Source organism: Treponema denticola ATCC 35405 (assembly GCF_000008185.1).
Lineage (GTDB): Bacteria > Spirochaetota > Spirochaetia > Treponematales > Treponemataceae > Treponema_B > Treponema_B denticola.
This window is the reverse complement of record NC_002967.9, coordinates 2,072,954-2,130,624: the sequence shown is the minus strand read 5'-3', so window position 1 is coordinate 2,130,624 and position 57,671 is coordinate 2,072,954. Positions and strand designations below refer to the sequence as shown.

The following is a 57,671-nucleotide window of genomic DNA, read 5'->3' as shown; positions in this document are numbered from 1 at the left end:
TATGAAGATACCTCATCTACTCATCTTAAACGCTTTGATGTGGAAGGTAATGAAGATACTGACTTTGAAACAAAGCTTACTGATGCACTACCGTCCGGCGTTACTATCAGTTATATTGATAATATCGCGATTGATATAGACGATAATTATATCTTTTTGTTTAAACAGAATACCGTCTATTGCTTCAAGGAAAAAGAAGATCATTCTTTTCAATCTTTTAGCTATGATTCATTCCCAACTGTGCCGGCACCAGTGCCGAGTTCTAGTGCCGTTGCAGTATATGATGATGTACTGTTTGCTGTGTATAATGATACATTGTTTGCCTGTGGGTTTGAATTTGAAGATCTCCTCACTCCAGGTAATAAGCGTTTAAAATTTGAATCGCAAGCATCGAGAAATCCCTTAAATAAGCTTCGCACAGAGCCTATCTTCGGTAATAATCTTACTGAGTGTACCGGACTATTTGCAGACGAAAGCGGTGTGTACTGCTTGCTTAAAGAGCAGGAATTGCGTCACGGAAAACTATACGCACTTGGTCAGCTCGTATGTTATACCTACTCCGGCAGTACGTTTACAAAAAAAGCAGAAACAGGGCTTAATCCTGCTGCTTCAACCGCAGACCCCATCGCCTTTGACGCACAGTATTTTTCCAATCCGGTCGGTTTTATCGGCTATGACGAAGAGAATATCTACATTGCAGACGATGGACTGGATATTCAGTATGTAAACGAAAACTGGCATATCAAGAGCAACAAAAACCGCATCGCTGCATTTAAACGGAACACAAATGCGATAACCTTCGAAGACACGGCGGCAACGTGGTATGAGCAAAAACCGGAATATAAAAAGCCCGAGACGAAAGTGCTGCTGTGGAAAAAGGGTAACTACGGTATGCTCTATTGGACAAGTACGGACGGAACAGATGCTTTTAGTGAAGAGAACAAGCTTTTTGAAGACAGCCCTGGGGTACGACCTACCGATAAGTTCTGCTATGACCAGGACGGTAACCTGTATATAATGTATCAAGATGCAGGTTCTAATAAAGGTGTCAGACGTTTTGCGTTGAAAGAAGACGGCTCGTATGAGAAGTCCGGACTTAACTATTATCCTATAACAAGCTTTCCTATTTTTGCGATTGCTGTCGATATTTCCGACGGACAGAATTTTCTGTATTATGCGTATAATAATGGTCCTAATGGATTCATACAAAGATTTCGCTGGAATTTAGGAGATACGTTTGACCATGCGACGCCGGATGGACCGTATCTTGGGAAATTTGATGATGCGGATAAGGCTCCGGTTACCGCTCTTGCCGCAAACAAGGACGGCGTGTTTGCTGCCGTAAAAGAAACTTATAAAGAAGTCGTCAGTGGCGTCAATATCGATAAATATCGTCTGAAGGTAAAAAAATACACCAAAACCGGCAATCCCGCACATTTGGACAGTGAAATTACCCTTGTTGATAATGCCGTTTCGTATACCGATGTATCAGATCCGCCGAATCCGATCGCCGACCCCAATCCAGGGGATGATCCTAATCAAGCTTGTCATCAATATCAAGAGACAATTAACGGTTTGCAGATAGGTAACGGTAGGTTGTACGGTATTTCATCAAAGCTGCATCGGAAATGGATATTATATAATAGTAGGTATTTTACGGATGTCTTTAAACACAGCAGTATACTGTACAAAATCGGTAAGACGGCGGATGGATTCTCCGGCAACGCAGAGAAGCTCGCTGAAAAGAGTGCCGTACCTCCGCAGGGTTCAAATCCGGGAGTCGGTTATGGATTTTACCGCTTTATTGCCGTAAAATACGATGAAGCCGAACGGATCAAGTTCATCATCGCTTCGGATAGCGCATGGGGTGATGGAGTCAGCAGCTGGAATGGGGACAATAGCGACAATATTGTGGAATTCAGTTTAAAGGACATGCTATTCAAAGAGGATAAGCAATCGGGCGGTGGATTCTCTAAGACTTTTAACAGTTCCGGTTTTGCCTGGTACTAAACCGTACGATGAATTTTCTCCAACGCCGCGCCGCGCGCTTCGGATGTGCGGCCGAGCAAAAGCCGCTCGTAAGCCTCTGCGTTCCCCTTTACGGGACGGAGGGGCTTGTCGGGCGGTTTTTAGACAGTGTGTTGCAGCAGGACTCTGCACTGCTTTTTGAAACCATCATTGTAAACGACGGCAGTCCCGGCACAAAAGAACTCAGGCGCATCATTAAAACGTACGCTAAGCGGTTTAAAGAGCGGGGGCTGCCGCTCGTGTTTTTGGAACATAGTAAAAACCTCGGGACGCTTGAAGCGCGGCGTACGGCAACCAATGCGGCATCGGGCGAATACCTCACCTTTGCCGACCCCGACGATGAGCTGCCGCCTGACGCTCTCCGCATCTTATACGATGCAGCCTGTGCATCCGGCGCGGATATTGTACATGGCAGCATTGCCGTATTCGGTACGGAAAACGAACCCGAAAAGCGTGTTACCTCCTTTGCACAAAAAGCCGCACAAGTATATCATGGGACGCTTACCGGGGATGAGATTCTCCGCGGTTTTTTTATCGAGCATCTCTATGCGGCCTTTGTATGCGGCAAGCTTTTTCAAACAGCCCTCGTTCAAAAAGCGTATGGCGAAATTCCGTTTACATATTGTACGATGGCGGAAGATATGCTTCTTTACTTTTTTATCTCCTTATATGCCGGTAAATACCTAGGCATACCCGATACCGTGTACAAGTACCGTATCAATACAGGCCTTACTTCCCGCCGCCAAATCACAGACCTTGCAGGATTGCAAAAAGTGTGCTCAGCCGCTTCGGTGTTTACTGTCATTTTTTCTTATTTGGATGAACACCCTGATCTTGGCAGCGATATACGCGAAGCGGTACGGGATTTAGGCCGCTCTCACTATGCCGATAACCTCAAGCAGCTGGAAATCTGCGTAGTTCCTTCATTACAGGAAGAAGCTCGGGCGATGCTGGAAGAATGGTGGGGAATGCATAATTAAAAATTATGGAATGAGCTCACCGTTTGACACTTGTCCTTTGACAATTTTTTCATTTATGTGCTATAATATACTTTATGGAGAAAAATTATTGGAAGATAGGTGTATTGATTATCATTTTTTTAGGGCTGGTAGGAGCGGGGACGCTCGTTGTTTATCAAAAACTCCCGGCGGGACTCCCTTTGGAACATCCTGCCAAAGTACAGGCGGAGCTTTCTAAAACGGAAACTGCCGAGCTTGAAAAGCCTAAACAAGAGAGCGAAAACACGGAACCTAAAAAAGAACTTAAAAAGGAAGAGCCTAAAAGGGTTGTACCTACAAAAACGCCCGGGAAGGAAGTACCTAAAAAGGCGGAACCCAAAACGATAGAACTTAAAAAAGTATCTGAGGCAAAAGAGAGCACGGTTCCGGCTGACCATGTTCAACCGGCTGAAAAGCCCTCAATGGGAATCTCCCTTGCCGATAAGGATAAAAAAACTTTTAACTGGTCCTTAGGCCTCTTAGCCGAGGCAAATATGAATTCGCCTGAAGCTTGTGCAATGGGCACAGGGCTTTACACCCTTTTTATGCTTCCTTTAAACCTCAAAATAGGGCACCTATCCTTGGGAGCAAAGGCTCTTTATTCCAATGACTTTAAAAAACATCATATTTTTGATGCCGCCCTCTTATTCCGTTGGAATTTTTATGATTTTTCAAAGATAAAAGAACGGGATTCGGGCTTTTTTATCCAATTGGAAGGCGGTGCCGTTTTCGGCCTAAAAGAAAGAGAGCCTTCAAAACTTTTTATGTATGCCCTCGGCGAAGCCGCATTCGGTTACCGCTTTACAATAAACAACTTTTTTATCGAACCCTATCTAAGAGGCGGCTATCCCGTAATCTGGGCAATAGGAATCAGCGGAGGATTTAGAATATGAAAAAATTTTTTGTTTTATTTTTGGCGATACTTTTTGTATCGGTTTCGGCTTGTAAAAACCCGTTTTTTAAAAACATGCTGGATAAGGATTCGGGGAGTGAAGGGACCGGAGATTGGAATTCTCAAAGTTCCGATGTAGGTTCCTTTGAAGACGCAGGGGACTTTGTAAAAATAATACCTCCTGCAAACGGCATCGTAGGCGTTGCTCCTAACTACGCCTTACCCGGAAATCATGATTATTGGAAAGGTGTATTTATTGCAGGGCGCACGGTAAAACTGAGCCCCTATAAGATCGGCAAAATGGAGGTAACCTATGAGCTATGGTATAGTGTACTAAAATGGAATACTGATAATGGTAGGGGATACATCTTTGCCAATCAGGGAAGAGAAGGCAGTAATGGAGGTGAAGGAGTAGCCCCCACAGGTGCAAAAAAAGAGCCTGTAACAATGATAAGCTGGCGAGACTGCATAGTGTGGTGTAATGCGTATACTGAAAAAGAAAAAGGAATAGGCGAATGCGTCTACCGCAAAAAGGACAATCATACGGTTGTATTAAAAGATGCGACGGCAACAGCTGCTTGTGATTCAGCCTATGCCGATATGAATAAAAAAGGCTTTAGACTTCCGACGGAAGCCGAGTGGGAATATGCTGCCCGCAGGCAGGGAAGCAATACTGAAAATGCGGCACAATACGGCGATGTATGGCTGACCAAATTAAACAGTGCAAGCGGAGCCAAAGATAAATGGGATACGGCTGAAACAGGAGAGGTTGCATGGTATAAAGGTAATTCAGGAAATAAAACTCATCCGGTAGGAAAAAAGCGGGCAAATGCTCTAGGTTTATACGACATGTCGGGGAATGTCACCGAATGGTGTTTTGATTGGGATGACACCATAGCAGCAGAAAATGTTACCGATCCTCAAGGTGCCGCGTCGGGCTCTGCCCGTGTTGAACGCGGCGGCAGCTGGCTCAACTACGCGTACGGCTGCACTGTAGGCGTACGGTACTGCGTCACTCCTGGCAGCAGGAGCGACAATCTTGGCTTCCGCCTGGCTTGTCGGCCATAGAGCCGCTTAAAAATGTACATCCTTGTACATTTTTAAGCTTCGAGTGTTTTTGCTTCGCAAAAAACTCGTAAGCATTGAACCACCGGCATCCGTGCCGGTTGAAGAATGTACGTCCTGTACATTTTTCATCTTAGAGTTTTAGACTTGCGTCTAAAACTCCTGGAAGTTTGGAACCACTGCCGTCCATGGCGGTAAAGCGGTGAAACCGAACAGGCAAAATGTGTGGTGTGGTGCAGTAAATTTTTGAAAAGAAATAGTAAATTATAAAAAGATTTTTGTAATCGATATAAAAAAATCTTCGCAAAGTTGAGCGTGTGCTCAACGCTTTGCGCTCACTGCGGTTAAATAATCAATAAAATTTAATTTTTTTTAAAATTTTTACTATCTGTTGCAAACTTTTCATACAATAATTATGAAAGGGGAAAAAGTTTTCTCTTTTAAATAATTTGTCATGGAGTTTGATATGAAGCAATTATTTAAAATAACCCTCCGCAACGACTATGCCTTTAAGCGTGTTTTCGGCACTGAGGAAAACAAGGACGTACTACAGGACTTGTTAGAATGTATATTGGATAGTAATATGTTTTTTAACTATTGAAAAATTGATATTTATATGGTAATATCTTTAATAAAGATAATGCTAAAAATTTACAAAATAAGACGGGTTCTTAGGGCAGAGCCCTAAGCGGTTCTTTTGAAGATAGGAGGGGTTATAGGGGAGGAAAGAAATCTTTTATCCGAAAAAGTGTCTTTCCTCCCCTAATTAATCAGGAGGTGAGAGAAGTGTTAGCAGAAAATTCAGAGATAATGAAAAAAGCAAATACCGCTATTTCTGTAATGGAAATGAGTCCTAGAGATAAATGGCTATATGATTCCCGTATGAAATATGAACATGACAGGGCTTCATGTATAAGCGAGGGTTATCGGCAAGGTCTTGAGCGTGGTCTTGATAAAGGTGCATACCAAAAAGCTCTCGAAACGGCAAGGCTGATGCGTATGCATAATTACCCCATTGCCGAAATTTGTACAATGACCGGTCTTTCCAAAGAAGAAGTAGAAGCGATTAATTAATTGGCATCCGTCCTTTTCAATACATCAAATACTTTTCCCTCATCTTTAAAAACTTCTTTTCGTCTTTTTCGATAAATTTAAAGTAGTCATCTAAGGAAAGGCTCTTCGAGCTTAGCTTGTTTGTTCCGGTTAATAAATTAAGGCCGCAGAGTTCGGCAGGGTAGTTATTTATCTTAAAATTATTGGGATACATTTCCCTTATTGTGTACAGCACCGCAATTGCACTTTTTACGGGCAAGAATTTGTTTTTATCCCTTACGATAATTTGAACCCCTTCGCATAGCTCCTCCTTATAAACCGAAAGAGCCGGTGTAAAATAGGCGGGCTTAAAAAAGACTCCCTCAAGTTTGAGGGCATTTAAAGCTTCTGCTAGAGCCTCGGCATCTATATAGGGGGCTCCTATGTATTTAAAGGGCATGGTTGTTCCTCTTCCTACCGAAATGTTTACTCCTTCAAAGATACAAAAGCCGGAATAAACTAAGGCCGTATCGGCCGTAGAAATATTCGGCGAGGGCGGCACCCACATTAAATTAAGGTCTTCAAAATAGTCTTCACGCTTCCAGCCCTGCATGGGGACTATTTTTAAATTACAGCCTATCTTAAATTCTTTATTGAACATTAAGGCTAATTCTCCGACAGTCATTCCGTGCCTTTGGACAATCGGAAAATAGCCCGTAAAGGATTTAAACTCCTCTTCCAGAATATTACCTTCAACATTTATGCCGTTTATGGGATTGGGCCTGTCAAACACAACAAATGTTTTTCCGTCACGGGCACATGCTTCCATGGCATAGGCCATTGTGTAAATATATGTGTAAAACCTTGCTCCTACATCCTGAATATCGAAGCATAAAACATCTATTTGTTGAAGCATCTCTTTTGTGGGCCGCTTTGTTTTTCCGTAAAGGCTGTAAACGGTAAGGCCTGTTTTTTTATCTACCGTATTGGAAATACCGGCTCCCTCCCTCGCATTTCCCCTTATTCCGTGTTCCGGAGAAAAAAGAGCTTTAAGATTCGTCTTTTCGTATAAGATTTCGATGCTTGATCTTCCTGAAGAGTCTATACCTGTTTGATTGGTAATCAATCCAATTCTTTTTCCTTTAAAAAGATTAAAAAATTCGTCTGCGCGTTCAATTCCCGTCTTAAAATCAGACTCGTCCGGCTTTCCATTGGCAAAGCTAATGATTGCAAGACTAAAAAAGCAAAATAGAAAAAACATCTTTTTCATTTTGATTGACCTTCAGCTTGTTTTTTTGCCAAGCTTTTCTTTGAGTTCCTTGATTGAATTTCCGCAAGTATTGCCGCAGCTTTTTCGCTTTTTAAAAACTTCCTCAATATTGCAGATTGCTTTGATTGTTCTTTTATGCTTTCCATTATGGCTGTCAAGTCCTTGCGGGATCCTTCGTTGTCATAAATTTCAGGAATCATATTTATAAGTTCGTTTCTGCCTACCGCAAGTTCTATAAGCATTTGGTCCAGCATAGCATTATCATAGTTTTTAAATGCGGAATAAATAAGCGTTGTAACGGCTCCATAGTTTTTTGCAAGATAAAAATCGCCCTCATATTTTCCGCGTAAGTTTCTTCCGAAAAGGGCAGGGGTGTTTTTTGCACTTGTAAAGATTATGATTATTAAATCTTCTTTAGGGTCAATTAGTGTCAGTGTTCCCGTCCAGCCCGTGTGTCCTATAGTGTCCGCACTTGCAAGCTGCGAGAAAGCCCAAGCGTAGCTGTTATTGAGCCCCTGCCTTCTCCAGCCTAAGCCTGCCTGCGAAAAAAAATTCCCCTGACTGGTAAATAAATTCAAAACGCTTGAATCGAATAGTTTGATATTTCCATAGCCGCCTCCGTTCAGCATGACCTGAGCCAAGACTGCTATACTTTCGGCATTTGCAAAAAGCCCCGCATGACCGCTTACCTGATCCATTGCATTGTAGGCCTCAGGGTCATGTACCGTCCCGTGAACCGGCATGTATTTTATGTCTTTGAATTTTTCGTCCTTTGTTCTTTTGACGGCCCGTATTTCGGTTGCGGTAATATCCTCTTTTGTAAATCCTTTTTTTAATGGTTCATAGCAAATCGAAGATAGATTTAAGGGCTTATAAAGATTTTCTTCCGTATACTTATCTAAGGGAAGGCCTGTTACTTTTTCTATAATCAAACCTAAGAGCATATAATCTATATCTGAATATAAAACCTCGGTACGCGGAGAATATATTAAAGGTGTGTTGCAAATCAGCTCTAAAACAATTTCTTTATTTTGTCTTTTATCGGTTTTCTTTTTTTGTGTTATTTTTTTGTTCACATAATATTGTGCCCCTGCCGGGAAACCCGCCTGATGCTTTAATAAGTCTTCAACCGTAATATCGCTCTTTCCCTTAAAAAGAGCTTTTTTTTTGTCCTTAAAATCAGGAAAAAAATCTTGTACCTTATCATAGATTGAAATCTTTTCTTCCGATATAAGTTTTTGTAAGGCGAAATTTACCGTATACATTTTGGTATTGCTGGCTAGATCAAAAAGAGTTTCTTTTGTGATAGGCTTTTTGTTTTTTTGCATCAGAGGTTCTCCAAAATCATCTACGGTGCTGATATAGCCGTAGGCCGAGTTTTTTATCATCCTTCCGTTCTTTACCACTACAAGCTGAACCGATGGAAAACCGTTTGCTGTTTGCGCCTTCATAATGTCATCTATTATTTGAAAGGCTCTATAATTTACGTTATTTAATTTTTCCGTTTTTTCGATAATGGAAGGGTAGGGGATTTTTACCGATAAGGTATAGGTTTTCGAAAAGCCATTATCATCTTTTTCTGCTTCAATGTTTGTAATAAGTAAGTTATTGGTACCGTTTATTACCTCATCTCCGATATAAATTTGAGTGTATTTATTTTTACAGATTTTTTTTGTATCGATTCTTTTTCCGTTTAAGTATAAGAAAAAATTCTTTACATTTTCGGTATAAAAATAAACATAGCCCTGTCCCGTATAAGCCTTAAAAGGGATAAAACCGTTTGGTAAAATTGAAGGATCATATTTTTCTTTTTCCGGAGGAAAGCTTACATCCGTCTGAAAGCCTGAAAAGCCGCCTTCGGTTTCTTCCGATTTATAAATGTCTGCGTCTGCCGGATCGGTCTTTATCTTTGATATTTGAGCCGAGCGGCATGACAATATTAAACCTGCTAAAAAAATGCACAAAAACTTTTTCATTCGGTTATTGTATCATAAAATTTAAAAATAGAAAAGAAGAGAAATTTCTTCTTGCACATCAAGGGATTATCGTATATAATGAATTCGGAGGTTTGATAAACAGTTCGGCAGGAATTCAGCCTCACTGTTTATCTGCCGAGTTTGCCTTTCGGCAAACATCGCATTATTGTATGCGGTTTTGTAAACAAACCGCTTGAAAAAACTTTTTTCAGGATTTGATAATCCTTGCAAAAAGTTTTTATGGGAGATAAAATTATGTCAAAATTTAAAATGCAAAAAGCAAGTGCCGAAATTCTGGATAAATTGATAAAGCCTGTTTCATCGATTACCGGCTCCCATCATGAGGGCTTTTTACTGACTGCAGGATGCGGAACTGAGCGTGAACAATGGAATACAATGACTGCAGGTTGGGGATCTATAGGCTTTTTATGGAATAAACTGACTGCTACCGTTTATGTAAGACCTACCAGATATACTTCCGAATTTATCGATAAAGAAGATTATATAACTCTTTCTTTTTTTGACAAAAATGATCCATGGGCTCGGAATGCGTTGGCTTTTTGCGGCTCCGTTTCGGGACGAAATGTAGATAAGGCAAGGGAAACCGGCTTAAAGCCCGTGATGCTTGATGACGGTGTTATAGCTTTTGAGCAGGCTAAGGTTGTGCTTTCATGCCGCAAGTTATACCGAAGCGAATTCGATATGGATTTATTTGTGGACCCGCAGATTATTATAGATTCATATCCAAAAAAAGATTTTCATTATGTTTATATTTGCGAGATAGTTTCCGTTTATACAAAATAAAGTTATTCGGTGCAGGTTTAACGGCCTATAATGGATATATTTGCACCGAACCATTTTTTACTAGTTTTTTCTAAAAAATCGGTTTTAGCCATCTCTTCCAGAGTCGATTCGACTGCATTCTTCAGGGCAATGTCTTCTTTTCGAAAGGCTATAACATATTCTTCATAAGCTATGGCTTCATCCAGCACTCGGTAAGAGCCTTTTCTTGTTTGTATTAGGTTGTTAATTGAAAGAAGGTCGTATACTACACATTCTACCTCATCCTTTTCAAGAGCATTTATAGCTTCTTGAGCATTCTGAAACACAACCGTATTCGTAAATACTCCGAGACTAGATTCGGCTTTTTTTAAACTTTCCTGTATAAATGATGAGGAGGTAATACCTATTTTCTTTTCCCTTATGTCTTGAATGGAATAATAAGGCGACTTATCCTTTACAACCAATATTATAGCACTCTTTATATAAGGTGAGGTAAGAGAATAAACTACATCACTTTCCTTACTGTATACAAAGGCACTCCATATACAGTCGATTTCTCCATCCTTAAGTAAACTTTCTCTTTGATTCCACTTAATTACTTTAAAAATCGGCTTTATCTTCATCCGATTACACAGCTCTTGAGCTACTTCAATGTCATAGCCCTCCATTTTTGTCGTAAAAAGGTTTAGAACGGAAAAAGGAGGATGGTCATCTCTTATACCTATTATTAATTCTTTTTTTACAAGAATTTTTGCAAGAGAAATATCGTTTTCTTTTTTTTGGATACGGACGGCCTTGGGTTTACAAGATATCATAACTAATACCGTAAATAAAAAGAGAAAACTAAGTTTAAAAATATGATTGGGATTTTTTTTCATAATAAATCTTCCTTATTTACTTTCCAAAAATCAGTAAATCTACGCCGAACCATTTCCTTGAAATCTTTTCAAGAACGCCTTTTTTTTCTAAGATGTATAAAACTCTTTCTATTTCCGCTTTTAAAGCCTTATTTCCTTTTTTAAATGCATATACATAGGAGTCTAAGGCTATAGCCTGCTCAACAAGACTGTACACACCAGACTCTTTATTTAAGTATTCTGCCATTAGTGAAATATCTCCGACACAGGCATCTATTCCAAGGGTTTTTAAGTCTTCCAAAATTTGAGGAATATTCTCATATGAATCATTTAGTGAATGGATTTGACTCATCAGATCGGGATTATTTTTAATCAGGTCTGCCCCTAAACTTCCTTTTTGTCCCCCTATCTTCTTACCCTTTAGATCTGCCATAGTTCGAATATTCCTTGATCTCAGAGTTAAAATAACTACGGAATTGCGTAAATATGCTTGTGAAAGCTCATAGGCCTCATTCCTCTCATCCGAATAAGAGAATCCTGATGCAATACAGTCGATGGCTCCGGTATTTATCAACTCATTTACTTCGGTGGGAACTATAGTGCGGAATTCTGCCTTGATATTCATTATGTCTGCTATTTCTTCGAAGACATCAATATCAAAGCCTATTATTTCGTTTTTGTTATTATAAAAGCATATAGGCGGATTATATGCATTTACCCCTACAATGATTTTAGATCTTACAAGAACTTCGGCTAATGAAACGTCATTCGAAGATATTTCATTGATTTCATTTTTTTTGCATGAAAATATCAAGCTGAACAGCAAAATTACCGCAAAAAAAACTGCCTTTGAGTTTAATTTATTACGCATAGAACTAATATATCACAGTATCCGTAAATTGTAAAGAACGGAAAAAAGCTTGTTTTTTCATTATTGAAACTTTTATCAAAAAATGATAGAGTATAAGTTAGGAGATATGATAAACAGGAGAAATTTGTGAACGATAAGATTGCCATTATCGGAGCAGGCTCTTGGGGAACGGCCGTGGCCTGTTCTCTAGGAAAAAACGGACACAGGGTTGTGCTTTGGAGCCATACTGCAGGCGTTGCCGATTCGATAAATACGGAACACATAAATGTAAAATATTTGCCTAAGCATAAATTGCCTAAAACCGTTTCCGCTTCTACGGATATGGAAGAGGTCTGTAAGGATGCTTCTTTTATATTTTTGGCAAGTCCTTCGCTCTATTTGACCTCAGCAGTTGAAGAACTTCTTAAATTTGCTCCTTTTAGCCATGATGACGGCGAAATGCCTTATCCTACAATAGCGGTGCTGACAAAGGGTTTTATCCCCGATGAAAACGGAGAGCCTCAGTTTATAATAGACGTTTTGGAAAAAATGCTGCCCGATTTTTATAAAAATCACTTGGTTTATGTAGCCGGGCCCAGCCATGGGGAGGAGGTGGCCGAAGGTAAGCTAACCGGTCTTATAGCTGCATCTCAAAACCCTATGTGTTCTATCCGCTGCCGAGAGATTTTAAGGTCTAGAAGTTTGCTTGTTTATTCCAGCTTGGATATAATCGGAGTGCAGGTTTGTGCGGCCGCTAAAAACGTTGTAGCCGTTGCCTTCGGTGTCTTGGATGCTTTAACCGTAACCTCGGATATTTTCGGTGACAATACCGAATCCCTCCTTTTGGCTGCCGGCCTAAACGAGATTCAGACTATAGGCAGGGCTATGGGGGCGACTCATCCCGAAACCTTTACATCGATTTCCGGAGTAGGCGACCTTGACGTAACCTGCCGAAGTAAATACGGAAGAAACCGCCGTTTCGGTAACGAGATTATCACAAAAAAGATTCTCCTTTCTTTTGAAAATTTGGACGATCTTATTAAAAATATCGATAAAATAGGCTACTTGCCTGAAGGAGTCGTGGCCTGTAAATACCTGAACATTCTGGCAGAAAAGCGTAATTTGAAGCTGCCTATCTGTTCCGGCCTTTATAAAATCTTAAACAAGGAATTAAAACCTCTTGACTTGATAGAAAACTTATTACAGGGAGATACAAAATAATGCTCGAAAATATTACCGAAAAATTCAGCGGGATAATGCGCTCTTTGAGCGGTAAGTCTAAAATTACCGAAAAAAATATTGAAGACACAATCGAAGAAATAAAAACGGCCCTTTTGGATGCCGACGTAAACTTGCGTGTTGTACGCCGTTTTATAAATGCTACGGCAGAAGAGGCCAAGGGAGAAAGGGTTTTAAAATCTGTCGATCCCGGGCAGCAGTTTACAAAAATTGTATACGATAAGATGACCTCCTTTTTGGGGGACGAAAAAAAAGCCCTCGATCTAAGGGGGCCTGACACCCAATCTGTAATCCTCTTTTTAGGTCTCCAAGGTTCGGGAAAGACAACCAGTGCCGCAAAATTGGCCTTAAAGCTTAAAAACGAAGGCAGAAAGCCCTTGCTGGTTGCCTGCGACCTTATCCGCCCTGCCGCCGTAGAGCAGCTTTCCGTTTTAGGCGGAAACATCAGCGTGCCCGTTTACAAAGAAGAAACGAAAGATGCGGTAAAGGTCGCAAAAAATGCTTTGGCCTTTGCAAAAAAGAACTTTTATGACACGGTAATAGTCGATACGGCGGGACGTCTCCAAATCGATGAAGACATGATGAAGGAAATCGTCAATATTAAATCTGCCGTAAAACCTATGGAAACCATTCTTGTTGCAGATTCAATGACGGGTCAAAGTGCCGTTGATGTTGCAAAGGAATTTGACGAGCAGGTAGGGCTTTCAGGCTTAATCCTTACAAAATTCGACTCCGACACCAGAGGCGGTGCGGCTCTTTCCTTAAAGACCATAACAGGTAAGCCCATTTTTTACATAGGAACAGGCGAAAAGCTTGAAGACCTTGAGCCCTTTTATCCCGACCGCATTGCAAGCCGTATCTTGGGCATGGGAGACATTGTTTCTCTTGTCGAAAAGGCCCAAGCTCTTTATGACGAAGAAGAGGCGGAAAAGCTTCAAAAAAAGATGCAAAGCGAAAGTTTCAGCCTTGCCGATATGCTCATGCAGTTGGAGCAGGCCGAAAAGATGGGGCCTTTAGAGTCAATGCTCGATATGATTCCCGGGCTTTCAGGCCAAATAGATAAAGATAAGCTGGACCTTTCTCTTTTAAAACGCCAAAAGGCCATAATTCAATCGATGACCTTAAAGGAGAGGGATAATTTCCGTATTATCGGACCGCCTCGCCGTAAACGTATTGCAAAGGGCTCAGGAACCTCTGTGGGCGATGTAAACAAGCTTTTAAAGCAATTTGAAAAGACCCGTCAAATGATGAGGAAGGTGTCAAAAAACAAGGGATTGCAGGCAAAAATGATGTCCGGCGGACTTTTCGGATAATTTTCCGTATTAAAATTAAAAGGCCTTGAAGCGTTAAGCTCAAGGCCTTTTTAGATGCTCACAGTTTGTTTTTGTGTTTTAAGGATGCATCTTTTTTTCGGATTTTGCCTGGCAGTGGATACATTTTAAAGCATAGGGCAGGGCCTTTAGTCTGTCTTCGGGTATCTGCTCTTTGCAGGTAATACATTTTCCGTACTTTCCCTCTCTTATCCTTTCCAATGCAGAATCAATCTTTTGCAGCTTTTTTACATTATTTTCTCCGATAAATTCGAGCATGTCTCTATCGGTACTATATGATGCCAGATCTGCAAAGTCTTTGGGAATGCTGTTTGCTAAGGTTTCTGCATACTCTTCATCGTTTTTCTGCAATGAAGCGAGTATTTCTTCCCTCTCTTTTAGCAAATATTCTTTCATTTCCTCAATAAACTTCTTTTTCATACACATCTCCTAGTTGACAATTTTTTTAATAGACTTTAGAATTATACGACTAAATCAAGCAAAAAGCAAACGTTTTTCTTGAATTTATTTATTTTTTTGGAGGTCCTGTGGCTAAGGAAGAAGCAATTGAAGTTGAAGGTATTGTTAAGGAGTCTCTTCCCAATACTATGTTTAGGGTTGAGTTAAAAAACGGTCATGTTATTTTGGCTCATTTGTCCGGAAAGATGCGCAAACACTACATCAAAATTGTACCGGGAGATACGGTAAAAGTTGCCCTATCCCCCTATGACTTGACAAGGGGCCGAATTATCTTCAGAGAAAGATAAACGCTTATCTTAAAGATAAGCTCTAATCGAATATCGCCATATAGCCTTTCCTTATGCGGAGGACTCCCTCCGTAACAATGGATAAGGCTAGGAGAAACCCAAAAATTCCTAAAAAGATAATACTCTTAAACAGCAGGAGACCTACTATGGTCAGTATTATGCCGCGTATAAGTATCCTGAAGGCCTCACTTCTGCTAATCTTTTCTCTTTTTTTTGCATTTTCACTTCGGATATTTCTCCAATTTTTCCACCAATTAGAGCTGAAAATGTCGTCTCCAAAGGGATTTGTGTTTTGATCGTGAGTATAGGTCCTGCCTGATGAGCTAAATGGGCTTGACATGCTGAGATCGTAGTCTCTTCTTTTTTGCGGATCGGAGAGCACGGAATAAGCCTCGCTTATACGCTTAAATTTTTCTTCGGCTGTCTTGCTATCCGGATTTTTGTCGGGATGATACTTCATGGCCAAGGCCCTATATGCCTGTTTAATTTGGTCTTCATCAGCATTATTAGATATATTCAGTATACTGTAATAATTTTCCATTAGCCGATTACCGTTCCTTTAAAATCTTTACCGTTGAGAATATTTTCCAAATTCTCAATATCTTTTCCGGCAGCGCATATTACTTTTATGCCTGCTTTTTGAGCTCTTTGGCTGGCTATGGGGTCAAAGGGGGTGTTTTTTCCGGGTACCCATTCCGTTCCGACTATTTTTATAAAATCTTCCCAAGATATTGAATCGATGGGCCTTGCTTCAGGATTCTTTTTAGGATCGTCGGTATAGACTTTGGCAATGTTTGAAAGATTTACTACCAAATTTCCCGAAAATCTTTCTGCAAGGACTACGGCATCATTATCCGTAGAAAAGCCGGGTTTCCAGCCTGCAGCAACCAGTATTTGCCCGCCGAACATATCTACTGTTGTCGGGTCGTAAACGACAGGGTTGGGGCAAAGATCTTCAAACACAGCCTTTACAAGCTGGGCGTTGAGCCTTGTTGCCATTATTCCTATCCAATCCGCTTCATCATTTTTGGCAGGCGCCTTTCTTAGGTCACAAACTTTCCTATATGCATTTTGATAATCTCTGGCAGGAGCACCGCCCCCGATTACCATAATAATTTTTCGCGATGAATCTTGCAAAAGCCAATTTCTGATAGTTTTTGAAAATTTATCTAAAAAATCGAAATCCGGTTTATCCGGGGCTACTATAGAGCCTCCTACCGACAAAACAGTTACCATACTATCCCTCCTCAAGGATAATTATCAGTGTATTAACAACTATACATAAAAAAAAGTTTCTTAAAAATTTCAGTTAAATGCATTATATCGAATTCCGAGGCTCCTGCGGAGGATAAAAGTTCAATAAAAAATGTCTCGTTTGTTTTTTTTCCTCCTTTTTTAAATAGTCCTAAGCCCGAAAGGTAGTTGCATATCTGTTCCGAGTTTTCTTGAATCATTTTCATTGAAGCTTTTTGTAGGTAAATGTTTTTTTCTATGCTTGGATTATCCTTTTCTGTCAGCGGATTATTTTTTTCCGCTATATACAGGGAGTAGCAAAGAATAAGCACGGCATGGGAAAGATTATAGGAGCCGAAGTCTTCTTCAGCAGGAATATTAACGGAAAAAGAGCATATATTAAGCTCTTCATCTATAAGACCGGTGCGTTCATTGCCAAAAACGAGGCCTAATCTGCCTCCGTAGAATTTTTTTAAATCAAGACAGAGGTCTTCGGGGCTCATGCCCAGATCTTTACGTTTATGGCCTGTACGTCTGCTGGTTCCTATTAAAACAGAACAATCCGACGCGGCTTCTTTTAGGCCTTCAATGGTAGGAGGGTAAAAACGAGCTTTTTTCCACACATGGGAGGCGTGAAGGGCCAGTTTTAAGACTTCCGTTTCATCGTAATCCTCCTTGGTTCCCGTAATTCTTAAATCGCTAAAACCGGTATTTGCCATAACTCTGCATACGGCTCCTATGTTTGCACTTGTTTCCGGCCGGCAAAGAATAATTGTTTTTTCAAAGTTCATTTTTGTATATTGCCGTCATTCAGCCCTTATGTCAAGAGAAATTAAAAAAAAATCTTAAAATTTGCAAAAATACGCTACAAACCTATAAATATTAGCCGATATTGTAACTGTAAAAGGATTTTTTTGTTCTTGTTTAGTGTTTTTTGATTTATTAAAAGTACAAGTTACAGAAAAATAAATTTTTTTTGTTTTTATATTTGACTTTTTTTTAAATAAAGAGTATAATCAAGTTTGGATATACTGGATTATTTCTTTATTTTGAAAATAAATTGGGAGAATTATGAGTAATAACAGTGTTATAGCCGGCTTTGATGATGAAAAAGATGACAGCTTAAAGATCCGGCTTCAAAGAGTAGATGGACTTGATAAATGCGTAGTTGTTTTTTTGAACGGCTACATTGATACCTATAACTCTGCGTTTTTTCAAAAACGTATTGCAAAAATTATAGACAGCGGTTTTATTCAGATTGTATTTAACTGTGCCGCTTTAAATTACGTTTCATCTACCGGTATAGGTTCATTTACAGCTTTTTTAAAAACCGTAAAACCAAGAGGCGGAGATATAGTTTTATTGGATATTCAGCCTAAGGTATATGAAATATTTCAGCTTTTAGGCTTTTCACAATTTTTTAATATTAAGGATGCTTTGTCTGATGCAGTGTCGTTTTTTCAAAGTTCAAGTACTACTGCAAATACCAAAGTATTTCCCAAAATATTTGCCTGTCCCATATGTTCAAAGAAACTCAAGGCTACTAAGGCCGGACGTTTTAGATGTTCGGAATGTAAAACTATATTGGCTATCGATAATAATGCTCAAGTCTTTTTGGGCTAAATTTTATTCCTACTTAAAAAGTAATTGCAGTTTATAGGCCTGTTTTCCTTAACAAAGCTTATAAACTGCAATAGATGTTTTCAAGCTTATCTTTATATTTCCAAAGCTATTTTTATCTTATAAACGAATTAACCGAGAGGGGTGAGCCTATCCATATGCCTTCGGCTCCGAGGTACTCCTTTTTCTTGCCTTTGATCAAAAATTGAACGGAACTTACCGTGGAAAATTCGCATGCCGTAAAAACTATTTGTTCAAGCTGAGCTTGATAGGCTTCAATACCGTATCTGTTAAATTGAAAGTCTTCGCTTATATTTACTTCTGCAACCCCGTTTTTTACCTCAATCGATAAAAGCTTCGTATCGGGAGGAATAAAGGAGCGGAAGCCTTGTTTTGCTTCTTCCGTTGTGGGGCCTTGAAGAAGGCTGTTTATGGCATCGGTTAAAGGCGAGTCCGTTTTTTCAAGCTGTCTCATAACCGGCTTTCTTACCAATTTACCGTCCGAATCTATTTTAACCAGATAAATTTTAGAGCTCCGTTTTTCGGATGCTTTTTCGTTTTTTTGCTCAAGTTTAGCCACATCTTTTTTAGATTCATCTTTATTTTTGCTTTCAGAGTTTTTTTTGACGGTTTGAGTTTCCGTTTTTGTCTTTTTTTCGGTTGAGTTTTGAGAACTTGTCTTTTTTTCTTCTTTAGGTTTATCCTCAGCTGTAGTTTTTTGCGGTTCCGAATTTTTTTTGACCGTTTTTTGAACTTGTTCAGCCGGTTTTTCCGGCTCAGCTTCGGCTTTTCCTTCGGAAGAATTTTCCTCATCTTTTTCTGCCGCTCTGATTTTTTCTATTTCGTTTTGAATGCCTTCAAGGTCTACTTCATTTTGCTTTTCTTCTTGCGTTTCTTTTTTTTGAAATATGCTTATTGCATTTGTTTTTTCAAAAACACGGGCAATATTGTCTTTGTTGATAAAAAAGAGCAGGGCTATCAATAAAATAAAAGCAAGCCAAAAAAAACAGCCTAAAGATGTATTTTTCTTTCCCATAATCACCATATAATAATATATTTTAGAAAAAAATACTACACTTTTTATAAAAAAGTATATACATAATGTTAAAAAAATTGTATAATCGTAGAATATGATAATAGCGATTGATGGACCTGCAGGCTCAGGCAAAAGTACTCTTGCAAAGATGCTTGCTGAACACTTGAACATTACATTTATGAATACGGGTAGTTTTTATAGGGCCTTGGCTCTGGCTGTACTGCGTTCTTTCGGAGGCGGAAATGACGGAAGCGGCGGACAAACTCCCGATCTTTCGGATGAAAAAAAATGGACCTCATTTGCAGAAAAGACGGAACTTTTTTATATAAACGGCTCCATGTTTTTAGGTAATGAAAATGTTGAGGCTTATCTTCGAAGCGATGCTGTAGAATCCATTGTCGCACCTCTTTCAGCTATAGTTCCTATAAGGCACATATTAAATAAGAAAATTCGTGAAGAAGCCGCTAAAACCGGAGCTGTTTGCGAAGGCAGGGATATGACAACCGTTGTTTTTCCTGATGCCGATATTAAGTTTTATCTTGATGCTTCTGTAGAGGCCAGGGCAAAAAGGCGCTTTGATCAGGGAACAAGCAATCTTTCGCCGGAAGAAATAAAAAAAACGATTCTCGAAAGAGATGAGGTGGATAAAAACAAAAAAGAAGGGAGCTTAAAAGTGGCTCCTGATGCCGTGTATTTGGATACATCGGACTTAAATATAAATGAAGTTTATGAAAAAATGCTGGCAGAGGTGTCTGCAATAATATCGGCATCAAAGTCGGAAAATATCAATAATAAAGGGTTATCTATGGAAAAGATGGAAGTGGTAAAGGATGTTGAAAAAGACTCCAACGGAAACATCCAAGCACAATTACAAGAGGAGTACTTAAATAATTTTGAGGCTCCTGAGGCGGGGACAATTAAAGAAGGTTATGTTGTTGCTGTAAACAACGGAACCGTTTTTGTCGATGTAGGCGGTAAATCCGAGGGACATATTCCTTTGGATGAGTTTGATGAAGAACCTAAGGTAAACGATAAGGTAACTGTACTTATCGAAAAAACCGAAAGCTCAAACGGTCATTTATCCGTATCAAAACTCAAGGCCGATAGGCTTATTCTTCAAAAAGAGTTTAAACAGGCTTATGCCGATAAGACTCCGATTGATGGTACTATCGCAAAGCAGGTTAGGGCCGGCTATGAGGTAAAGCTTGGCGGCGGATTGACTGCTTTTTTACCTTTGAGTCAGGCAGATGTATCCAGAGTTGAAAAGCCTGAAACCTTGGTAGGCGTAAAGTCTAAATTCTACATTGAAAAATTAAGCTTTAATTCACGCTCAGGTGAAAATATTGTTGTAAACAGACGTAAGTACATGGAAGGGCGTACCGAAAAAGAAAGAGACGCCTTTTTTCAAAATACAAAGATAGGCGACACCGTAAAGGGAACGGTTAAGAGCTTTACCAGTTTCGGCGCCTTTATCGATTTGGGCGGTTTTGACGGCCTCTTACATATCAATGATATGAGCTGGGGTCATGTAACCCGTCCTAAGGACTTCGTAAAGAAGGGTGAAGAAATAGAGCTTAAGGTAATCCGTCTTGATCCGGAAAACAAGAGAATAAACCTCTCATTAAAGCATTTTACTCAGGATCCTTGGCTTCAGTTTGAAGACAAGTTCCATGTTGAAGACATCGTTACCGGAACGGTTACAAAGACAACGGATTTCGGCGCCTTTATTGAATTGGATGAAGGAATCGAAGGTTTGGCCCATATCAGCGAATTCAGCTGGGTTAAGAAGATTAATAAGCCTGAGGATATATTAAAGCCCGGAGATAAGGTAACATGTATGATTCTCGGCTACGATATTCAGGCCGGAAGAGTTTCTTTGGGTCTAAAACAGGTTACGGACAACCCGTGGGATACGATTGAAGAGCGTTACCCTGTAGGAACCCGCTTAACCCGAAAGGTCGTTAAAATTACAAATGCAGGCGCCTTTATTTCTCTTGAAGAAGGTATCGACGGATTTTTACATGCAGACGATATTTCGTGGATTAAACGCGTAAAACATCCGGGAAGCGAGCTTGAAGTAGGTAAAGAAATCGAAGTTATCGTTATCGAGTGCGATGCCGAATCAAGAAGAATCCGTTTGGGTATTAAACAGCTTACCGATGATCCTTGGGAAAAATTCGGAGCCGCTTATAAGGTCGGTTCTATTGTTGAAGGCGAAGTTTCCTCAATCACCGACTTCGGTGTATTTGTAAAGGTTCCCGGAGATATCGAAGGCTTAATCCACAAACAAAATTTGGTTGAGTCCAGGGATGAAACACCTGAAGAAGCTCTTGCAAAATATGCCGTAGGAGATAAGATCAAGGCTGTAGTAATCGAAATAAATCCGAGAAACAAAAAAACCGCTTTCTCAATTAAAGATTTTAAGCGAAAACAACAGCAGGAAGAAATTTCTCAGTACATGTCAACCGAACAAGAAGATGATGATTCATCTTATACTCTTGGAGACCTTTTAAAGAATAAACCGGAGTAAATCCGTTCGTCTTATGAGCACGGTTGAGAGCATTAAAAGAGATAAGCTTAATACTCTTATAAACACAAGCTTGCTGATAAACTCAAATTATTCCGATTTGAGTGTTCTTTTGGAAAAGATTGTAGAATCGGCAATGGATGTTGTAGAAGGGGATGCAGCATCTCTTTTGATGCTTGAGCCGGATGGTGAAAGACTTAGGTTTGAAATTGCAATAGGGCCTAAGGGGATTGAAGCAAAAAAGATGGTACTTGACTTGGACGGTATTGCCGGCTGGGTTATAAAATATAACCGCAGTGCCATAATAAACGATGTATTAAGCGATCCCCGCTTTGATCCTACAGTGCAGAAGGTTACAGGTTACAAAAATCGTAATATGATTGCAGTCCCCATGCGCATTAAAGACGAATGTATCGGGGTGATTGAAGTCTTAAACAAGAGAGAAGAAAAAGATTTTGATTCAGACGATTTAAACGTATTGGAACTTTTTGCTACACAGACGGCTATAGCCTATCAAAATGCAAAGCATTATGAGAAATCCCGGGAAGAAATTATTTGCCTTCAAGATCAGCTGGAGCAGGATAGAGGCTATCATACTTTTATTGCAAAAAGCAAGGTAATGAATGAAAAGCTTGAGCTATGCCGTAATATAGCGGCTTCCGATGCCTCCGTACTCATATTGGGCGAGAGCGGCGTTGGAAAAGAGCTTATTGCAGAACAGCTTCACTTGAATTCGAGGCGTGTTAATAATCCCTTTATCAGGGTGAACTGTGCTGCCTTACCCGAAGGCTTGCTTGAAAGCGAGCTTTTCGGCCATGTAAGAGGGGCCTTTACGGATGCAATTTCGGATAGAAAGGGCCGGTTTGAACTGGCTGATAAGGGAACTATTTTTTTGGACGAAATAGGCGATATCCCTTTAACCTTGCAGACAAAGCTTTTGAGGGTTTTGCAGGAAATGGCCTTTGAAAGGGTAGGTTCAAATAAAACTCTTACGGTTGATACCAGAATTATTGCCGCTACAAATAAAAATATAGAGGAGCTTGTAAGGCAGGGCAAATTCAGATCGGATCTTTATTACCGCTTAAACGTCTTGCCGATATATATTCCGCCTCTTAGAAATAGGAAGGATGATATTCAGGAGCTGGCCCATTTCTTTTTAAAGAAGTTCAGCAAAGAGGTAAAAAAGCCGTTTTTAGGTTTTTCGCCTGATGCGGAAAAACTTATAAATGCTTATTCTTGGCCGGGAAATATTCGGGAGCTTGAAAATGCCGTTGAGAGGGCCTGTGTTTTGGGTAAGCCGCCGTATATCGAGGAAAAGGATTTGCTTTTAAAATTTGAATCCTCCTCTTTTGAACCTGAGGTTAATTATTCGAATCCGGATTTAAAATCGGCCGTAAATGATTTTAAAAAATCTTTTATTGTCAAAATTTTAAATGAACATAAATGGAATCAAACAGCTGCTGCCGAAAAACTCGGAATACAGCGTACATATTTATCGAGATTGATAAAAGAGCTCGAAATTAAGGAGATATAAAATGGTTTTGGAAGAAAATAAAGATTTGGCACAGAAAATCAACGATTTTTTAGCCCAATATAGAAAAATAGTGCTTGGCATTGTGGTTTGTATTCTGGTTGCCGTTGCCGGTATTATTGTTTGGTTTGTAATCGGTGAAAATTCCAAGAAAACTTCGGTAACAAGCGTTGAGAAAGTTATTTATGAGCTTGAAGACTTTAAACGGGAAGATCGGGCTAAAAATCCTTCATCTGAAGATGACGCCGAGAATAACGAAAAAACTGTTTCTGCAGCTGTAAAAGAAGCTGAGGACAAGGCTATTGAAGAATTAAAAACCCTTGGTTCTAAATATTCTTCTTCCTATGCGGGCTTTAGGGCAAATACGACGATAGCCGAAATTTATTTTCAGCGAAAAATGTATGAAGATGCTTTAAAATTCTATGAACTTGCAGCAAAAGCCGTAAAAAATTCTTATGTAGAAGGAGTTGCCTCTTTTAATGCCGCAGCTTGTGCCGATGAGTTAGGAGATAAAGAGAAAGCCCTCGCTTATTACGAACGAGCCTCAAAGGTTGAAAATTTTCCGCTGATTCCCAGGGCGCTTTTTAATACGGGCCGTCTGTATGAAGCCTTGTCAAAAAAAGAAGACGCCATCCTTTCTTATAATAGGCTTTTGGAAAAATACCCTCAAAATGAATGGGCTCTTCTTGCAAAATCCCGTATAATTGTTCTTAAAGGAAACGATAAACAGTAAGTTATTTAAGGATAAATTCGGTATGTGCCGGTTTGTCCTTAACAGAGGTCATATGCTTGGGAAAAAACTATTATGTTTATTAAGTATTTTTATTTTTTTCTCCTGCGGTATAGACGATATTGTTTATTTGGAGCCTCCAAAATTAACTCATAGTCCTACAGGACACACTGATCCTGCTCTGATGTATTTTGAGTTTGAAACCTCAGATAAAAAAAATTGGGGTATTGGTGAGTTTTTGGGCTTTGAAGTGTATTACCGTATTTATGAATCGGAAACCGATTGTAAAAATCTGATAAAAAATATAGTGCAATATAATGAGTCAAATCCTGCCAACTCCGTTAATTATCTTTTGTCGTCTTATAATTATAAGCTGTTAACATATCAGGGGCATTCCTATCAAGATAGACCTATTGTTTTAGCTCCGGTTGCCAGCCCCGCTAATGATCGCCTTGTAAAATTCCGTCTTGAGACTGTTAACTCCCTTTCTAATGATTTTGATATAGCCGGAACAACACAAGGTAAGGTTTTACGTCAATTTGGTGAAGAGTTCACTGCTGCAAAACACGGAGATTATGATGTTCAATCCTCGAGTAATCCTTCTGCAGATTCGTTTTATGTTGCTGTTTTTGCAGCAACTTACGGATATGATATAAGTTTCAAACCTATTTACAGTGAATTGGTTTCTTTGGGTTATGTTAAAATAAAAAAGAATACATAGTTTTTGTAAATGCTTGCAATTCTAAACATGATATGGTAAAATATAGCATACGAGGCACTTGATGAAAATATTGAAGCTTTTCGTTTTTTGTATTGTTTATTTGCTTATAAGTTCATGTAATCGAAGTGTATCTGAAGGTAATTCCGGTAAGTATGATATCGATAAAGTTTTAAATAAAAGTGAGCCTATTACTATAAATATTTGGCATTATTATGGTGCCACTCAAAAAGAAAAATTTGACAATCTTATAGATAATTTTAATGCTTCCGAGGGGGCAAAATACGGGGTTTATGTCAGGAGTATCAGAAGAGCAGGAAATGCAAGCGAAATATCTTCATTCTTAGCAGATGCACTTTCTCAAAAACTTGGAGCAGATGAAATCCCCGATATTTTTTCGGCCTATCCCGATACGGCCTATGATTTCAACCAACAAGATCTTTTGTTGGATTTAGCGGATTTTTTTACCGAAAAAGAAAAAGACGAATATGTAAAAAGTTTTTTATATTCCTCCGGTTTTGGAGTAAAAGACGAAATAAAACTTTTTCCCGTTGCAAAGGCTACCGAGGTTTTTGTTTTAAATAAGACTGCATGGACCCCTTTTGCCGAAGCTATGGGTGTTTCTTACCGCGATTTAGTTACATGGGAGGGCCTGGTAAAGGTTGCAGAATTATATTATAAGTGGACCGACTCATTAACTGCAGAACCTAATGACGGTAAGCCTTTTTTTGGGCGGGATGCCTTGAGTAACTATATTTTAGTCGGTACTTATGAACTCGGCAACAGTATTTTCAATGTATTGGAAAACGGTGATGTTGAGTTTGTCTTGGATAAGAAAACCTTGCGTACCTGTTGGGATAATTATTATGTTCCGTTTGTCAAAGGTTTTTTTACTGCAAAGGGCAGGTTTAGGGCTGATGATTTAAAAACCGGAGACATCATTTCCTGTGTAACTTCAACTTCATCCGCAATATATTTGCCGGCTAAGGTTATGGATTCTGCGGGTAATTCTACTTTTATTGACTTAGATGTCTTACCCATTCCTCATTTTAGAAATGCAAAGCGTAAAACCATTGTTCAGCAGGGAGCCGGTATGGCCGTACTAAAAAGCGATATAAAACGGGAGACCGCCGCTGTTCTATTTTTAAAATGGTTTACCGAGATGCAAAAATATTCCGAATTTGCAGTTTCTACGGGTTATCTGCCTGTCAAGAAAAAAGAACTTGAAACCGAATCCCTGACAGCGGCTTTTTGCACTGACGATACCTGTATTTTGCCTGTAATGCAGGATGCTCTTAAGATAAGTATGGAAACAATGAAATCCTTAGACCTTTATTTTCAGCCGGCTTTTAAGAATTCGGATAAGGCGAGGAATATTCTTGCAGACCTACTTCAAGAAAGGGCAAAAAGAGATAGGGCTAAGGTACTTGAAAAGATTCAGGCCGGAAAAACTCATAAAGAAGCCGTAGATGAATTTCTTAACGATAATGTTTTTGAGGAGTGGTTAAAAGAACTTGAAAAACGGTTATTTGATTTAAAATAGTTGGAGTTATAATGAAAAAAAGTAAAGATACTCGAAGATATTCTACTTCCATTTTGTCACGCCTTTTGGTTCCCATGCTTTTTGTATTTGTTCTTCAGGCTGCGGTAATGATGACGATGTTTTTAAGCTCCGATATCCTTAAAAAATCCGGCGATAATGCTTATGGAGTTTTAAGTGAAAAGGTTTTAAACCGCAAAATGCTTATCGAAAATGAAATGTCCAATAGGTGGACAAGAATTACGGATTTGCATGAAAAAGTTTTGAAGGTAATCCGGGCAGAATTGTCCCGTAATAATATTGAGCTTTATCAGCTTGCAGATAATCATGACTTGCAAAACAGTATTCTCGATACACTTCTGCCTCAGCTTATATATACCATAAGACGGAACTATGTTACGGGTGTCTTTTTGGTTATTGATGCGCCAAGTCCTATTGCAAAAAAAGACGAATTTTTTTATCCCGGCTTATATGTAAGAAATGAAGACCCTTCTTCCTATTCTTTAAGCAATGAGGACATCGTTATATCGAGAGGTCCGTCAGAGGTTGTGCAAAATCATAATATTGCCTTAGGAGTTGATTGGTCTCCTTTCTTTACTATTTCGCCTAACAGCCGGGATATTTTTTATAGGTATTTTAATGCGCCTATTGCTGCCGCTCTAGAATATCCTAATGAACCTGCTAAAAATCTTGCTTTTTGGAATACTTTATTTAGACCGGATACTTTAAGTGATGAGGTGATTACATACTCCATTCCGATAAAGGATGAAAAAGGGAAAATTTACGGGGTCCTAGGTATAGATCTTTCGGCAAGATATATTCAGAGCTTTTTAGACTTCGATGAGCTTGATATTTATAAAAAGGGAATGTATTGTATAGCCGTCCATGATGTAGATAAGAATGCCGGAACTTTTTTGCCTATAGTTTTTAACAGCATTGCAAGTAATTTGAATGCCGGCCATATTCCTGCCTTTGAGGTTGAACAAACCGACTATAAAAATGTTTATAGTATCGATAAGGGTTCAATATTTACGGAGAGATATTGTTTGGCCATAGAACCCTTTCATCTTTATCAACGTAACGGAATGTACGAAAATCAAGAATGGGTGTTGATAGGTCTGGCTCCCGAGGCAAGTGTACTTTCATTTTCGGTAACATTAAAGAAAATATTTTGGCAGTCTGTCCTTGTTTCGGGTTTTTTGTTTTTAGCCGGTTCTTACTTGTCGAGTCAACATATTTCCAGTATGTTTACAAAGGTTGTACTAAAGCTGCAAAACAGTGATCCCAAAAAGATGCTGAGTATCGAAAAAATGAATATAGCGGAAATAGATACTCTGATTGTTGCAATAGAAAAATTAAGTGCCAGTGTTTTTAATGCGGCTTCACGGGTTTCTACGATTATAGAAAAGCTTCAGGTTCCTATAGGCGTTTTTGAGCACAATATCTTGATGGGGACCGTTTTTTGCAACTCGATTTGGTTTAAATTATTTAATATTCAAAAATATTCAGGCGATTCCGTTTTGAATACGGACGAGTTTTATAAATTGTTGGATCATTATGAGTATTATATAAATTCAAAGGATGATACAAAAACCATCTATGCTATACCTACAGGGGAACATGGAAAGGTCCGCTGGATTAGGTTTATGCAGACGAAGGAAAACGACAAAATCTTAGGTATAGCACTCGATATTACAAAGGAAGTTGAAGACCGCAAAAAGCTTGAACTTCAAATGAATTATGATGAACTTACCGGCCTCTACAATAGAGCGGCTTTTGACAGAAAGATAACCGAAGTATTTAAGCAAAAACATTTAGGTATCTGTGCCCTTGTTATGTGGGATCTTGATAACCTAAAATATTTAAACGATTCTTTCGGACATGCTTATGGAGATACTCATCTTATGGCGTTTGGAAAAAAGCTTGCCATGCTGCAACAAGAGCGCTGTCTTGTTTGCAGGCGCTCAGGGGATGAGTTTTATAGCTTCTTTTACACCTTTTCGACGCCTGATGAAATTAAGCTTATTTTGACCGCTTTTTGGAAGGATATACAGGAGACTCCCATCACTCTCCCTAATGGAGAGACGTCAAAGCTCCGAGTCTCGGCCGGCTTAGCTTGGTATCCTTACGATGCAGATAATCAGGCCGATTTGGTCCGATATGCCGATTTTGCAATGTATGACGTAAAACATTCGTTTAAGGGCTCTTTACATGAATTCAATTTGGATGTTTATAAAAAGAATTATATAATGATCCATGGTACGGAAGCTCTTAATCAGATGCTTGACAGAAATCTTATAGAATATGCTTTGCAGCCGATTGTTACTTCCGGTACCGGAGATATTTACGGATATGAAATGCTGATGCGTTCGTCTGCTCCTGAATTTAAAAGCCCTGAGGATATATTGCGTCTTGCTAAGGCCCAGTCAAAGCTGCATAAACTTGAAGAGCTTACTTTTTTTGGAGCAATGGATACCTTTGTTAAAAAGATAGAAAGAGGAGAAATATCTAAAGATACGAAAATATTTTTAAATACTATAAGCTCTCAAGTTTTATCGGATGCCAAATTCTTCGAATTTGAGGAAAAATTTAAGCCTTATCTTTCAAATATTGTTTTGGAAATTACGGAATCCGAGCCTCTTAACACAAACTTTTATGATCTAAAAAACGAAAGAATCCGTAATTGGAATGCAATGGTTGCAATTGACGACTTCGGAAGCGGTTATAGTAACGAGTCATCTCTTTTATTCTTATCGCCTAATTTGGTAAAGATAGATATGTCCATAGTAAGGGATGTCCATAAGAGTCTTGATAAGCAAAATGTATTGGAAAACCTTGTTTCATATGCAAAGAAAAGAGATATAATAATATTGGCCGAAGGTGTTGAAACAATAGATGAGATAGACGTATTGCTGCGGTTCGGTGTAGACTTGTTCCAAGGTTACTTTTTTGCAAAGCCGTCTTTTGATATTACTCCCATACCCGAAGAAAGAATACAGGAGTTAAACAGGGTTTTCTCTTTGTATTAGAACCGATTGGATCTTGCTGCTGTGGATCCTAGTTGACCGCAGGCTCCTCCTATGCTTTGACCTCTTTTTTGCCGTGTGCTTATATTTAAGCCGGCCTTCTTTAGATAAGTCTCAAAAGTACGGACTTCCGTTTCAGATGGAGTTTTAAAATTCAAGCCTTCTACAGGATTCCAAGGTATTAAATTTATAAAGCACTCAAGACCTTTTGCAAATTCTATGACCTCTTGAGCTGCCTTTTTATCGGTATTAAGTCCCTTCATAAGGGCGAGCTCTAAGGTTACTCTCTTATTTGATTTTGAATTAAAGTATTTTATTGCTTGCTTTAATTCGTCAAGGCTGTTTGTTTTAGTGATAGGCATAAGCTCTGATCTTAATGTTTCGTCAGCAGTTGTCAATGATACGGCAAGGCGTACTTCAGGCCCCTTATCTGCCATCTCATAGATTCCCTTGCATAGACCTGAGGTTGAAATTGTTATGCGCCTTTTGGAAAGATTTCTTCCTTTAGGATGGGCAAGAATGTTTATTGCCTTATCTATTTCCGGTAAATTCAACATGGGCTCTCCCATCCCCATAAAGACTATATTATCCAAACTGCCTGCTTCTCTTTCCAAATGTAAAAATTGTTCTACGATTTCTGAAGCCGAAAGATTTCTTAAAAAGCCTATCTGTCCGGTCTTACAAAAAGCGCATTTCATCGGGCAGCCTGCCTGACATGAAACACAGGCTGTTTTTCTTTTTGCTTTATCTGTCAGTAATACGGTTTCTATGACTGAGCCGTCATAAAGCTCTACAGCCAGTTTAATTGTACCGTCTTTGTCCTTTAATGCTTCTTTTATTTTTGTCGAAAACAGAGAAAAATCGTTTTTTAGTTTAGAGCGCATATCGAATGACAGATTTGTCATTTCATCAAAGCTGTTTACTCCCGAAGCTATCCAATGAAAAATTTGTTGGGCTCTGAATTTTTCTTTTAGACCGCAAAAGCTTTGAATTTCTTCAGGAAACATTCCCGAAAGAGCTGTTTTATACTTTTTAATGGTCATTTTTTGTCAGCTCAAACAGGAGATCTGAAACCGTTTGATTTTTAATTCCAAGTTTTTGGAAATCTATTAAAGTTTCTATAGCTTTTTGCTTTTCCTTTTTTTCTATATAGCACTGGGCAAGTTCAAGATATACCCTATAATTATAATTTGTATCTCCGGTATCTTTAAGATGGGTTAGGGTAGTAATAGCCTGATCGTATTTTTGCTGCAGCTTGCACAATATTGCAAGGCCTAGCATTGCGTACGAATCAAAGTCTATATCAAGAGCCTTTTGATAGCTTTCCTTTGCTTTTTCAAAGTCATTCATGCTGCGGTAGGCATCGCCTATTCGCGTTAAAATGACCTTGTTGTTAGGATCAAGTTCAAGTATTTTTTTCCAGTATACTATGGAGTTATATTGCTGGTTTAAACCTCTGTAACAGTCAGCCAAACCGAAGAGGCCGTAAAAATTATCGGGTGAGCGTTCAAGGGCTCTTTCAAAATAATATACACCTCGGTCAAAGAGCTTCATTTTTCGGTAACAGTTTCCAATAGATGTCAAGATACGTATATCTACCAATTCTCCGCTCGATTCCATTACCTTTTCCCAGTATACGAGGGCTTCCCGATATTTTTTAAAGTCGTAATTTAGGTGACCCAAGCCTATTAAGGCGTAAGCGTTTTTCGGGGATTTTTCCAACACTTTTTGATAAAGCTTTTCTGCCTTTTCAAATTCCTTGGTCTTTCGGTAAGCGTCGGCTACTCGGGTTAATACGGTAATATTTTTATCATCAAACTTAAGGTATTCTTCCCAGATAGCTATGGCCCTTGGAAATTGGTTCATTGACTTGTAGCAGTCTGCAAGACCGAAAAGAGCATAGTTATTGCTGGGATGATGTTCAAGGCATTGTTTGTAAAATTTTATTGCTTCATTGAATTTATTGTTTTTGCGCTCTGCATCACCTAAGCCTACCAGCGCATAATTATTTGTGGGATCCAGTTCCAATATTTTTTTAAAAACATTGATCGCTTCAGTAATACTGTTGCCTTTTAAAAGGGAGTAGGCCTGCTTTGAAAGTTCGGATATTTCTACCTGTTTTGAATCCTCCGGGCTGAATATCTCATCGCTAAAGGGCGGACTATTTATAAAATCAGATTCCTCAATGTCAGGAATCTCTTCATCTAATTTGTTTTCGAAACTTTTTGTAGTCTCACCGGGAGTGTCCATATTGGCTAACTTTTTTTCATGTTTGATGTCTGACATTAATCCTCCATAAATACGTGTACGTACATCTAAAATTAATTAAACGATGCAAATTTTAAATAAGCATACGTATAATTTCTGCCAACTTATCCAGCAAAATACCTTCTTTGTTGGTATTATGAGCCAGATGATAAAATTTTAATGCTTTTAGGTGTTCATTTCGGTTTGCGTAGTAGTCGCCTATTCTTACAAGGCCGTCCGAATAGCCGGTTGTAATAAAAATCCTTTCTGCAGCAGCTATGTCCTTTTTATTATAAAGTTCATTACCTCGAAGGTTTAGTTTTGCCTTTTGTTCTGCAGTCAAGGTTTTAACGGGCAATTCGCTTGTTTTTATAAAGCCTTCTTTAATTTCTTGCAATATTCTTCCCTTTAAATATACTTATATAAATATTTAAATTTCTTATTGTACGACTATAAAAATAGTAAGCATTAATAAATCTTAAACAGCATTAATTGCAAAATGTTACATCAAAAGCCTATTCCAGTGGGAAGGCAAAGCATAACAAATCAATATAAAGCCGATCTTACTTGTATAATCGACCCTAGGATATTATACACTAATTTTTGATTTAATCCAATAACTAATGGAAGAAAAGTATAACCAAAGAGTAGAATTGGGTCTGCTCTTTGGTTATTCGGAAAATTTATTTTTAAATATTATTCATCAAAATCATCATAATCCAAGTCATCATCGTCATCATCATATTCAAAGTCTTCGTCATCAAAGTCGTCGTCGAAATCATCATCATCGTCAAAGTCGTCGTCATCATCAAAATCGTCAAAGTCATCGTCAAAATCATCGTCGTCGTCGAAATCGTCAAAATCATCATCAAAGTCATCATCGAAATCGTCGTCATCGAAGTCATCATTGTAAGAATCACTAAAAATTAAGACATTATCGAATTTTTCCAATTCAAGATTTTCAAGCATAAACAACCCCTTGTACTACTATTGGTTTACATCTATATTATTATAATAGATGAGAGCTCGTATTTTTGTCAACTAGATAATATCAAATTCTTGTCTTTTTTATATAATTTATTGCCGGATTTTGTATACTATTAGGCCGGAGCGGCCTGTTTCAAAAAATCTTTGTTCTTCCCAGGCCGAAATTATAATATCTTTTCTTATTACGAAGTATGTATAAATAAATCCTTCGGGGAGTACCGGCAGGGCGGTTTCCACCCATTCTTGAGTTTCCGGATCTGTGTAAAAAAGCCGGCCGGTTTCTAAAAGAACGGCTTTAAGGGTTTTTTGATCGTTTTCAGGTGTAAATTCGCATACCGAGGCCGTAATTTCAAAGTCTCCTGCATATGAGGTATTTGAATTTCGGTAAAAAATTACCTGCTTTGTTTTTAAATCTTCCGAAAACATCTCCGCTTTTACGTTTTTTTCAGTCATTTTGAAAATTTTATCTATGCCGCTCTCATCTTGAAAGAGGGTAACAGGAGAAGACGCATTAATAAATTCTTCTTGACTTATTACGGAAAAGTTTTCTTTTAATAAGTCTTCAAAAGAAGGAAAGGAAAAATAATCAAATTCTACACGGCCGTCTTGTTCCGTTTTAAAAGCCGCAAACCATTTTTTATTGAATTCCAGGGCTGAAAGCTGTGAAATATTTTTAAGTTTAAAGTGTTCGGGACGGATAAGGCTTAAAAGGTCTCCGTTTACGCTATTATAACGTAAGAGGCTTGAAGGGCTTTCATCCTGAAGAATGGAGGAAAAGATGGTGTTTGTATATAACCTTATAAGGCTTCCAAGGTCGGTCTTATAAAAGCCTTCAGCCGTTTTTGTATAAAATTCGTTTTTGATTTCTATTTTAGGCTCTTCTTCAATGGAAAATGCAGGTAAAATCCCTGCCTTATTTACAAGAAAGAGGGGGGGATCATACATCAGCCCTAGTCCTGAAACTCTTACAGCCTCTGTCCACGGCCTAAAGCCTTGCTCGGGAACTTTTTCGGGAGAATCCGTTTGCTTTAAACATGGACTTTCCGATTCTTCATCTTGAGTAAAATAATACCAGACTGTGCTTATCGGTTTGGTTTCCTCTTCGGTTTTTTCTTCTGAAGAGACGGTTTCAGGTTCGGCCTCTTTGTTTGCACAAGCGGCAAATAAGAGGACCGAAGCCAGAAGCACAGGAAAAACCCGTACTTTAAATAAATTATGCAAGAGCGATTACTTCTATTTCGACGAGGGCGTCTTTAGGAAGGCGGGCAACCTGTACTGCAGATCTTGAAGGATGGTTTGATGAACCGAAGATTTCTGCATATACCTCGTTCATTGCAGCAAAGTTATTCATATCGCTTAAAAAAACGGTGGTTTTGATTACCTTGTCGATGCTTGTCCCGGCCTGTTCCAAAATTGCCTTTACGTTAAGTAATGACTGGCGTGTCTGAGCTTTAATCCCTTCGGGGAAGGCTCCCGTGGCAGGATCCAAGGGGATCTGTCCCGATGTAAAAACAAAACCGTTTGCCTTAATTCCCTGAGAATAGGGTCCGATGGCTGAAGGTGCCTTGTTTGTTGCGATAATTTCTTTCATTTAAAACTCCTTAAAACAAATTGTATGCGTTTATTTTAATCGTTTAAGGCCTCATAGTCAAGCCGAGGTTAGCAGCCTGCTGCTGCAAGCTGCATAAAGTTAAAATAGGCTGATAACTATTTCCATTTGAACAGTCCGCCTGTGTAGTTAAGCTCTTTTGAAAATTTTGCGTCCGTATCCTTAACTGTTTCGTATTGCCATTGGGCTGAGCCGCCGGTTTTTTTGAAAAACACCAGTTTGTTTAGCTGGGTACATTTTTGGGTTTCAGTTTTATTACCCTTATAGCCGTCGGAGGCTATTACCATCTGATTATCGCTTGTCTTGATAAAGCGGTAGGGGGCGTAGTTCTCCTGCAATGCATTTATAGCCCCTGATGGCCATAGATTTGTCAGGGTTGAGTCTTGTATATTACCGCTTAAATTTTCCAGCTTTAATAAGCTTCCTCCTACCGATACCTTTGTTGTATATGGACTATCCAATCTTCCCTTATATTGGGCTGTTAAAATATATAAAGCTCCGTCTTTAATATACATGTCGTTAATAAAATTTGGAGCAAGGTCATCGGCATTACCCGGATTTGTATGATATCCTAAGTCTGTAAGAGCATATTTTTGATTATTGGGTGGTGAAGATGTATCTACATATTTCCATATCGAGAGAGCTGCATTTGTTCCATGAGTGTTTTCTATTGCTGCAAATAAGCCATCAGGGCTTACAGCCATTGCCATTACAGAGTATCCTGCAGACAATATTGCGTAGCTGCCATTGTATGAGCCAGAATTAAAACCCGCTGTCTTTGTCCATGAATTTTTTTCCATTGGGGTATTACTATTATTGTTATTATAGCTATAAATCAAATACCCTGTGGTATTATTGGATGTATCGACTGCTATAGCTATTGGCGTTTGATTTTGATTGAGCGGAGTACTTGAGTTATAATATAACTGCTGTTCGTGAGGTGAGCTTGTATTAAAACTGCCGTCAGAATTTTTTGTGTATTGCCTTACCTTATAGGTTGACCCTACTTTCCATACCACATATAAGTTGCCGTCCTTGTCAAAGGAAAATACATCAAGGGGATAAGTAGTTCCGGAACCTGTTATCAGAGGTGTTTTGCCCGATGTATTTTGATCTTCCTCTGTAACTTCATAAAAATTATAACCGGTTGTTCCGTTTTTGGTCCATACTATCATCTTTCCCGGTGAGGGAGGTGAAGGAGGTGTCGGCGGAGCTGCTTCCTGTTTTTCTTCAAACCAAGTGTGGTCTGTAGGCTCGAAGCTTAAAGCACCTGAGACTGTGTTAAGGCTTGCAATCCTGTTTTTGTTTTTTTCTACTTCTGCATGTGGGGTTCCGGTTTGTAATTTATATCCGTCATCGGCTATGTAGATTGTTTCGTCTTCAAAGCCTATTATTTTTGCTGCACCGTAAAAGTTTGAAGCTTCGTCAATATGGGCAATCTTGTCCGTTCCTGCTGTAAGGGATTGCGAAAAGCCTAATTTTCTTGCCGGTTCTAAATTTCCCTCATCGTTGTATGTATATTCTAAAATTCCGCCCAAGGAATAGGCTCCATTTATTAAATCATTTGAAAATGCAGAAAAAAGCACATAGAGCTTGTTCTCGTTTACAAAAATATCTCCGGATTTAAAGTTGCCGGCAGGAATATAACTTGAATTTATTTTAACCAGATTCGCAAATAAATCTAAACTTGGTATTGAAGTCCCCGATATTTGTGTGCCGTTAAAATTATAAGAATGTAATTTATTGTTATTATCGATGATAAAGCTGAATTTATCATAAATAGCCATCCGGCTGATCTTATCGCCTGCCGGATTTTGAAAATTTGAAGGAAGGTCTATATTTGTCTTGGTTGTGCCGTCAGTTTTGTAAAGCTTATTTCCTGTGCTTCGTTTATCCAAAACATAGATATCTCCGGTTGACCTATCGGAAAATATTTCGACCTCATCTCCTGTCAGGCTTGATGTGAGCGAACTATGATTGTAGGCTGTATCTTCTGCTCCTTCACTTGTAAAGCGTTTTATTTTCCATTGAGAAGAATCTTTATAAATAAAGTATAGCCTCCCCTTAGAGTCTCGGGCAAAGCCGGGAGTGCCGCTTATCGGCGTCGAAGCATTTATGCCGATATCGGTACCATTTTCAAATCTGAGTTTATGGCTTACTGAGCTTCCTGAGTGTCCTATTGAAAATGCTATTTTTTTATTACCGGAAGCTATTTTGTTTAGCTTCAACATGATATTATTTGTGCCTTGAGTAACGGTATGATTTACGGAAGTCTCCCATGAGGCTGAGACCACCGATAAACGAACCCTTATTTTTAGTTTTTCTCCTATAGGAAAGTTTTCAGAAAAAAACTTAGGGGTTCCTGCTTCAAATTTTCTTTCGATTATTCCGCTTGTTTCCCCTATTATTTGCAAATAAAGTTCCGAGGATGCAATTTCTGGAAGGCCGTTGCTTCCTATAGCCCTTGAAGACGATCCTTCAAGATCGATTACAAGCTCTCCATATTCTTCTTGCATAAAAAAATTACAAGAACTAAAACATAAAAAAATAAACAGGATTAAAGACGGTAGTTTTTTCATATGCCCCTCTATAAAGTTAAAAAATCAATATTTCGTAAAAATTTATAGATTCATTTTACATTAAAATGTAATAAAAAACAAGCCGAGGTTAAGTTCGCTTTATCCGTTTAAAAAGTTCCGTGCGGTCGATTATAAAATAGAGGGGGCGGCCGTGGGGGCAGAGCGGTTCCGGGAGGGCGAAGGTTTTAACCGCTATATTATATGCAGAAACGGGATCTATGATGTCGCCGTCTTTGCAGGCGGCACGGCAGGCTGATCTTGCAAGGATGTGGTGCATGAGTCCTGAAGGATCCTTACCTGCACCTGCAAGGTCTTCTTTTAAGTCCTTTTCCGTGCCCTGCCATCTTATGGGAACCGCCCTTATAATCCAAAGCCCTTTTTTGTCTTCACTTATATTAAAGCCCGCTTTTTGAAGCTCATGGAGGTTTAGTCTTATGATTTCATCGTCTTTTTCGGATTCCGTTTCAATGCGGTAAGGAATTAAAAGCTCCTGCGATGGGCCGAGGCTTTTTTTTAAGCCTTCAAAGAGGATACGCTCGTGGGCGGCATGCTGGTCTATTATATAGAGGGCTTTGTTTTTTTCGACAGCGATAAAGGTGCCGCAAAATTGGCCTAAAAATTTAAAATCGGATTTGGGTAGGTCTTGCGGCACAGCTGAGGTCTCATGAGCGACAGCCGACAGTCTATGCTGTGCGGCCGAGGCTCCATAATCGGCTTGCGATATTTCCTGAAAAGCGGTCGAAGTTTCAATCTGCTTTATCGGAGATGACGGCCAATAGGTTTTTGTGCCGGCCGGATTATAGCTTTGGTTTAAATCGGCTGCTTCATATTCAGTTTTTTCAAAATCAAAGCCTTGCGTATATTCCGGTTGATAGCTTTCCTTTAAAAGATCGGAAACCGTTTTTTGTTTATAAAAGGAGCTTATGGTTGAGCTTAGCTGTGATGAATTTCTTTATAGTCTTCAAATTTTGCTTCCCTTTTTGCAGGATGAATATTGAAGTCGACTCTTTCAGGATCTATATTTAAAAACACAAAGGCTGAGGGAAATCCTCCGTTGGGAAAATAGCCTTCCGAGGCATAGCAAACGGCTTGAACAAGACCGTATTCGTTTATCCGCCTTCCGTTTACAAAGATGTAGATATTCCGCTTGTCGGATCGGACTACAGCGGGGCTTCCTAAAACAGCTTTAAAAGAAAAGCCGTCTCCTTCTTGGTTTATCTCGTAAAAAAGCTCTTCAGGCTCCTTAAGGCTCATAGCTGCAAGGCATCTTTCTTTTAAGGAAGAATGAGCCGGAAGAATTAGCTTATTTATTCCGTCTGCTATATAACGCATTTCGATATTGTAGTGGGGCAGGGCTTTTTCGACAAAGGTCTGACGGCATTGGGCTGCCTCATATTGAGGACGTTTTAAAAATTTTTTTCGGGCAGGGAAGTTTTCAAAAAGATTTTTAACTTCGACTGTTGTGCCCTTATTTAGGCGGGCAGGAGAAATCTTTCCTAAGGAAAGTTTCCAAGCTGCAGGGCCTTCTCTGGTGGAGGTAATTTCGAGGGAGCTTACAGCCTGCACCGATGAAAGGGCTTCACCTCTAAAGCCCAAGCTCCGTAAGTGAAGGAGGTCTTCAGCCTCTTCTATTTTGCTTGTGGAATGGGTATGGGTACAAAGTTCCAAATCTTCCCTAGTCATTCCGCAGCCGTCATCGCTTACCCTTATTGTACTTATTCCGCCTTCTTCGATTTCTACTATGATTTGAGAGGCACCCGCATCTATCGAGTTATCCAATAGTTCCCGCACAACAGAGGCCGGCCGCTCGATAACTTCTCCGGCGGCTATTTTGCTTGCGGTTTCTTTTGATAAGAGCTTTACGGGCTTGTATTCTCTCATGCCGGCTTCCTTTAAACGGTTTCCGTTACCGTAAACAGGTCGAGTTCCGGCTCTTCTTCAGGCAGTACGGGCTGGTTTAATAAGACTTCAATCTTTCCTTCCATTTTTTCTATATCTTTTTCGAGCCCCTTGGCAAGCTTTATGCCTTCTTCAAAGAGGGAAAGAGCTTTTTCCAAAGGAATATCGGAAGAGCGTATGTCATCGCTTATCTTTTCGAGTTTTTCCAGTCTTTCTTCAAATTTTTTCATAGACAAATACTATCCTTTTTTTTGATGAGGGTCAAGTCTTCTTTATGAATTCCGATAGCGGCGGATGTAAGCAACACAATCTAATTGAAATTGTTTATGCATTTTGATATTCGGTGTTACATATTAATGTTGTAACTTTTTTCATTTATGCCTTGATTAAAATAAAAAAATGATGTATGGTCGTTACAACATTTTGTGAGAGGTTGCTGACATTGGTACCCTTAATTATTTTAAAGGAAGGCGATAAGGCTTCCGTGCTTAAATTTGACGGAACGGGGGCCGAATTTTCCCGCCTTCGCAGTCTTGGAATAGATATAAATACGGAAATAACCGTTGTTACTTCTCAGGCCGATAAAAAAGGGCCTATTTTGCTTTTGGTAAACGGTTCAAAATATGCAGTAGATTATAATCTTGCTTCTAAAATTTTGGTGCGTTTATAGTATTGAGGAGATTGGAGATTTAAATGACTCTTGATGAATTGGAACAAGGAAAAAAAGGAATCATAGAAGATCTTGAGATAAGCGGAATGACTTTGCAAAGACTTATAAGTCTTGGGTTTACTCCCGGAGCTGAACTTTCGGTTGTAAGAAAGGCCCCGCTTTTAGATCCCTTTGACATTTCCATCTGCGGTTCGCTTGTAGCTGTCCGCAAGGATGAAGCTAAAAAAATCATTGTAAAAGAAGTTTAGAATATGAAAAAAGAAAAAATAAATATTGCTTTTGCCGGTCAGCCTAACTCCGGTAAGTCAACCCTATTTAACATGATGACGGGAGCTCATCAGCATGTTGCAAACTATCCGGGTATCACTGTTGAGAAAAAAACGGGAGAGTATTTTGCTCTTGACCAATCGGTTTTTATTACCGACTTGCCCGGCACTTACAGCCTTACTTCCTATTCACCGGAAGAGAGAGTAACCCGTAATTTTATCCTCCGTGAAAAGCCCGAACTTTTGGTAAACATTGCCGATGCCTCAAATTTGGAAAGACATCTTTATCTGACATTCCAGCTTTTGGAAATGAACTGTCCTATTGTTATGTACTTAAACAAGATGGATTCTGCAAAAAATGCAGGCTTGCAAATCGATGTTGATAAAGTTTCTTCTCTCTTGGGTATTCCGATAATAGCCGGCTCGGCCAAGAAAAAAGAAAAGATAAACGAATTAAAAGAGCTTATTTCAAAAACGGCTGAAAGCTCCGAACCGCAAAAACCCTTTATGCTTACCTACGGTAAGGATATGGAATCCTATTTGGAAAAAATTGTCGAAAAATTAAAGGCTTCTGCAAAGGACGAATTTTTTTCTATTCCCTTAAGATGGCTTGCAATCAAGCTTTGCGAAAAGGACTCCGCAGTTATCGAAGAAGAGGGTAAAAATTTTACAAACTTTGATTCCATTTTAACTTTTATAAAAGAAATTGAAGCCGAGCACAAAGAAAAACATAAGCACAGCTTTGAAATAGAAATAGCTCTTGCCCGCTCCGCTGCGGCAAAAAAAATTGTTGAAGCAGCGGTTTCAAAAAAAGAGCTTGAACAAAAAGCCGTCGAGTCCTTAAATATTAAAAGAAAGGTTACCGAGACCATTGCCGCCCTTATTCTTTGTTTTGTAACCTATGAGATTTTGGATTCCCTCTTTTTGCTTTTGCCGATTCCTATCGTTGCAAATAACATTCTACGCTTGATTCTTAGCTTAGCCGGAGCTTTTGCCTTTACGGGAGGAGCTGCTCTTATCTATACTAAAGGCGGTTCAGGCAGTATAAATTCAACCGACAGAATCGACAAGGTGCTTTGTCACAAGGTTTACGGTCTTTTGATTTTGGTTGAGCTTGTTTTGGTTTTCTATTGGATAACGGTAGTTTTGGGTTATAAGATGACCGACAAGGTTTTCCCGATATTTAAATTTGTCAGAGCAATAGTTTCTCAACTTATTTATCCTGAAGGACTTATAAACGAGGGCCCATTAAGAGGTTTGTTTTTAAGCGGGATAATTGATGGGGCAATAATGATTTTAAACTATGTCCCAATCTTTTTCTGCTTGTTTGCCCTCATTGCCTTTTTGGAAGATGTCGGCTACATGGCCCGCCTTGCCTTTATCATGGATAGGATTTTACGCAAGTTCGGTTTACACGGACAGTCAACCCTTCCTATGATTCTCTCGGGTGTTATAATGGGAGGCTGCGTTGTTCCAGGTGTTATGTCCACAAGGACAATCAGAGATGATAAGTCAAGATTGGTAACGATTCTTATCTTGCCCCTTCTTAACTGTATGGCAAAGATTCCTTTTTATGTTTTAATTACGGGAATATTTTTTACAAGCTACCAATGGATAGTTCTAGGCGGAATTTCCTTTTTTACATTGATAGTCGCCCTGATTGTTGCAAAATATTTCAGCCTCTATGTTGTTCACGGCAAGCCTGAACCCTTTGTACTTGAGCTTCCGGCTTATAATATGCCGACCCTTAGAGGTGTTTTAACACGCACCTTTGAACGCTTATGGAGCTTTATAAAAAAAGTTGCAACGACTGTAGTTGCCGTTTCAGTTATAATCTGGGCAGGTGTAAATTTTCCTTCTTTGAGCTCTGAAAAAACTGCTCAATATGAAGCAAGAAAAGCAGCTTACATTCAGGACTTTGCAGGAAAATTAAACAATTCCTATTCCCAATATTTTGCTTCCGAAAAGGGCTTTATAGAATATCAGCGTTTAACCGAAAAGCTTTATTTGTATGATGCCATAAATCTGTTCGGCGGAGCTAAGGGCATGGAAAAGAATATAAACAGATTGTTTTTACAAAATCCCGAAATGACAAAAATTGCCTTAAAAGGAAAAATTGAACTCGGCAGTAATATAGGTGCTTTTAAAAATTATTTTGATATGTATTCTTCCGCAAAAAAAGATTTTGATAAGGCATACAATGATGCTCAAGAATTTCAAAAGCCTATTTTAAAGGCTTCATTTTATGCTTATTGGCAAAAGCTGAATCCTTACTTCTTTGCCCTTGTCAGAACCGGAAAAGTAAAAATTTCAGGCACAGCTGTAATAGATTCCGAGGCCGCTGCCGCTGCAAAGGCTATACGCCCTGCAAGTGCGGACCTAAAGCTTATCTCCGTACAATTGCGTAAAGAAACTTTGGAGAACTCCGTTTTGGGATACCTGGGAAAGGCAATGGAACCCGTTACAAAATATGCGGGCTTTGATTGGAAGGTAAATATCGCAATTCTAGGTTCCTTTGCCGCAAAGGAAGCTCTTGTTTCGACCTTGGGCACTATTTACAGTGTTGAGTCTTCAAGCGAGGATTCGGGTAAAGTTTTGGAAGCCCGCATTCAGGATAAGGAAACGGGATTGACCCCATTAGACGGTCTTACTATTATGATTTTGATAGCCCTTTTCCCGCCCTGTATTGCTACCGTTATGGCAACAAAGACCGAGACTCAGAGTGTTGGCTGGACGCTATTCAGTGTTATGTATCCCGTGGTCTTGAGCTCACTAGTTGCCGTCCTTGTTTTCCAGCTGGGAAGATTGTTCGGCTTTTGATTGTAAAAGAAATTTAAGGAAAGCCTCTAAAGCTGCGGCTTTTAGAGGTTCACATTTAGGATTATAAATTTATGGGAGTTTATAGATGAAAAAAATATTTATCGTATTTGTTTTAATGATGTGTTCTATTATGCTTTTTGCACATTCGCCCCTATTGACCGTTGAAGATAACGGAGACGGAACTATCTATGTTCAAGGCGGATTTTCAAATGGAGCTTCGGCTGCCGGTGTTAAACTTTATCTTACCGATAAGGCTTCAGGGCAAAAAATCTGGGAAGGAGAATTCCCCGATGTAGGCGAACTCAACCTGCCTATCCCGAATGTTCCTTATACTGTAACCTTTGATGCAGGGCCGGGCCATATTATCGTAAAAGACGGTCCCGAACCCGAAGGCGGTTTCGGCAGTCAGGCTGCTTCTTCTGAAGCCGCAGGAGAAAACGAGTCAGCCGGAGATGTTGCTCAGGCTCAAAAACCCGTTGCTGTCTCCGGTTCCGCAGGTTGGGTTCCTATGGATACCGTTTCGGCAATGCCTAGTGTCGGTCCTTCGTTTACGGCAATCTTGGCCCTTGTACTTGCCGTAATAAATTCGATACTGATTGTCTTCCTCTTTAAAAAACAAAAAAGGTAGGTGTAAAAAGTGAAAAAGCTATTTTTTTCCGTATTGCTATGCTGGACGGCTTTGGGCCTTTTTGCTCACTTTCAAATTATTTATACTCCGGCTTCAATAATCGAAGCTTCAAATAACAAGGTTGATTTTATAATTTCTTTTACTCATCCCTTTGATTCCGGCCTTACTATGGACATCGGTAAAAATGAAGCAGGCGAAATAAAAGGCTTAAAGGAATTCTATTCCGTCCATAAAGAAAACAAGACCGACTTAATGCCCTTTTTAAAAAAGGGAGAATTTGAATCTGCGGAAAACAAGGCCTTTGCATATACCTTTGAATTTGATAAAGAGGCCGGTTTTAAGGGAGGCGGAGACTGGGTCTTGGTTGCCGTTCCTCATCCTTATTTTGAAGCAGCCGATGACGGATATATTCAGCAGATAACTAAGGTCTTTATCAACAAGGCCGGACTTTCGACCGATTGGCAGTCAAGGGTTGCCGAAGGTTATCCCGAAATTTTGCCTTTGGTAAAGCCCTACGATATTTGGGAGGGCGGTGTGATCCGTGCCCTTGTTTTGGACTCCGATGGAAAACCCGTGCCTTATGCTCAGGTTGAATTTGAAAACATGAACTACGATGTGGATATGACAAACAAGAAATTTACCGGAGAACCTAAGCTGCAAAAAGCGGGTGCCGGAATGATAATGGCCGATAATACCGGCGTTTTCGAGTTTATTCCTCCTTGTCCGGGATACTGGGGCTTTGCCGCCCTTAGAGTAGGGAAGGAAAAGGAATTCGGAGGAAAAGAACTTTCTCAAGATGCCGTTATTTGGTTTGAGGTCAGCAAGATTGAAGATGCGGCCGAACAGGCTGATAGCACAAAACAAGCCGATATATCTTCTTCTGACGGAGAGCCTTCTGAAAGAGCAAAACCCAAGGAAGGATTTTCGCCTGCGGCCCTGATAATAGTAATCTTGCTTTTTGTGGTTATGTTCGCTTGGCCGCCTATCTTTAAAAAGATTTCGGATAAGGCTGAAAATAAGTAGGATAGTAAATAGATAACAAATCCCCATTGGTGTCCCGTTGGGGGCTTGCTTTTTTTTTGGAAATATTTATAATTACCCGAAGGTTATAGACAAATAAGGTTCTTAAATTAATTTTTAAGATTAAAAGGGAAACCGGTGAAAAACCGGCACAGCCCCCGCTACTGTAATTGAGTTTGTTTATCATAATGCATCTATGTATTGGAAGCATAAGCCACTGTTAATATGGGAAGGCGATAAACTTTAAATCATAAGTCAGGAGACCTGCCTATTTGTATTACGAAATCCTTCGGAGGGAAGGAAAATCGGAAAACTCATTATTGTACAACTCTATTTTATTGTCAGCTTTTTCTATAAGCGGAGCTGATGCCTTGCGTTTTTCGTGTTTTCTTTATTTAATCTCCGATTTATTTTTAATTAAAAGTTTGCTGTTCCGTCTTTGGGGGCTTGCTTTTTTTTTAAGAATAAGATAGATTGTAAGTGCTGATTTACATTTGGATTTGAAAAAAAAGATTTTTCCGTGAGTTTAAAGCAAGACTTTTGGTCCTATCTTTTTTTGAACTTAAGATTATGAGTCTTTAGACTAAAATATTTGTAGGAGAGTTTTTTATGAAAAAGCGTACAGGAATAGTTTTATTTTTATTCTTGGTATCTATGGCTTCATTTGCACACTTCCAAATGATTTATACCCCGACCTCAAGAGTTGAAGGCAACTCTGTTGATTTTAAGATTGTTTTTACACATCCTGCAGAATCAGGACACGCAATGGATGTCGGTAAAAACGAGGCCGGAGAAATCAAAGGTTTTGAAAAATTCTTTTCCGTGCACAAGGCAAAGATTCAGGATCTTCTTCCCTCATTAAAGAAAACAGAGTTTACAACTTCAGAAAATACGGCTTCAGCCTATGACCTTACCTTAAATAAGGATAACGGTTTTAGAGGAGGCGGAGACTGGGCTCTTATCGCTGTTCCTCATCCTTACTATGAAGGTGCTGAAGATAAGTATATCCAGCAGATTACCAAGGTCTTTATCAATAAGGCAGGTCTTGATACGGACTGGAGTGCAAGATGTGCCGAAGGTTATCCCGAAATCATGCCATTGGTAAAGCCTTACGATGTTTGGGTAGGCGGACTTTTCAGAGGTACTGTTGTAGACTCAAAAGGCAAGCCTGTTCCCAATGCGGAAATTGAAGTTGAATATATCAACTTTGATGTAAACATGAAAAAAAGCAAATTTGAGAAGAAGGCAAAAACAAAAAATGCCGCTGCCGTTATTTTAGCAGATGAAAACGGAAACTTCTCCTTTGTCCCTCATAAGGCCGGATACTGGGGCTTTGCTGCCCTCGGTGCAGGTAATGTAAAAGAATTTGCCGGTAAAGAACTTTCACAGGATGCCGTACTTTGGATTGAAGCAGTGCCTGTAAAATAAGGATTGCCTTATGACATTGGGAATGGTTTTGACTATTTCGATAGTTGCAGGTGTGATTCTCTTACTCATCCGTAAATATTACAGGATATTTAAGGGTAAGGCTTCGGCCTGCAGCTGCGGAGAAAAAAATATCAATCCTAAGAGCGGCTGCGGTTGCGGATGCTGCGGCTGTTCCGCGGAACATAAAAAAGGCTAGTTTCTTTTTACTTTAAGTCAAGAATTGTTTCTTGTTTAAATAAAAAGTTAGCTAATATAACTTATATTAACTTAAAGGAGTTTAATTATGGTTAATAAAAGAATGGGTGCAAAGATTGCACTTATACTGGTTACACTCGCAGTTATTTTTACTGCCTGTAAAACAATGCCTGCTGCAAAAGATAATAAGCTTGCAGCCGGAATGGAGTTGGCCGCCTGGAAGGGCGAGTGGGTTTCAGCAGATATCATAAAAAACAACCCGTCTTTAAAAGCAGCTTATAAAAAAACAGCTGCAGATATGCGCTTTTATACACCTGAAGGCCTTGAAGCTGCTGCCTTGGACATGTACAAAACACCGGCGGTAAAGGCAAAATTTGACGGTACAAACACTGTTCTTTTTACATATTTGGATAAAGACGGTAAAGAAATACAAATTTCAGTCAAATACAAGTACTTGGGACAAAAAGCTGATGGTGAGTATCCCGATTCTATGTGGGAGACTTTTGAGGCTGTAGAAGATAAGCTTGATAATGCAAACTTTAAGTATTTTATATCAATGCCTCCTCATGCTCATGGTGACGGACCAAAGCACTGGCATGCCCGTTTTGGAAAATACGGTATTGACAACCTTGTAACCGGTGCAGGAAGATGGCCTACGTACTATTCTTCATCTACACCTGAAGCTGAGCTTGTTAAGATGTTTGAATCTTCAATCCCAAATATGCCTAAATGGAATCCTGCTTCTCCCTTTGAATCCTATGCCAAGTACGGCAAATGGATCAACTCTTTATCTATTTTTGAAAATACAAGTAAAGAAGTTGAAGCTGCCTATGCAAAGGTTATAAAAGAATTTGCAGGCAAAAATCCCAAGGGCGGAGATTTTACAAAGGCTGAAATTATTGCCGAATTACAAAAAGGAAATAAATCCGTTAAAGATTATTCCCACATGGAGTTTATTGTAAAAGACGGAAAAAATGAACTTGTTTTCTATAAAGGAAATAAAGAGATCTTTAGATCAAGCTATGTTCGTGTTGGTGCAAGTCCTTCAAAGCCGTATATGACGATGAAGGCTGAAAGAAAAGATGCCGGTATGTTTTCTTTGATTTCATTTGTAGTTGTACACGGTAAAGCTCCGATGCTGCATTTCCACTTGTGGTACGGTAATAACGAAAAAGAAATTGAAGAGTTTGAAGGAACACCTACTTGTTACAGGACAGCTCTTACAGACGCTGAAATTGCAGCAGCTGTAGAGAAATCTGCAAGAACTCTTTTAGAAAGATTAACAAAGGCTAAAAAATAATTTTTTTTGGGAACCTATTTTTAGGTTCCCAATTTTTATTAAGTTTATCAATATTTGATAATACCTTATTTTGACATAAGGAGGTTACTATGTCTACGAAAAATTTCGGTGCAAAACTTGTATTAGTTTTGATGGTTCTTGCGGTTACTTTTACTGCATGTAAGTCGATGCCTAACACAATCGGAGGCATGAAAATTGAACCCGGTAAAGAACTTGCCGCATGGAAAGGTGAATGGGTTTCGCTGGATTCCGCAAAAAATGATCCTTCTTTAAATCCTGTATACAAAGAAGCGGCCGCCAAAATGGAAAACTATACCGTTGAAGGTTTCAAATTGGCTGTTGAAGGAATGTATAGAACATCATTTTCAAAGATAAAATTTGACGGAACAAACACTGTTGTGTTTACCGTAAAAGATGCTGATGGAAAAGAAAAAGAAATTTCTTCCGAGTATGTTTACAAGGGAAAGGTGCCTGTTATAGGTTATGACGGATATTACTGGGAAACTTTTGAAGCCGTAAAAAATGTACGCGGCCTTACTATGGCAAAATATATTATCTGTTTTCCCCCGCATCAAGATTCCGAAGGGGGACTGCTCCATTGGCATGTAAGAACAGGCGGATCCGGTATTGACGCATTGGTAAAAGCAGATACTATGTGGTGGCCTACCTATGTGTCTGCTTCAATGACAAAAGAAGAACTTGTAAAGAATTTTAAAGATACCATAGGAGCTGTTGCGGGCATGTTCCCAAAATCTCCCTTTGAGCCTTATGCAAAAGAAGGAAAATGGATGAATAGCTCTTTAATTTATGACAACACAAGTGCTGAGGTTAATGCCGCTTATAACAAAATCATTAAAGAATTTGCCGGTAAAAATCCTAAGGGCGGAGATTTTACAAAAGCTGAAATTATTGCCGAAATGAAAAAAGTATACGGCACGACAGATCTTTATACTCATATCGAATTTGTTACCGAAGACGGTAAGAACGAATTTGTAGTCTATAAGGACGGAAAAGAAATTCATCGAGCTGCTTATAAGAGAACTGCTGAAAATGCCTCCAAGCCCGGATTGCTTGCTGTGGTAACTGATAAAAAAGATGCAGGAATGTTTAAGACAATTTCTCTTACGAGTGCAGGAGGAAATCCTTTACATTTCCATTTTTGGTATGGTATGAATGATGCCGATTTTTCCAAAATTAAAGAGAAGCCTACATGTATACCTGCAAATACACCAAACAAAATGATTGCAGAGAGAGTTGAAAAATCTTGCCGCAAGATTTTAAAAGGTATTGTTGAAAAATAATTGTATTGAGACTTTTTATAGGAGAGAATAAAAATGAAAAAAAGAACAGCTATCTTTATTTGTTTTTTAGTATTGGGAGCAGCTCTTTTGTTTGCTCATGCCCCGATATTGCACTGTTATGATAACGGTGACGGAACTTTTACCTGTGAGGGCGGTTTTACCGACGGCTCATCTGCTGAAGGTGTAGAAATTCGAATCGAAAATCCTAAGGAAAAAGATGCAAAAAAGAAGGTTATAATTAAGACCAAGCTTGATAAAAATGGCGAGATAACAATTAAGTACGCCGATATCAAGGTAAAAGACTTTTTAATTATCTTTGATGCAGGCCCCGGCCATGTGGTAAAAGTAAAATCAAGCGATATCGAAAAATAAGATTTACTTGATTTTTTTTAAAAAAGGGACTTTGTTTTTTACACTGTCCCTTACAATAAACCTCATTTTTTTTCGTTTAAAAGAACATCGGCACTGTGCCAGCTTAAAGTTGCACATTTTATACGTGCCGGCATTTCGGCAAAATATTCCAAGATTTGAGCATCTTCCAATTCTTCCTTTTCTTCTTCCGAAATTTCTTTTCCGTTCATCATCTTAAAAAATATTTCTACCTTGCGTTTTCCTTCTTCGGCATTTTTTCCTTTTATAAGTTCAATCAGCATATTTGTAGAAGCCGTAGAAATGGCGCAGCCCCTTCCTAAAAAAGAAGCATCTTCTATGATTCCGTCTTTTTCCCGGATAAGCAGGGTAAGGTCATCACCGCATGAGGGGTTATGGCCTCTTTCTATCTTTACTCCTTCGCCGGAAAGTTCGCGGCAGTTTTCTTTTTTTCGGGAGTATTCTAGAATCATTTCCTGATAAATCGTATCTATGTCCATTTATCTTCCTTATCGATATTATTTTTAAGTTTTTTTAATCCTTTAAAAAAACGCTTTTTACTTTTTTTAAGGCTGTGATCATGACGTCTATGTCTTCCTTGGTGTTAAAAATAGAAAAACTTGCACGGCAGCAGGAATTTATATTTAGGTAAGCCATCAGAGGCTGAGTACAATGATGTCCGCTTCGAACCATAACACCGTATTCGTTTAAGATGTAGGATGTGTCATGCGAGTGCACGTCTTTTACATTGAAGGCGATTATACCCGCTCTCTTTTCAGCATCGGTGCCGTAGGTTTCTACAAAGTCAAGTTTTTTTAATTCGGAAAGAGCATAAGAGTCCAATTCTTTTACGGTTTTTTCTATATTGGCATAACCGATTTTTTCGATATATTCTATTGCGTGTTTAAGAGAAACTATGGCAGCTGTATCGTGGGTTCCGCCTTCGTATTTATAGGGAGCTTCCTTAAACTCGCTTGATTCTTCTGTAACAAAGTTGATCATATCTCCGCCGTATAAAAAAGGCGGCATCTTGTCCAAGAGCTCTTTTTTTCCGTAAAGAACCCCGACACCGAAGTCCGAAAAAATCTTGTGTCCCGAAAAAACTAAAAAGTCGCAGTCAAGGGCTGATACGTCCTGCTTGTAGTGAGCAATGGCTTGGGCTGCATCGACTACAACAACGGCTCCGCTCTCATGGCTTAGTTTTATTACCTCTTCTACAGGGTTTATAATTCCTGTAGCATTTACCACGCTTGAGATGGCGACCACCTTTGTTTTAGAGGAAAGTTTAGCCTTAAAGTCATTTATATCCAAGGTGCCGTTTTTGTTAAGATAGATAAATTTTACGGCAGCCCCCGTTTGTTTTGCAACAAACTGCCAAGGTACGAGGTTTGCATGATGGTTTGATACCGCCAATAGAATTTCATCTCCGGTTTTAAGATTCGATAAGCCGTAACAATAGGCAATTATATTGAGAGCCTCGGTAGAATTTTTTGTAAAGATAATGCTTTCAATTTTATCGGCTCCGATAAACTCGGCTGTTTTTTTTCGTGTTTCTTCAACCAATATGGAAGAGGCTATTGCAAGGGAATGAGAGCCTCGGCCCGCATTTCCGTTTGACTGTAAAAAATATTCTTTTATGCCTTCTATAACCGGCATAGGCCTTTGTGCCGTTGCCGCCGAATCCAAATAATGAATGTTAGGATTTTGCATAAGCAATGGAAAATCGTTTTTGTACATCTATTTCTATGCTCCTTAAAGCCGCATTTCTCTTTATTTTACATAAAAATAAGCCTTTTGTCCAGCAATGGGGGAGTGGGGATCAGGGCAACTGAATTATAAAATCGAACTATATAAGTTGACAAAAAGTAATACATATTGTATAATGAAAATATGGAAAACGGAAATACAACACAGCGTCTTTTTGAATGGGATTACGAGAAAGAACAGCGTAATATGAAAATACATAAAATCTCATTTGAAACCGCAAGACTCGTTTTCAATGATAACAACCGAATTGAATTATTCGATATAAACCACAGCGGGGCAGAAGACCGTATTATCACAATAGGAAAAGTAGACAAAGTACTTTTCGTTGTTTACACCGAACGAGGAGAAAAAACACGGATCATATCCGCAAGAGCCGCAACAAAAGCGGAAAGGAGACTTTATGGCAATAGTTACATCGGTTTTACATGGTAACGAAAAACCGACCAAAGAACAAATTGAAGAGATTAGGCGTGCCGCAAAGATGCCTATTGTATACGATGAAGATTGCCCACCCTTAACCAAGGAGCAAATAAAGGAATTTGCACGTATAGCCAAAGAACAGCGAAAGCTTCGAAAAAAACAGGTAGTAGCAATCAGGCTTTCACCCGAAACCGCTGAAAAAGTCAAAGCCCTAGGTAAAGGCTACAGCTCTGTGTTAAGCCGTATCATTGATGAGGCCTTTCGAAACCCCGAACTCCTGCAAAAATGTTTATAAAGTGGCAATGAATGATTAAAGGAAGGATTGGGCGCTGACGGGATCGAACCGCCGACATTCTGGGTGTAAACCAGACGCTCGTACCAGCTGAGCTAAGCGCCCAATGACATGGATGATATTACAAATCACAAAAAATGTCAATACATATTTTGTAAAAAAATGAAGTTTTTTTGCCGCAGTCTTATCGCTTCTTTTTGAGCTATTTACTTAATTTTACGAGCCCCGGCACCGGCTGAGGCTTAATAAATTTTATAAACTTAAAGGGGTGTATATCTATTGCATTTGAATACCAGCCGCCTATGGAATAAATATCGATAATATTTACGCTTAGCCTATAGGATATCGGAATAATCACGCTCTCTCCCAGCAAGAGCTCTTCTGCCTTGCTCAACATTTCGTATCGTTTTTTAAAGTCTTTTTCGGCATGGGACTTGAGGATTATTCTTTCAAATTCCTGATTTTTCCAGTCCGAGTCATTGAGGTTGGAATTCGGCCGGAACATCTCCAAAAAGGCCAGAGGGTCTGCGAAGTCCCCTATCCAAGTGATTGTTCCCAAATCGTAATCATTTGTTTTTAGGCTGTTATAATAAGCATTCAAAGAAATAAGCTTAACTTCGGTTTTTACCCCGATTTTTGCCCATGCGGCCGATAGAATTTCGGCTAATTCTTGATAATATGTATTTTCGGGTATTTTAATTACCACCTTTTTTTGTTCTTCGTTTAAATTAAGTTTATTTATGATTTCTTGGGCTTTTTGCAGGTTATATTCATTTACACCCTGAATTTTGGGGTAGCCTGCAAGGGGAAAAATCAAAGTTTCAGCCTTTATGGGATAGCCATTGCGTAATTCCTCATAGGGAACAGCTAAAAGAAGGGCCTTTCTAAACTCCGCATCCTTAATATTCGGAGATGAAGTCTTAAAGAAAAAATAATCAGTTGCAAAAAGAGGGTCGATATTTACACAACGCTGATCGCCTATTTTAGAAATCACATCGCTTCTTGAAAGCCAATGAATCTTCCCTATATTGAATTTTTCTATAGCGTCTTCCTTGCTTAAATCGAGGAAGAGGTTTATTTGAGGAATCTGGACATTATCCTTATCCCAATAATTTTCATTTTTTACCAAAATCAGCTCTTTTTCGGAAAATTTTTTTATCTTATAGGCACCGCTTGATATGGGTTTAAAGCTGTCCCTTAATTTTTCTATTCTTTCGATGTTAGAAAATTTTAAGGCCGCTTCAAGCTGGGAGGCTTCAACGGCTGAAAAGGCATGATGACATAGAATGTTGGGAAGGTGTTCAATTTCGGTATTTGTGGTTACTAAAAGAACTTGCTCGCTTTCGGCTTTTATTCCGACCTGATTTTTATTTTTTAGTTTTCCGTTACGGTAATCGGCAGCTCCGTCTATGCAGTCTAAAAGTGAAGCATATGGATGATTGCCTGCGGGGTTTAAAAGATTCAGCCATGAATCGACAAAGGTTTGAGCCGTTATGGGTTTTCCGTTTTCAAATTTTGCATCTTTTCTGATTGTAAAACGCCATGTTCTTCCGCCTGAAACACTGTACTTTTCGGCAAGAGCCGGAACCGGCTGCAATGTATAAGGATCATATACAAAAAGGCCTTCACAAAGGGCCGTTAAGATTTGGGCTTCCCCGGCATCGAAGGCCGTATGAGGGTGAAGCATTGGTATTCCTGAAGTTATGGAAATATTCAGTTCTTTTTTTTGGTCTTCTTGTGAAAACAGACAAAAGGATAGTAAAAACAAAAATAATGCTAATAGTTTATTCTTCATATAAGCGACATTATATTGTTTTTTTTATTATTATTCAATCGGATTATACTTTAGATAACTCCAAGTTTTTTCATTTGGCTTACTTCTTCGCTGAGAGCCTGATATTCGGCCCTGTATTGGTTTGCCTTTATAATCGAATTTGTGATTGTTGTAATTTCTATCTTAATTCCTCTTATTTTGCTTCTAAGCTCAGGCTTTACGCTTTTATAAAATTCGTCAAGCCCACCAAGCTGTTTCAGCATCTCATTGCTGTCGCTTATGTATTTTGTAAGGCTGTTAAAAAGAAGCTCATTAGGCATTGTTTTTATTTTTTGATTGACAACCGAATTCGGCATCAAAATACTTTGGAATAAGGCTATTTTTTGAAGCACTTCTTTTTCAAAAACGGAATAGTTAATTGTTTGTTTTTTTGTATTTTGATTGATATTATCGGTAATTATGATTGTTATATGCTTTTCAGGCGGTTCCAATTTTAAAATTTGCCTGAAAATTTCAGCAATTTTTCTAAATACCGTATTTTCCGATTTATAAACCAGCTCCTGATTTGATTTTATTTTATCCAGTGCTGCTTTTAAGTGAGGAGCGGAATTTGAAAGAACCCGTAAGCCCGATATTAAAATAGGTCTGTGGTTGACTTCTTTATTTTCAAAAGAGCTTTCCTTTGGTTTAACTTCAAGGCGGGATAGAACCTCCTGCTGTAATATGGCCGAATCATCCCCGTAATCTTCTCTGATTATTTCGACTATAAGATCCGTGTAAAAAGGCTTTTTTTTGAGCTTTAATGTGAAAATTTTTTTTATTTCCCTTAGAATGTTTGAAGGATTTGCACAATCCTCTTTTGTTATCTTTACTGAAGGTATAATCTCTCTGCGTATTAAAAGCTTGTATTCTTCACGGTGAAAGATGGAAAGGCTTTTAAGCTGGGTATTGATATAGGTCTCGCTTTTTGCAAGATGGGCTACGGAATCCCGTAAAAGACTGCTTGATAATTGGTCGGGGCCTTTGAAAAGGTTATTTATTATATCGGCTATAGCCCGCGTATTTGTATGATTTGATGTATTTGTAAAATCCGACCAAATAAAGGTACTGTTTAGGTCAAGAAGGATGGCAATTCTTTTGGGAGTTAAAAACTCGGTATTAAACTGATAATAATTGTTTACAAATTCCAGCATTGTTTCATAGTGGGCCAAACGGGTGCCTATAACGCTTGCTTTTTCCGAGTCTGCAAAGTTTTCCTTGCTGGGAATTTCAACCTCAGTCATTTTACTGTCATATTTATAAGGATCATCATGGATGACCCGTTTTTTTAAAAGAGTGCTTCTGACTGCGTGAAGGGCACTGCTTTGAATATTGTAGTTTTCCCTCACCTTGGGAAGAATTTGAGAGTTAAACTCATTCCTTTTTGTTTCAAGTATTACCGAAAGTTCCTCAACAAAGTTTTTTCTATTTTCCATACCCCACTTATCGGCATTTTTCCCTTTTTGTATAAGTATATAATAAGTAAAGATTTTTACCGGCCTTAGGGGTTTGACAAAGTTCTTCTTTTATCGTATTCTGTTATACATGTTTGTTTCAGTTGTTATAGATCCGGGTGGAAGGGAATCGGCTTCTCATCTCGCAGAAGTTCTAACGGCCAACGGCTTTGAACGGGTTCAGCATGCCTGTTGGGAATCGGTAACAATAAACGATGAAGGCCTTGTTACATTAAAGCAGGATATAGACCGAGTTACCGACTATTATGATATAGTCCGCCTTTATCAATATCCTATTCAGGATGTGTTTGCCGTAACTACGCTTTATAAAAAAAAGTGGAGGAGGGTGCTTGTACGCCCGCCTGCAAAAAAGTTGGAGAATTAAACCTTATGGAAGACTATAGATCAAATTTAGAAGCCTTAAAAAACGATATCTCTAATATTTGGGGGCGTCTTTGACCCCGAGGCGGTTAAAGCAAAAATAGCCGAAAAAGAAGCTATAACCTTAGCTCCCGATTTTTGGAATGACAGTAAAAAAGCCGAAAAAATTATGGGCGAGATAAAGGCCCTTAAAAACAGAATTTATCCTTGGCAGGAGCTAATGGATGAGGTTTCCGATTTGGAAGTTTTGATGGAGCTTTCGGAAGAATCCGGCAATGAAGAACTGTCTGAAGAAATCGGCTCAAATTATAACTCGGTTTACGAAAAATATAAAAAATTAAGTATATTGAGCCTCCTTTCAGGTGAGGTCGATAAAAACGATGCCTACCTTACGGTTCATGCAGGGGCAGGGGGAACTGAGGCCTGCGATTGGGCCGGTATGCTGGTGCGCATGTATTTGCGCTGGTGCGAGTCCAGAGGCTTTAAAACGGAAACCATAGATGTGGTTGAAGCCGAGGGCGGAATAAAGTCTGCAACATTTCAGATTTCAGGCGAATTTGCCTTCGGCCTTTTAAAAAGCGAAACGGGGATTCATAGGCTGGTGCGTATCAGCCCTTTTGATTCCAACGGAAGGAGGCATACATCTTTTACATCGGTCTTTGCTTTTCCTGTCCTTGATGATACGATAGAAGTCGATATACGCCCTGAAGACTTGCGTATCGACACATACCGAGCCGGAGGGGCCGGAGGCCAACACGTAAACAAAACCGACTCAGCCGTACGTATTACCCATATTCCAACCGGAATAGTTGTTGCCTGCCAAACTCAAAGGAGCCAAATCAGCAATAGGGCTACGGCTATGAATGTTCTAAAATCAAGGCTTTATAATTATTATGAAGAACAAAAAGAAAAAGAGAACATGAAGTTTGCAGCCGAAAAAAAAGGTATTTCTTGGGGCAATCAGATAAGGTCCTATGTTTTTCAGCCTTACACAATGGTAAAAGATCACAGGACAAAGTATGAAACGGGAAACATTCAGGCTGTAATGGATGGAGACATAGACGAGTTTATAAACAGCTTTTTAAATACAAAGATTGAAGATATGAGTATTGATGAGGACGATTCTCTATGATATGTATTGTATGCAAATCCGAATTTTTGGCAGCCGATATAAGAGCAATATGTCTTTCTCATGTAAACGAAACAATTAAGATTTTGCCTCAATCTTTGCTTTTGCATACATTAACAAATGAAGATGTCCGCCTCGTTTTTTTTGATTCAAGCCTTTTTACGGATACGGCTTCTTTTAGAAAAAAAAGCCCTCATACTCAATTTGTTGTTATTTCTTCTATCGGGGATGAAGGTCTTGCAGAAAAAGCTCTTATCTGCGGCGCCTCGGATTTTTTATTATGCCCATTTACGGAAAAAGGAGTTACAATCTGCTTATGAGGTTCTCCTTTAAATTGAAAAAACTTATTTTTTTATCCGTATTTTTTTTTATAGCTTGTTTTTTATTTTCACAAAAGAACGAAGATGAAAATTCCTATTGGACTATTGCCGTTTCGGAATTTAAAACGGACGGTCTTCCCTCTTCTTATCAAAGTTATAAAACGATAGTGCCTGAAATGTTTTTAATCTACATGGATACCGGAGCAAAAAGAATAGTCCCCTTTGAAGAAAAAAAAATGAGGGCTGTGATGGAAGCTTCAAATAAAAAGCTGAGGCTTATAAAAGACAGGGCAAAACTTATAAAAGAAAGGGATGAGCTTTTTTTGTCGGTTGAAGACAAAAAAATAAAAGACGAAAAAGAGAAAAAACTTACGGAAGAAATTTTAAAAAAAGAAAAAAGTATTTATGAGGCCGATATAGATATCAAAATTGAAGAAACCCGTTTTTTTAGCTCGAGTCATCCTAAAAATATAAACTTATGGAAGTACGGAGAATCTTTATATACGATGTCTGAAAATGCCGACCTAGGTGAAAACTTAAAAAAAGAAAATATCTCGGCTCTTATTTACGGCTCGGTAAAAGATATTTCGGGCTATATGGTTATAACCGCTTATTTGGATATGGGGATTCCCGGAATGAAGGTTCACGAATTTTCGGGGGCCGGAAGATATGATGATGTTGAAAAAGTCGTAGAAATGATGGTGCGTCAAATATACACGATTATTCAAAATACAAAAGAGGTAAAGGTGTTTTTTGATGTTACTCCTAAAAATGCAAAGGTTTATATTGACGGTGAGTTGATACGGGATTTTTCAAAACCCATAATGCTGCGTGAAGGGTTTTATCAAATAGGTGCATCTGCTCAAGATTATGTTGAAGAAACAAAAAAACTGGAATTAAAAAATAAGGATGCCTATACCTTAAAAATCAATTTAAAAAAAGAGGAATCTGCGACAATCGGTTTTAATCTTAAAAGTGCTTCTCCCAATTTATTTTTTAAATCCCAATACTCTATTCGTATTCCCGGAATTATAACTATACCTAAGATGAAGTCTATTTTTGAATTTGAAGAAAATGGTATTCATACCTTCGGTGTTCTTGAGCCGAAGAATAACACTTTTTCTCCTCAAAATGTTCAAAACATGATTATAAAGTTAAACAAAAAAAATGTAAAAGATTCGATAGAAACTCAACGAAAAATTTTATATTGGTCTTTAGGAGCTTTGTACATAAGCCTGCCTATAACGATGATTTTAAATTCTAAAGTAGATGATCAAGTATACGCTTTTAAAAGCGGAAAACTTCCTTATACACAATCCGAGATTGACCGTATAAACAGACTGGGAATAACTCAAAATGTTTTCCAGGGGATTACGATTGCTTTGGGTATTAATTATTTTGTACAGTTGATAATCTATCTGGTAAAGGCTGATAGGGCCTTACCGCGAAAGATAAAACCTAATTATTCAGTTCCTGTTTATGAGGAAGTTAAGACTGATAAAGATACTGTAGTTAATGATAAAGATACGGTTATTAAAGATGAGGAGAATAAAAATGAAGAATAAAAGTTTTGCTGCCGGATTAAAAAAACTATTCGGTTTATATAAGGGACCGGAAGAATCTTTTTTTGAAGATTTAACCGATACTCTGATAGAAGGAGATATAGGTGCAAAGACGGCCCTTGAAATAGAAGCTTCTTTAAGAGAGTTATGTAAAAAGGAAAAACTCGTTTCTGAAGATGATGTTTTA

At 38.9% G+C, this 57,671-nt stretch carries 53 protein-coding genes, 1 tRNA gene, 3 pseudogenes and 1 riboswitch (2 of these 58 running past the window's edge); of the genes and pseudogenes, 34 read left to right on the top strand and 23 right to left on the bottom strand.

All coding sequences use genetic code 11. The features are described from left to right. The 6 genes and pseudogenes from TDE_RS09965 to TDE_RS09940 all read left to right on the top strand — a co-directional run. Positions 1-2,010, top strand: the 3' portion of a protein-coding gene (locus tag TDE_RS09965) for a hypothetical protein (protein WP_002679910.1). The gene continues 549 nt to the left of window position 1, outside the view; 2,010 of the gene's 2,559 nt are visible here — the last part of the coding sequence; its start codon lies off the left edge, out of view; it ends in the stop codon at positions 2,008-2,010. Between the two features lie 8 nt (positions 2,011-2,018). Then, positions 2,019-3,008: a glycosyltransferase family 2 protein gene (locus TDE_RS09960; RefSeq protein WP_002679909.1), complete on the top strand. Its 990-nt coding sequence runs from the start codon at positions 2,019-2,021 to the stop codon at positions 3,006-3,008. Positions 3,009-3,082: 74 nt separating this feature from the next. Then, positions 3,083-3,919 (top strand): hypothetical protein, encoded by an 837-nt coding sequence (locus TDE_RS09955; RefSeq protein ID WP_002679907.1) that lies wholly within the window; start codon positions 3,083-3,085, stop codon positions 3,917-3,919. Next, positions 3,916-4,986 carry a formylglycine-generating enzyme family protein gene (locus TDE_RS09950; RefSeq protein WP_002679905.1) on the top strand — a complete coding sequence of 357 codons (1,071 nt, stop codon included), beginning with the start codon at positions 3,916-3,918 and terminating at the stop codon, positions 4,984-4,986. The genes TDE_RS09955 and TDE_RS09950 overlap by 4 nt, the downstream gene beginning before the upstream one ends. A 463-nt stretch (positions 4,987-5,449) precedes the next feature. After that, positions 5,450-5,551, top strand: a pseudogene (locus tag TDE_RS09945) (PD-(D/E)XK nuclease family transposase); the annotation flags it as partial. 200 nt (positions 5,552-5,751) lie between these two features. Beyond that, a pseudogene (locus tag TDE_RS09940) lies at positions 5,752-6,057 on the top strand (PD-(D/E)XK nuclease family transposase); the annotation flags it as partial. A gap of 16 nt (positions 6,058-6,073) precedes the next feature. On the opposite strand, the gene TDE_RS09935 reads toward TDE_RS09940, so the two are convergent. Further along, complete coding sequence (locus tag TDE_RS09935; protein ID WP_002679900.1) at positions 6,074-7,285, bottom strand: DUF1343 domain-containing protein; 1,212 nt, start codon at positions 7,283-7,285, stop codon at positions 6,074-6,076. Beyond that, positions 7,282-9,261, bottom strand: a complete 1,980-nt coding sequence (pbp4b, locus tag TDE_RS09930; RefSeq protein WP_002679898.1) for a penicillin binding protein PBP4B — start codon at positions 9,259-9,261, stop codon at positions 7,282-7,284. Before pbp4b ends, TDE_RS09935 begins: the two co-directional genes overlap by 4 nt. Positions 9,262-9,516: 255 nt before the next feature. On the opposite strand from pbp4b, the gene TDE_RS09920 reads away from it, so the two are divergent. Further along, entirely contained in the window at positions 9,517-10,065 is a 549-nt protein-coding gene (locus TDE_RS09920; RefSeq protein ID WP_002679897.1) for a hypothetical protein, read from the top strand. Positions 10,066-10,082: 17 nt separating this feature from the next. Here the strand turns inward: TDE_RS09920 and TDE_RS09915 are convergent, their stop codons facing one another. Both TDE_RS09915 and TDE_RS09910 read right to left on the bottom strand, forming a co-directional pair. Continuing rightward, complete coding sequence (locus tag TDE_RS09915; RefSeq protein WP_002679895.1) at positions 10,083-10,922, bottom strand: ABC transporter substrate-binding protein; 840 nt, start codon at positions 10,920-10,922, stop codon at positions 10,083-10,085. A gap of 16 nt (positions 10,923-10,938) precedes the next feature. Next, positions 10,939-11,772, bottom strand: coding sequence for an ABC transporter substrate-binding protein (locus TDE_RS09910; RefSeq protein WP_002679892.1), 834 nt, complete (start codon positions 11,770-11,772; stop codon positions 10,939-10,941). Positions 11,773-11,898: 126 nt separating this feature from the next. Between TDE_RS09910 and TDE_RS09905 the strand changes: the two genes are divergently transcribed. Together TDE_RS09905 and ffh are read left to right on the top strand one after the other, a co-directional pair. Further along, on the top strand, positions 11,899-12,972 hold the full coding sequence (locus tag TDE_RS09905; protein ID WP_002679888.1) for an NAD(P)H-dependent glycerol-3-phosphate dehydrogenase: 1,074 nt from the start codon (positions 11,899-11,901) through the stop codon (positions 12,970-12,972). After that, positions 12,972-14,303, top strand: coding sequence for a signal recognition particle protein (gene ffh, locus TDE_RS09900; protein WP_002668253.1), 1,332 nt, complete (start codon positions 12,972-12,974; stop codon positions 14,301-14,303). Before TDE_RS09905 ends, ffh begins: the two co-directional genes overlap by 1 nt. 78 nt (positions 14,304-14,381) lie before the next feature. On the opposite strand, the gene TDE_RS09895 is transcribed toward ffh, so the two are convergent. Then, positions 14,382-14,741 (bottom strand): TraR/DksA family transcriptional regulator, encoded by a 360-nt coding sequence (locus TDE_RS09895; RefSeq protein ID WP_002679887.1) that lies wholly within the window; start codon positions 14,739-14,741, stop codon positions 14,382-14,384. 107 nt (positions 14,742-14,848) lie between these two features. Here TDE_RS09895 and infA point away from each other — a divergent pair, with 107 nt between their 5' ends. Beyond that, on the top strand, positions 14,849-15,067 hold the full coding sequence (gene infA / locus TDE_RS09890; RefSeq protein WP_002668257.1) for a translation initiation factor IF-1: 219 nt from the start codon (positions 14,849-14,851) through the stop codon (positions 15,065-15,067). Positions 15,068-15,089: 22 nt separating this feature from the next. Here the strand turns inward: infA and TDE_RS09885 are convergent, their stop codons facing one another. Genes TDE_RS09885 through TDE_RS09875 form a run of 3 tightly spaced genes read right to left on the bottom strand, consistent with a single transcriptional unit; the run spans position 15,090 to position 17,091 of the window. After that, positions 15,090-15,608, bottom strand: coding sequence for a DnaJ domain-containing protein (locus tag TDE_RS09885; RefSeq protein WP_002679886.1), 519 nt, complete (start codon positions 15,606-15,608; stop codon positions 15,090-15,092). After that, the gene (pyrH, locus tag TDE_RS09880) at positions 15,608-16,303 is read right to left on the bottom strand and encodes a UMP kinase (RefSeq protein ID WP_002668261.1); all 696 of its coding nucleotides are present in this window, start codon (positions 16,301-16,303) and stop codon (positions 15,608-15,610) included. Before pyrH ends, TDE_RS09885 begins: the two co-directional genes overlap by 1 nt. 32 nt (positions 16,304-16,335) lie before the next feature. After that, positions 16,336-17,091: an RNA methyltransferase gene (locus TDE_RS09875; protein WP_002679885.1), complete on the bottom strand. Its 756-nt coding sequence runs from the start codon at positions 17,089-17,091 to the stop codon at positions 16,336-16,338. 280 nt (positions 17,092-17,371) lie between these two features. Here TDE_RS09875 and TDE_RS09870 point away from each other — a divergent pair, with 280 nt between their 5' ends. Further along, a complete protein-coding gene (locus tag TDE_RS09870) occupies positions 17,372-17,923 on the top strand; it encodes an STAS domain-containing protein (protein ID WP_002668265.1) in 552 nt (183 codons plus the stop codon). Positions 17,924-18,035: 112 nt separating this feature from the next. On the opposite strand, the gene TDE_RS09865 is transcribed toward TDE_RS09870, so the two are convergent. Beyond that, on the bottom strand, positions 18,036-18,956 hold the full coding sequence (locus tag TDE_RS09865) for a GerMN domain-containing protein (protein WP_002675533.1): 921 nt from the start codon (positions 18,954-18,956) through the stop codon (positions 18,036-18,038). A 94-nt stretch (positions 18,957-19,050) separates the two neighbouring features. Here TDE_RS09865 and rpsA point away from each other — a divergent pair, with 94 nt between their 5' ends. From rpsA to TDE_RS09835, 6 genes are all read left to right on the top strand, one after another. Beyond that, on the top strand, positions 19,051-21,486 hold the full coding sequence (gene rpsA / locus TDE_RS09860; RefSeq protein WP_002679883.1) for a 30S ribosomal protein S1: 2,436 nt from the start codon (positions 19,051-19,053) through the stop codon (positions 21,484-21,486). 13 nt (positions 21,487-21,499) lie between these two features. Further along, positions 21,500-23,017, top strand: coding sequence for a sigma-54 interaction domain-containing protein (locus tag TDE_RS09855; RefSeq protein WP_002675527.1), 1,518 nt, complete (start codon positions 21,500-21,502; stop codon positions 23,015-23,017). 1 nt (position 23,018) lies between these two features. Further along, positions 23,019-23,747 carry a tetratricopeptide repeat protein gene (locus TDE_RS09850; RefSeq protein ID WP_002679876.1) on the top strand — a complete coding sequence of 243 codons (729 nt, stop codon included), beginning with the start codon at positions 23,019-23,021 and terminating at the stop codon, positions 23,745-23,747. A gap of 22 nt (positions 23,748-23,769) precedes the next feature. Then, positions 23,770-24,465: a hypothetical protein gene (locus tag TDE_RS09845; RefSeq protein WP_002679875.1), complete on the top strand. Its 696-nt coding sequence runs from the start codon at positions 23,770-23,772 to the stop codon at positions 24,463-24,465. Between the two features lie 61 nt (positions 24,466-24,526). Next, positions 24,527-26,005: an extracellular solute-binding protein gene (locus TDE_RS09840; protein WP_010957142.1), complete on the top strand. Its 1,479-nt coding sequence runs from the start codon at positions 24,527-24,529 to the stop codon at positions 26,003-26,005. Between the two features lie 11 nt (positions 26,006-26,016). Next, on the top strand, positions 26,017-29,031 hold the full coding sequence (locus TDE_RS09835) for an EAL domain-containing protein (protein WP_010957141.1): 3,015 nt from the start codon (positions 26,017-26,019) through the stop codon (positions 29,029-29,031). Here TDE_RS09835 and rlmN read toward each other — a convergent pair. From rlmN to xseB, 9 genes and pseudogenes are all read right to left on the bottom strand, one after another. After that, positions 29,028-30,071, bottom strand: coding sequence for a 23S rRNA (adenine(2503)-C(2))-methyltransferase RlmN (gene rlmN, locus TDE_RS09830; RefSeq protein WP_002679871.1), 1,044 nt, complete (start codon positions 30,069-30,071; stop codon positions 29,028-29,030). The two genes, TDE_RS09835 and rlmN, sit on opposite strands and share 4 nt — an antisense overlap. After that, positions 30,061-31,314 carry a tetratricopeptide repeat protein gene (locus TDE_RS09825; RefSeq protein WP_002679870.1) on the bottom strand — a complete coding sequence of 418 codons (1,254 nt, stop codon included), beginning with the start codon at positions 31,312-31,314 and terminating at the stop codon, positions 30,061-30,063. Before TDE_RS09825 ends, rlmN begins: the two co-directional genes overlap by 11 nt. Before the next feature lie 55 nt (positions 31,315-31,369). Next, on the bottom strand, positions 31,370-31,672 hold the full coding sequence (locus tag TDE_RS09820; RefSeq protein ID WP_002668283.1) for a hypothetical protein: 303 nt from the start codon (positions 31,670-31,672) through the stop codon (positions 31,370-31,372). 299 nt (positions 31,673-31,971) lie between these two features. After that, positions 31,972-32,244 carry a hypothetical protein gene (locus TDE_RS09815; protein ID WP_002668285.1) on the bottom strand — a complete coding sequence of 91 codons (273 nt, stop codon included), beginning with the start codon at positions 32,242-32,244 and terminating at the stop codon, positions 31,972-31,974. Positions 32,245-32,352: 108 nt separating this feature from the next. Next, positions 32,353-33,450 (bottom strand): hypothetical protein, encoded by a 1,098-nt coding sequence (locus tag TDE_RS09810; RefSeq protein ID WP_010957140.1) that lies wholly within the window; start codon positions 33,448-33,450, stop codon positions 32,353-32,355. Positions 33,451-33,475: 25 nt separating this feature from the next. After that, entirely contained in the window at positions 33,476-33,853 is a 378-nt protein-coding gene (locus tag TDE_RS09805; protein WP_002668289.1) for a RidA family protein, read from the bottom strand. 116 nt (positions 33,854-33,969) lie between these two features. After that, complete coding sequence (locus tag TDE_RS09800) at positions 33,970-36,450, bottom strand: hypothetical protein (protein ID WP_002679864.1); 2,481 nt, start codon at positions 36,448-36,450, stop codon at positions 33,970-33,972. An 88-nt stretch (positions 36,451-36,538) separates the two neighbouring features. Next, a pseudogene (gene mutL / locus TDE_RS09795) lies at positions 36,539-38,331 on the bottom strand (DNA mismatch repair endonuclease MutL). 11 nt (positions 38,332-38,342) lie between these two features. Beyond that, entirely contained in the window at positions 38,343-38,579 is a 237-nt protein-coding gene (xseB, locus tag TDE_RS09790) for an exodeoxyribonuclease VII small subunit (RefSeq protein WP_002674672.1), read from the bottom strand. Between the two features lie 176 nt (positions 38,580-38,755). On the opposite strand from xseB, the gene TDE_RS09785 reads away from it, so the two are divergent. From TDE_RS09785 to TDE_RS09740, 10 genes are all read left to right on the top strand, one after another. Further along, positions 38,756-39,019 (top strand): FeoA family protein, encoded by a 264-nt coding sequence (locus tag TDE_RS09785; RefSeq protein ID WP_002679859.1) that lies wholly within the window; start codon positions 38,756-38,758, stop codon positions 39,017-39,019. Positions 39,020-39,042: 23 nt separating this feature from the next. Beyond that, a complete protein-coding gene (locus tag TDE_RS09780) occupies positions 39,043-39,267 on the top strand; it encodes a FeoA family protein (protein WP_002668304.1) in 225 nt (74 codons plus the stop codon). 3 nt (positions 39,268-39,270) lie between these two features. Next, the gene (gene feoB, locus TDE_RS09775; protein WP_002679857.1) at positions 39,271-42,105 is read left to right on the top strand and encodes a ferrous iron transport protein B; all 2,835 of its coding nucleotides are present in this window, start codon (positions 39,271-39,273) and stop codon (positions 42,103-42,105) included. Between the two features lie 85 nt (positions 42,106-42,190). Further along, the gene (locus TDE_RS09770; RefSeq protein WP_002679856.1) at positions 42,191-42,733 is read left to right on the top strand and encodes a hypothetical protein; all 543 of its coding nucleotides are present in this window, start codon (positions 42,191-42,193) and stop codon (positions 42,731-42,733) included. A gap of 9 nt (positions 42,734-42,742) precedes the next feature. Next, a complete protein-coding gene (locus TDE_RS09765; protein ID WP_010957139.1) occupies positions 42,743-43,756 on the top strand; it encodes a DUF4198 domain-containing protein in 1,014 nt (337 codons plus the stop codon). Between the two features lie 79 nt (positions 43,757-43,835). Further along, positions 43,836-44,038, top strand: a riboswitch (cobalamin riboswitch). A 324-nt stretch (positions 44,039-44,362) separates the two neighbouring features. Beyond that, positions 44,363-45,181 carry a DUF4198 domain-containing protein gene (locus TDE_RS09760; protein WP_002679851.1) on the top strand — a complete coding sequence of 273 codons (819 nt, stop codon included), beginning with the start codon at positions 44,363-44,365 and terminating at the stop codon, positions 45,179-45,181. A 10-nt stretch (positions 45,182-45,191) separates the two neighbouring features. Beyond that, a complete protein-coding gene (locus TDE_RS09755; protein WP_002679849.1) occupies positions 45,192-45,377 on the top strand; it encodes a hypothetical protein in 186 nt (61 codons plus the stop codon). Between the two features lie 87 nt (positions 45,378-45,464). Next, on the top strand, positions 45,465-46,676 hold the full coding sequence (locus TDE_RS09750) for a ZinT/AdcA family metal-binding protein (RefSeq protein ID WP_002679847.1): 1,212 nt from the start codon (positions 45,465-45,467) through the stop codon (positions 46,674-46,676). A gap of 89 nt (positions 46,677-46,765) precedes the next feature. Continuing rightward, a complete protein-coding gene (locus tag TDE_RS09745; RefSeq protein WP_002679845.1) occupies positions 46,766-47,977 on the top strand; it encodes a ZinT/AdcA family metal-binding protein in 1,212 nt (403 codons plus the stop codon). Between the two features lie 33 nt (positions 47,978-48,010). Further along, the gene (locus tag TDE_RS09740; RefSeq protein WP_002674683.1) at positions 48,011-48,349 is read left to right on the top strand and encodes a hypothetical protein; all 339 of its coding nucleotides are present in this window, start codon (positions 48,011-48,013) and stop codon (positions 48,347-48,349) included. Positions 48,350-48,411: 62 nt separating this feature from the next. Here TDE_RS09740 and sufU read toward each other — a convergent pair whose 3' ends face one another. Together sufU and TDE_RS09730 are read right to left on the bottom strand one after the other, a co-directional pair. Next, positions 48,412-48,846, bottom strand: a complete 435-nt coding sequence (sufU, locus tag TDE_RS09735; RefSeq protein WP_002668316.1) for a Fe-S cluster assembly sulfur transfer protein SufU — start codon at positions 48,844-48,846, stop codon at positions 48,412-48,414. 34 nt (positions 48,847-48,880) lie between these two features. After that, positions 48,881-50,083, bottom strand: coding sequence for a SufS family cysteine desulfurase (locus TDE_RS09730; RefSeq protein WP_002679842.1), 1,203 nt, complete (start codon positions 50,081-50,083; stop codon positions 48,881-48,883). Between the two features lie 153 nt (positions 50,084-50,236). Here TDE_RS09730 and TDE_RS09725 point away from each other — a divergent pair, with 153 nt between their 5' ends. Continuing rightward, the gene (locus TDE_RS09725; protein ID WP_002679831.1) at positions 50,237-50,545 is read left to right on the top strand and encodes a BrnT family toxin; all 309 of its coding nucleotides are present in this window, start codon (positions 50,237-50,239) and stop codon (positions 50,543-50,545) included. Next, on the top strand, positions 50,514-50,828 hold the full coding sequence (locus TDE_RS09720; RefSeq protein ID WP_002679825.1) for a BrnA antitoxin family protein: 315 nt from the start codon (positions 50,514-50,516) through the stop codon (positions 50,826-50,828). Before TDE_RS09725 ends, TDE_RS09720 begins: the two co-directional genes overlap by 32 nt. A 28-nt stretch (positions 50,829-50,856) precedes the next feature. On the opposite strand, the gene TDE_RS09715 is transcribed toward TDE_RS09720, so the two are convergent. From TDE_RS09715 to TDE_RS09705, 3 genes are all read right to left on the bottom strand, one after another. Next, positions 50,857-50,930, bottom strand: a tRNA-Val gene (locus tag TDE_RS09715). Positions 50,931-51,027: 97 nt separating this feature from the next. Beyond that, positions 51,028-52,512, bottom strand: coding sequence for a peptide ABC transporter substrate-binding protein (locus tag TDE_RS09710; RefSeq protein ID WP_002679823.1), 1,485 nt, complete (start codon positions 52,510-52,512; stop codon positions 51,028-51,030). Between the two features lie 158 nt (positions 52,513-52,670). After that, positions 52,671-54,074: a hypothetical protein gene (locus TDE_RS09705; RefSeq protein ID WP_002679821.1), complete on the bottom strand. Its 1,404-nt coding sequence runs from the start codon at positions 54,072-54,074 to the stop codon at positions 52,671-52,673. Between the two features lie 109 nt (positions 54,075-54,183). Here TDE_RS09705 and TDE_RS09700 point away from each other — a divergent pair, with 109 nt between their 5' ends. From TDE_RS09700 to ftsY, 5 genes are all read left to right on the top strand, one after another. Then, entirely contained in the window at positions 54,184-54,477 is a 294-nt protein-coding gene (locus TDE_RS09700) for a hypothetical protein (protein WP_002668328.1), read from the top strand. Between the two features lie 5 nt (positions 54,478-54,482). Then, a protein-coding gene (gene prfB, locus TDE_RS09695; protein ID WP_245522415.1) for a peptide chain release factor 2 occupies positions 54,483-55,605 on the top strand; the annotation gives its coding sequence in 2 pieces (ribosomal slippage) (positions 54,483-54,548 and positions 54,550-55,605; 1,122 coding nt in all). Then, positions 55,602-55,922, top strand: coding sequence for a response regulator transcription factor (locus TDE_RS09690; protein ID WP_002668331.1), 321 nt, complete (start codon positions 55,602-55,604; stop codon positions 55,920-55,922). Before prfB ends, TDE_RS09690 begins: the two co-directional genes overlap by 4 nt. After that, positions 55,919-57,487, top strand: a complete 1,569-nt coding sequence (locus tag TDE_RS09685) for a lipoprotein (protein WP_002679819.1) — start codon at positions 55,919-55,921, stop codon at positions 57,485-57,487. Before TDE_RS09690 ends, TDE_RS09685 begins: the two co-directional genes overlap by 4 nt. After that, positions 57,477-57,671: the 5' end (the start) of a signal recognition particle-docking protein FtsY gene (gene ftsY, locus TDE_RS09680; RefSeq protein WP_002668333.1), read on the top strand. 684 nt of this gene lie beyond the right edge of the window; only the first 195 of its 879 coding nucleotides appear in the window; the start codon lies at positions 57,477-57,479; its stop codon lies off the right edge, out of view. The genes TDE_RS09685 and ftsY overlap by 11 nt, the downstream gene beginning before the upstream one ends.

Bases quoted from the DNA above. Each gene is read 5' to 3' on its own strand.
- TDE_RS09745 (WP_002679845.1), top strand. From the start codon at position 46,766: ATGTCTACGAAAAATTTCGGTGCAAAACTTGTATTAGTTTTGATGGTT.
- pbp4b (WP_002679898.1), bottom strand. From the start codon at position 9,261: ATGAAAAAGTTTTTGTGCATTTTTTTAGCAGGTTTAATATTGTCATGC.
- TDE_RS09870 (WP_002668265.1), top strand. From the start codon at position 17,372: ATGAGTAATAACAGTGTTATAGCCGGCTTTGATGATGAAAAAGATGAC.
- feoB (WP_002679857.1), top strand. From the start codon at position 39,271: ATGAAAAAAGAAAAAATAAATATTGCTTTTGCCGGTCAGCCTAACTCC.
- TDE_RS09875 (WP_002679885.1), bottom strand. From the start codon at position 17,091: ATGAACTTTGAAAAAACAATTATTCTTTGCCGGCCGGAAACAAGTGCA.
- TDE_RS09705 (WP_002679821.1), bottom strand. From the start codon at position 54,074: ATGGAAAATAGAAAAAACTTTGTTGAGGAACTTTCGGTAATACTTGAA.
- TDE_RS09755 (WP_002679849.1), top strand. From the start codon at position 45,192: ATGACATTGGGAATGGTTTTGACTATTTCGATAGTTGCAGGTGTGATT.
- ffh (WP_002668253.1), top strand. From the start codon at position 12,972: ATGCTCGAAAATATTACCGAAAAATTCAGCGGGATAATGCGCTCTTTG.
- TDE_RS09770 (WP_002679856.1), top strand. From the start codon at position 42,191: ATGAAAAAAATATTTATCGTATTTGTTTTAATGATGTGTTCTATTATG.
- TDE_RS09910 (WP_002679892.1), bottom strand. From the start codon at position 11,772: ATGCGTAATAAATTAAACTCAAAGGCAGTTTTTTTTGCGGTAATTTTG.
- TDE_RS09950 (WP_002679905.1), top strand. From the start codon at position 3,916: ATGAAAAAATTTTTTGTTTTATTTTTGGCGATACTTTTTGTATCGGTT.
- TDE_RS09840 (WP_010957142.1), top strand. From the start codon at position 24,527: ATGAAAATATTGAAGCTTTTCGTTTTTTGTATTGTTTATTTGCTTATA.
- TDE_RS09845 (WP_002679875.1), top strand. From the start codon at position 23,770: ATGTGCCGGTTTGTCCTTAACAGAGGTCATATGCTTGGGAAAAAACTA.
- TDE_RS09800 (WP_002679864.1), bottom strand. From the start codon at position 36,450: ATGAAAAAACTACCGTCTTTAATCCTGTTTATTTTTTTATGTTTTAGT.
- TDE_RS09855 (WP_002675527.1), top strand. From the start codon at position 21,500: ATGAGCACGGTTGAGAGCATTAAAAGAGATAAGCTTAATACTCTTATA.
- TDE_RS09730 (WP_002679842.1), bottom strand. From the start codon at position 50,083: ATGTACAAAAACGATTTTCCATTGCTTATGCAAAATCCTAACATTCAT.
- TDE_RS09690 (WP_002668331.1), top strand. From the start codon at position 55,602: ATGATATGTATTGTATGCAAATCCGAATTTTTGGCAGCCGATATAAGA.
- TDE_RS09750 (WP_002679847.1), top strand. From the start codon at position 45,465: ATGGTTAATAAAAGAATGGGTGCAAAGATTGCACTTATACTGGTTACA.
- TDE_RS09740 (WP_002674683.1), top strand. From the start codon at position 48,011: ATGAAAAAAAGAACAGCTATCTTTATTTGTTTTTTAGTATTGGGAGCA.
- TDE_RS09915 (WP_002679895.1), bottom strand. From the start codon at position 10,922: ATGAAAAAAAATCCCAATCATATTTTTAAACTTAGTTTTCTCTTTTTA.
- TDE_RS09920 (WP_002679897.1), top strand. From the start codon at position 9,517: ATGTCAAAATTTAAAATGCAAAAAGCAAGTGCCGAAATTCTGGATAAA.
- TDE_RS09895 (WP_002679887.1), bottom strand. From the start codon at position 14,741: ATGAAAAAGAAGTTTATTGAGGAAATGAAAGAATATTTGCTAAAAGAG.
- rlmN (WP_002679871.1), bottom strand. From the start codon at position 30,071: ATGACCATTAAAAAGTATAAAACAGCTCTTTCGGGAATGTTTCCTGAA.
- TDE_RS09805 (WP_002668289.1), bottom strand. From the start codon at position 33,853: ATGAAAGAAATTATCGCAACAAACAAGGCACCTTCAGCCATCGGACCC.
- TDE_RS09935 (WP_002679900.1), bottom strand. From the start codon at position 7,285: ATGAAAAAGATGTTTTTTCTATTTTGCTTTTTTAGTCTTGCAATCATT.
- TDE_RS09865 (WP_002675533.1), bottom strand. From the start codon at position 18,956: ATGGGAAAGAAAAATACATCTTTAGGCTGTTTTTTTTGGCTTGCTTTT.
- TDE_RS09850 (WP_002679876.1), top strand. From the start codon at position 23,019: ATGGTTTTGGAAGAAAATAAAGATTTGGCACAGAAAATCAACGATTTT.
- TDE_RS09825 (WP_002679870.1), bottom strand. From the start codon at position 31,314: ATGTCAGACATCAAACATGAAAAAAAGTTAGCCAATATGGACACTCCC.
- TDE_RS09780 (WP_002668304.1), top strand. From the start codon at position 39,043: ATGACTCTTGATGAATTGGAACAAGGAAAAAAAGGAATCATAGAAGAT.
- TDE_RS09760 (WP_002679851.1), top strand. From the start codon at position 44,363: ATGAAAAAGCGTACAGGAATAGTTTTATTTTTATTCTTGGTATCTATG.
- TDE_RS09725 (WP_002679831.1), top strand. From the start codon at position 50,237: ATGGAAAACGGAAATACAACACAGCGTCTTTTTGAATGGGATTACGAG.
- TDE_RS09960 (WP_002679909.1), top strand. From the start codon at position 2,019: ATGAATTTTCTCCAACGCCGCGCCGCGCGCTTCGGATGTGCGGCCGAG.
- TDE_RS09785 (WP_002679859.1), top strand. From the start codon at position 38,756: ATGGTCGTTACAACATTTTGTGAGAGGTTGCTGACATTGGTACCCTTA.
- rpsA (WP_002679883.1), top strand. From the start codon at position 19,051: ATGATAATAGCGATTGATGGACCTGCAGGCTCAGGCAAAAGTACTCTT.
- TDE_RS09955 (WP_002679907.1), top strand. From the start codon at position 3,083: ATGGAGAAAAATTATTGGAAGATAGGTGTATTGATTATCATTTTTTTA.
- TDE_RS09700 (WP_002668328.1), top strand. From the start codon at position 54,184: ATGTTTGTTTCAGTTGTTATAGATCCGGGTGGAAGGGAATCGGCTTCT.
- pyrH (WP_002668261.1), bottom strand. From the start codon at position 16,303: ATGGTAACTGTTTTGTCGGTAGGAGGCTCTATAGTAGCCCCGGATAAA.
- sufU (WP_002668316.1), bottom strand. From the start codon at position 48,846: ATGGACATAGATACGATTTATCAGGAAATGATTCTAGAATACTCCCGA.
- TDE_RS09685 (WP_002679819.1), top strand. From the start codon at position 55,919: ATGAGGTTCTCCTTTAAATTGAAAAAACTTATTTTTTTATCCGTATTT.
- xseB (WP_002674672.1), bottom strand. From the start codon at position 38,579: ATGAAAAAATTTGAAGAAAGACTGGAAAAACTCGAAAAGATAAGCGAT.
- TDE_RS09885 (WP_002679886.1), bottom strand. From the start codon at position 15,608: ATGGAAAATTATTACAGTATACTGAATATATCTAATAATGCTGATGAA.
- TDE_RS09835 (WP_010957141.1), top strand. From the start codon at position 26,017: ATGAAAAAAAGTAAAGATACTCGAAGATATTCTACTTCCATTTTGTCA.
- TDE_RS09710 (WP_002679823.1), bottom strand. From the start codon at position 52,512: ATGCTTCACCCTCATACGGCCTTCGATGCCGGGGAAGCCCAAATCTTA.
- TDE_RS09720 (WP_002679825.1), top strand. From the start codon at position 50,514: ATGGCAATAGTTACATCGGTTTTACATGGTAACGAAAAACCGACCAAA.
- TDE_RS09815 (WP_002668285.1), bottom strand. From the start codon at position 32,244: ATGCTTGAAAATCTTGAATTGGAAAAATTCGATAATGTCTTAATTTTT.